Source organism: Flavobacterium sp. UBA7663, assembly GCF_002483315.1.
Taxonomy (GTDB): Bacteria; Bacteroidota; Bacteroidia; order Flavobacteriales; family Flavobacteriaceae; genus Flavobacterium.
The window spans coordinates 160407-217368 of record NZ_DLHR01000012.1 but is presented as its reverse complement, the minus strand read 5'-3'; the positions used below and the strand labels follow the sequence as shown (position 1 = coordinate 217368).

General features: G+C 31.3%; 63 protein-coding genes, 3 tRNA genes, 1 other RNA gene and 1 pseudogene (1 of these 68 running past the window's edge). 36 read left to right on the top strand and 32 right to left on the bottom strand.

All coding sequences use genetic code 11. The features are described from left to right. Positions 1–23, bottom strand: the 5' end (the start) of a protein-coding gene (locus B2741_RS03735) for a T9SS type A sorting domain-containing protein (RefSeq protein WP_291135569.1). It extends 457 nt beyond the left edge of the window; only the first 23 of its 480 coding nucleotides appear in the window; its start codon is at positions 21–23; its stop codon lies off the left edge, out of view. Between the two features lie 362 nt (positions 24–385). After that, on the bottom strand, positions 386–1003 hold the full coding sequence (locus tag B2741_RS03730) for a matrixin family metalloprotease (RefSeq protein WP_291135567.1): 618 nt from the start codon (positions 1001–1003) through the stop codon (positions 386–388). 60 nt (positions 1004–1063) lie between these two features. Here B2741_RS03730 and B2741_RS03725 point away from each other — a divergent pair, with 60 nt between their 5' ends. Together B2741_RS03725 and B2741_RS03720 are read left to right on the top strand one after the other, a co-directional pair. Beyond that, the gene (locus B2741_RS03725) at positions 1064–1639 is read left to right on the top strand and encodes a Crp/Fnr family transcriptional regulator (RefSeq protein WP_264369405.1); all 576 of its coding nucleotides are present in this window, start codon (positions 1064–1066) and stop codon (positions 1637–1639) included. Positions 1640–1707: 68 nt separating this feature from the next. After that, positions 1708–2430 carry a sterol desaturase family protein gene (locus B2741_RS03720; protein WP_133606973.1) on the top strand — a complete coding sequence of 241 codons (723 nt, stop codon included), beginning with the start codon at positions 1708–1710 and terminating at the stop codon, positions 2428–2430. A gap of 58 nt (positions 2431–2488) precedes the next feature. Here the strand turns inward: B2741_RS03720 and B2741_RS03715 are convergent, their stop codons facing one another. From B2741_RS03715 to B2741_RS03690, 6 genes are all read right to left on the bottom strand, one after another. Continuing rightward, positions 2489–3178 carry a Bax inhibitor-1/YccA family protein gene (locus B2741_RS03715; protein WP_291135562.1) on the bottom strand — a complete coding sequence of 230 codons (690 nt, stop codon included), beginning with the start codon at positions 3176–3178 and terminating at the stop codon, positions 2489–2491. A 90-nt stretch (positions 3179–3268) separates the two neighbouring features. Continuing rightward, positions 3269–4231, bottom strand: coding sequence for a sodium-dependent bicarbonate transport family permease (locus tag B2741_RS03710; RefSeq protein ID WP_291135560.1), 963 nt, complete (start codon positions 4229–4231; stop codon positions 3269–3271). A gap of 9 nt (positions 4232–4240) precedes the next feature. Next, positions 4241–5215, bottom strand: a complete 975-nt coding sequence (locus B2741_RS03705; RefSeq protein ID WP_291135558.1) for an L-threonylcarbamoyladenylate synthase — start codon at positions 5213–5215, stop codon at positions 4241–4243. A gap of 4 nt (positions 5216–5219) precedes the next feature. Continuing rightward, the gene (locus B2741_RS03700) at positions 5220–6074 is read right to left on the bottom strand and encodes a DUF6671 family protein (protein ID WP_291135556.1); all 855 of its coding nucleotides are present in this window, start codon (positions 6072–6074) and stop codon (positions 5220–5222) included. Beyond that, positions 6064–6342 carry a hypothetical protein gene (locus tag B2741_RS03695; RefSeq protein ID WP_291135554.1) on the bottom strand — a complete coding sequence of 93 codons (279 nt, stop codon included), beginning with the start codon at positions 6340–6342 and terminating at the stop codon, positions 6064–6066. Before B2741_RS03695 ends, B2741_RS03700 begins: the two co-directional genes overlap by 11 nt. Continuing rightward, entirely contained in the window at positions 6320–6517 is a 198-nt protein-coding gene (locus B2741_RS03690) for a hypothetical protein (protein WP_291135552.1), read from the bottom strand. The genes B2741_RS03695 and B2741_RS03690 overlap by 23 nt, the downstream gene beginning before the upstream one ends. Positions 6518–6619: 102 nt before the next feature. On the opposite strand from B2741_RS03690, the gene B2741_RS03685 reads away from it, so the two are divergent. After that, positions 6620–7543: a LysR family transcriptional regulator gene (locus B2741_RS03685; protein WP_291135550.1), complete on the top strand. Its 924-nt coding sequence runs from the start codon at positions 6620–6622 to the stop codon at positions 7541–7543. A gap of 163 nt (positions 7544–7706) precedes the next feature. On the opposite strand, the pseudogene B2741_RS03680 reads toward B2741_RS03685, so the two are convergent. The 4 genes and pseudogenes from B2741_RS03680 to B2741_RS03665 all read right to left on the bottom strand — a co-directional run. Next, positions 7707–7970, bottom strand: a pseudogene (locus B2741_RS03680) (slipin family protein); the annotation flags it as partial. A 20-nt stretch (positions 7971–7990) separates the two neighbouring features. After that, positions 7991–8064, bottom strand: a tRNA-Leu gene (locus tag B2741_RS03675). A gap of 274 nt (positions 8065–8338) precedes the next feature. After that, positions 8339–8412 (bottom strand) — tRNA-Arg (locus B2741_RS03670). An 11-nt stretch (positions 8413–8423) separates the two neighbouring features. After that, positions 8424–8502 (bottom strand) — tRNA-Asn (locus tag B2741_RS03665). Positions 8503–9424: 922 nt separating this feature from the next. Here B2741_RS03665 and B2741_RS03660 point away from each other — a divergent pair. After that, positions 9425–9904, top strand: coding sequence for a DNA N-6-adenine-methyltransferase (locus tag B2741_RS03660; RefSeq protein ID WP_291135548.1), 480 nt, complete (start codon positions 9425–9427; stop codon positions 9902–9904). Here the strand turns inward: B2741_RS03660 and B2741_RS03655 are convergent. From B2741_RS03655 to B2741_RS03645, 3 genes are all read right to left on the bottom strand, one after another. Beyond that, positions 9896–10099, bottom strand: coding sequence for a hypothetical protein (locus B2741_RS03655; RefSeq protein ID WP_291135546.1), 204 nt, complete (start codon positions 10097–10099; stop codon positions 9896–9898). The two genes, B2741_RS03660 and B2741_RS03655, sit on opposite strands and share 9 nt — an antisense overlap. 1 nt (position 10100) lies before the next feature. Next, positions 10101–10865, bottom strand: coding sequence for a DpnI domain-containing protein (locus B2741_RS03650; RefSeq protein ID WP_291135544.1), 765 nt, complete (start codon positions 10863–10865; stop codon positions 10101–10103). 91 nt (positions 10866–10956) lie between these two features. After that, the gene (locus B2741_RS03645; RefSeq protein ID WP_291135542.1) at positions 10957–12378 is read right to left on the bottom strand and encodes an RtcB family protein; all 1422 of its coding nucleotides are present in this window, start codon (positions 12376–12378) and stop codon (positions 10957–10959) included. A 199-nt stretch (positions 12379–12577) separates the two neighbouring features. Between B2741_RS03645 and B2741_RS03640 the strand changes: the two genes are divergently transcribed. Continuing rightward, a complete protein-coding gene (locus tag B2741_RS03640) occupies positions 12578–13603 on the top strand; it encodes a helix-turn-helix transcriptional regulator (RefSeq protein ID WP_291135540.1) in 1026 nt (341 codons plus the stop codon). Positions 13604–13733: 130 nt separating this feature from the next. On the opposite strand, the gene B2741_RS03635 is transcribed toward B2741_RS03640, so the two are convergent. Continuing rightward, complete coding sequence (locus B2741_RS03635; protein WP_291135538.1) at positions 13734–15710, bottom strand: alpha-ketoacid dehydrogenase subunit alpha/beta; 1977 nt, start codon at positions 15708–15710, stop codon at positions 13734–13736. A gap of 323 nt (positions 15711–16033) precedes the next feature. On the opposite strand from B2741_RS03635, the gene B2741_RS03630 reads away from it, so the two are divergent. From B2741_RS03630 to B2741_RS03570, 13 genes are all read left to right on the top strand, one after another. Next, positions 16034–16987, top strand: coding sequence for an isopenicillin N synthase family dioxygenase (locus B2741_RS03630; RefSeq protein ID WP_262318638.1), 954 nt, complete (start codon positions 16034–16036; stop codon positions 16985–16987). Between the two features lie 168 nt (positions 16988–17155). Continuing rightward, complete coding sequence (locus B2741_RS03625) at positions 17156–17554, top strand: GxxExxY protein (protein WP_291135536.1); 399 nt, start codon at positions 17156–17158, stop codon at positions 17552–17554. A 45-nt stretch (positions 17555–17599) separates the two neighbouring features. Then, positions 17600–17932, top strand: a complete 333-nt coding sequence (locus B2741_RS03620) for a translation initiation factor (RefSeq protein WP_291135534.1) — start codon at positions 17600–17602, stop codon at positions 17930–17932. Between the two features lie 64 nt (positions 17933–17996). Beyond that, positions 17997–18863, top strand: coding sequence for a nucleoside phosphorylase (locus B2741_RS03615; RefSeq protein WP_291135532.1), 867 nt, complete (start codon positions 17997–17999; stop codon positions 18861–18863). A 15-nt stretch (positions 18864–18878) separates the two neighbouring features. Further along, positions 18879–19256: a VOC family protein gene (locus B2741_RS03610; protein ID WP_291135530.1), complete on the top strand. Its 378-nt coding sequence runs from the start codon at positions 18879–18881 to the stop codon at positions 19254–19256. Beyond that, positions 19253–19699, top strand: coding sequence for a DinB family protein (locus B2741_RS03605; protein WP_291135528.1), 447 nt, complete (start codon positions 19253–19255; stop codon positions 19697–19699). Before B2741_RS03610 ends, B2741_RS03605 begins: the two co-directional genes overlap by 4 nt. Then, a complete protein-coding gene (locus B2741_RS03600; protein WP_291135526.1) occupies positions 19683–20237 on the top strand; it encodes a GNAT family N-acetyltransferase in 555 nt (184 codons plus the stop codon). The genes B2741_RS03605 and B2741_RS03600 overlap by 17 nt, the downstream gene beginning before the upstream one ends. After that, complete coding sequence (locus B2741_RS03595; RefSeq protein ID WP_291135524.1) at positions 20234–21079, top strand: substrate-binding domain-containing protein; 846 nt, start codon at positions 20234–20236, stop codon at positions 21077–21079. The genes B2741_RS03600 and B2741_RS03595 overlap by 4 nt, the downstream gene beginning before the upstream one ends. Positions 21080–21106: 27 nt before the next feature. Next, positions 21107–22036, top strand: a complete 930-nt coding sequence (locus B2741_RS03590) for a transglutaminase (RefSeq protein WP_291135522.1) — start codon at positions 21107–21109, stop codon at positions 22034–22036. 38 nt (positions 22037–22074) lie between these two features. Beyond that, a complete protein-coding gene (locus B2741_RS03585) occupies positions 22075–22668 on the top strand; it encodes a hypothetical protein (protein ID WP_291135520.1) in 594 nt (197 codons plus the stop codon). A 10-nt stretch (positions 22669–22678) separates the two neighbouring features. Continuing rightward, positions 22679–23209, top strand: a complete 531-nt coding sequence (locus tag B2741_RS03580) for a hypothetical protein (RefSeq protein WP_291135518.1) — start codon at positions 22679–22681, stop codon at positions 23207–23209. 13 nt (positions 23210–23222) lie between these two features. Further along, a complete protein-coding gene (locus B2741_RS03575; protein ID WP_291135516.1) occupies positions 23223–23966 on the top strand; it encodes a DUF3667 domain-containing protein in 744 nt (247 codons plus the stop codon). Positions 23967–23987: 21 nt separating this feature from the next. Further along, positions 23988–24533 (top strand): hypothetical protein, encoded by a 546-nt coding sequence (locus B2741_RS03570; RefSeq protein ID WP_291135514.1) that lies wholly within the window; start codon positions 23988–23990, stop codon positions 24531–24533. A gap of 33 nt (positions 24534–24566) precedes the next feature. On the opposite strand, the gene ung is transcribed toward B2741_RS03570, so the two are convergent. Further along, positions 24567–25229: a uracil-DNA glycosylase gene (gene ung / locus B2741_RS03565; protein WP_291135512.1), complete on the bottom strand. Its 663-nt coding sequence runs from the start codon at positions 25227–25229 to the stop codon at positions 24567–24569. Positions 25230–25312: 83 nt separating this feature from the next. Here ung and B2741_RS03560 point away from each other — a divergent pair, with 83 nt between their 5' ends. From B2741_RS03560 to B2741_RS03550, 3 genes are all read left to right on the top strand, one after another. Continuing rightward, the gene (locus B2741_RS03560) at positions 25313–27481 is read left to right on the top strand and encodes an endonuclease MutS2 (protein ID WP_291135510.1); all 2169 of its coding nucleotides are present in this window, start codon (positions 25313–25315) and stop codon (positions 27479–27481) included. 16 nt (positions 27482–27497) lie between these two features. Then, positions 27498–27920, top strand: a complete 423-nt coding sequence (locus tag B2741_RS03555) for a thiol-disulfide oxidoreductase DCC family protein (RefSeq protein ID WP_291135508.1) — start codon at positions 27498–27500, stop codon at positions 27918–27920. A 73-nt stretch (positions 27921–27993) separates the two neighbouring features. Then, complete coding sequence (locus B2741_RS03550) at positions 27994–28137, top strand: hypothetical protein (protein ID WP_291135506.1); 144 nt, start codon at positions 27994–27996, stop codon at positions 28135–28137. Positions 28138–28172: 35 nt separating this feature from the next. Here B2741_RS03550 and B2741_RS03545 read toward each other — a convergent pair whose 3' ends face one another. Further along, positions 28173–29216 (bottom strand): T9SS type A sorting domain-containing protein, encoded by a 1044-nt coding sequence (locus tag B2741_RS03545; protein WP_291135504.1) that lies wholly within the window; start codon positions 29214–29216, stop codon positions 28173–28175. Positions 29217–29286: 70 nt separating this feature from the next. Next, positions 29287–30453, bottom strand: a complete 1167-nt coding sequence (locus B2741_RS03540; RefSeq protein WP_291135502.1) for a proline dehydrogenase family protein — start codon at positions 30451–30453, stop codon at positions 29287–29289. 95 nt (positions 30454–30548) lie between these two features. On the opposite strand from B2741_RS03540, the gene aroB reads away from it, so the two are divergent. The 4 genes from aroB (at position 30549) to B2741_RS03520 (ending at position 34771) form a co-directional block, all read left to right on the top strand. Further along, entirely contained in the window at positions 30549–31616 is a 1068-nt protein-coding gene (aroB, locus tag B2741_RS03535; RefSeq protein ID WP_291135500.1) for a 3-dehydroquinate synthase, read from the top strand. Between the two features lie 291 nt (positions 31617–31907). Then, positions 31908–33317 carry an arginine decarboxylase gene (locus B2741_RS03530; protein WP_133607038.1) on the top strand — a complete coding sequence of 470 codons (1410 nt, stop codon included), beginning with the start codon at positions 31908–31910 and terminating at the stop codon, positions 33315–33317. 11 nt (positions 33318–33328) lie between these two features. Next, positions 33329–34303, top strand: coding sequence for a deoxyhypusine synthase family protein (locus B2741_RS03525; RefSeq protein ID WP_153200232.1), 975 nt, complete (start codon positions 33329–33331; stop codon positions 34301–34303). An 87-nt stretch (positions 34304–34390) separates the two neighbouring features. Continuing rightward, positions 34391–34771 (top strand): DNA primase, encoded by a 381-nt coding sequence (locus tag B2741_RS03520; protein ID WP_291135497.1) that lies wholly within the window; start codon positions 34391–34393, stop codon positions 34769–34771. 42 nt (positions 34772–34813) lie between these two features. Here B2741_RS03520 and B2741_RS03515 read toward each other — a convergent pair whose 3' ends face one another. Genes B2741_RS03515 through B2741_RS03505 form a run of 3 tightly spaced genes read right to left on the bottom strand, consistent with a single transcriptional unit; the run spans position 34814 to position 37061 of the window. Further along, a complete protein-coding gene (locus B2741_RS03515) occupies positions 34814–35323 on the bottom strand; it encodes a DinB family protein (RefSeq protein WP_291135495.1) in 510 nt (169 codons plus the stop codon). 46 nt (positions 35324–35369) lie between these two features. After that, complete coding sequence (locus B2741_RS03510) at positions 35370–35849, bottom strand: Lrp/AsnC family transcriptional regulator (protein ID WP_026726210.1); 480 nt, start codon at positions 35847–35849, stop codon at positions 35370–35372. A 57-nt stretch (positions 35850–35906) separates the two neighbouring features. After that, positions 35907–37061, bottom strand: coding sequence for a M14 family metallopeptidase (locus B2741_RS03505; RefSeq protein ID WP_291135493.1), 1155 nt, complete (start codon positions 37059–37061; stop codon positions 35907–35909). 302 nt (positions 37062–37363) lie between these two features. Between B2741_RS03505 and B2741_RS03500 the strand changes: the two genes are divergently transcribed. Further along, positions 37364–37825: a helix-turn-helix domain-containing protein gene (locus B2741_RS03500; RefSeq protein ID WP_291135492.1), complete on the top strand. Its 462-nt coding sequence runs from the start codon at positions 37364–37366 to the stop codon at positions 37823–37825. A 49-nt stretch (positions 37826–37874) separates the two neighbouring features. Here the strand turns inward: B2741_RS03500 and B2741_RS03495 are convergent, their stop codons facing one another. Then, the gene (locus B2741_RS03495) at positions 37875–38912 is read right to left on the bottom strand and encodes a hypothetical protein (RefSeq protein ID WP_291135491.1); all 1038 of its coding nucleotides are present in this window, start codon (positions 38910–38912) and stop codon (positions 37875–37877) included. A gap of 104 nt (positions 38913–39016) precedes the next feature. Continuing rightward, positions 39017–39574, bottom strand: coding sequence for a 1-acyl-sn-glycerol-3-phosphate acyltransferase (locus B2741_RS03490; RefSeq protein WP_291135490.1), 558 nt, complete (start codon positions 39572–39574; stop codon positions 39017–39019). A 56-nt stretch (positions 39575–39630) separates the two neighbouring features. Here B2741_RS03490 and B2741_RS03485 point away from each other — a divergent pair, with 56 nt between their 5' ends. Together B2741_RS03485 and B2741_RS03480 are read left to right on the top strand one after the other, a co-directional pair. Next, a complete protein-coding gene (locus tag B2741_RS03485) occupies positions 39631–40293 on the top strand; it encodes a spermidine synthase (RefSeq protein ID WP_291135489.1) in 663 nt (220 codons plus the stop codon). Further along, positions 40293–40997: a potassium channel family protein gene (locus B2741_RS03480; protein ID WP_291135488.1), complete on the top strand. Its 705-nt coding sequence runs from the start codon at positions 40293–40295 to the stop codon at positions 40995–40997. The genes B2741_RS03485 and B2741_RS03480 overlap by 1 nt, the downstream gene beginning before the upstream one ends. Here the strand turns inward: B2741_RS03480 and kdsB are convergent. The 3 genes from kdsB to B2741_RS03465 are packed head-to-tail and all read right to left on the bottom strand — an operon-like array spanning position 40994 to position 43757. Further along, entirely contained in the window at positions 40994–41722 is a 729-nt protein-coding gene (kdsB, locus tag B2741_RS03475; protein ID WP_291135487.1) for a 3-deoxy-manno-octulosonate cytidylyltransferase, read from the bottom strand. The genes B2741_RS03480 and kdsB overlap by 4 nt on opposite strands. 43 nt (positions 41723–41765) lie before the next feature. Then, positions 41766–42329 carry a DUF4126 domain-containing protein gene (locus B2741_RS03470; RefSeq protein WP_291135486.1) on the bottom strand — a complete coding sequence of 188 codons (564 nt, stop codon included), beginning with the start codon at positions 42327–42329 and terminating at the stop codon, positions 41766–41768. A gap of 3 nt (positions 42330–42332) precedes the next feature. Continuing rightward, complete coding sequence (locus tag B2741_RS03465; RefSeq protein ID WP_291135485.1) at positions 42333–43757, bottom strand: ATP-dependent DNA helicase; 1425 nt, start codon at positions 43755–43757, stop codon at positions 42333–42335. 122 nt (positions 43758–43879) lie between these two features. Between B2741_RS03465 and B2741_RS03460 the strand changes: the two genes are divergently transcribed. From B2741_RS03460 to B2741_RS03445, 4 genes are read left to right on the top strand one after another with little or no spacing between them, the layout of a single operon-like run. Beyond that, a complete protein-coding gene (locus B2741_RS03460; protein WP_291135484.1) occupies positions 43880–44641 on the top strand; it encodes a hypothetical protein in 762 nt (253 codons plus the stop codon). Next, positions 44625–45437: a DUF3822 family protein gene (locus B2741_RS03455; protein WP_291135483.1), complete on the top strand. Its 813-nt coding sequence runs from the start codon at positions 44625–44627 to the stop codon at positions 45435–45437. Before B2741_RS03460 ends, B2741_RS03455 begins: the two co-directional genes overlap by 17 nt. Further along, positions 45434–46012 carry a 16S rRNA (guanine(966)-N(2))-methyltransferase RsmD gene (gene rsmD, locus B2741_RS03450; RefSeq protein ID WP_291135482.1) on the top strand — a complete coding sequence of 193 codons (579 nt, stop codon included), beginning with the start codon at positions 45434–45436 and terminating at the stop codon, positions 46010–46012. The genes B2741_RS03455 and rsmD overlap by 4 nt, the downstream gene beginning before the upstream one ends. Before the next feature lie 10 nt (positions 46013–46022). Continuing rightward, positions 46023–46709 (top strand): DUF4328 domain-containing protein, encoded by a 687-nt coding sequence (locus tag B2741_RS03445; protein ID WP_291135480.1) that lies wholly within the window; start codon positions 46023–46025, stop codon positions 46707–46709. On the opposite strand, the gene rnpB is transcribed toward B2741_RS03445, so the two are convergent. Next, an RNA gene (gene rnpB / locus B2741_RS03440) (RNase P RNA component class A) lies at positions 46707–47029 on the bottom strand. The genes B2741_RS03445 and rnpB overlap by 3 nt on opposite strands. A gap of 117 nt (positions 47030–47146) precedes the next feature. On the opposite strand from rnpB, the gene B2741_RS03435 reads away from it, so the two are divergent. From B2741_RS03435 to B2741_RS03425, 3 genes are all read left to right on the top strand, one after another. Further along, entirely contained in the window at positions 47147–47455 is a 309-nt protein-coding gene (locus tag B2741_RS03435) for a hypothetical protein (RefSeq protein WP_291135478.1), read from the top strand. Between the two features lie 115 nt (positions 47456–47570). Beyond that, a complete protein-coding gene (dnaX, locus tag B2741_RS03430) occupies positions 47571–48644 on the top strand; it encodes a DNA polymerase III subunit gamma/tau (protein WP_291135476.1) in 1074 nt (357 codons plus the stop codon). Between the two features lie 320 nt (positions 48645–48964). Further along, positions 48965–49333: a DNA polymerase III gene (locus B2741_RS03425; protein WP_291135474.1), complete on the top strand. Its 369-nt coding sequence runs from the start codon at positions 48965–48967 to the stop codon at positions 49331–49333. Positions 49334–49473: 140 nt separating this feature from the next. On the opposite strand, the gene B2741_RS03420 is transcribed toward B2741_RS03425, so the two are convergent. Genes B2741_RS03420 through B2741_RS03405 form a run of 4 tightly spaced genes read right to left on the bottom strand, consistent with a single transcriptional unit; the run spans position 49474 to position 53720 of the window. Beyond that, positions 49474–50208, bottom strand: coding sequence for a DUF2625 domain-containing protein (locus B2741_RS03420; RefSeq protein WP_291135472.1), 735 nt, complete (start codon positions 50206–50208; stop codon positions 49474–49476). 42 nt (positions 50209–50250) lie between these two features. Further along, positions 50251–51141, bottom strand: coding sequence for a Ppx/GppA phosphatase family protein (locus B2741_RS03415; protein ID WP_291135470.1), 891 nt, complete (start codon positions 51139–51141; stop codon positions 50251–50253). A 10-nt stretch (positions 51142–51151) separates the two neighbouring features. Continuing rightward, entirely contained in the window at positions 51152–53236 is a 2085-nt protein-coding gene (gene ppk1, locus B2741_RS03410) for a polyphosphate kinase 1 (RefSeq protein ID WP_291135467.1), read from the bottom strand. Continuing rightward, positions 53217–53720 carry a SixA phosphatase family protein gene (locus B2741_RS03405; RefSeq protein WP_291135465.1) on the bottom strand — a complete coding sequence of 168 codons (504 nt, stop codon included), beginning with the start codon at positions 53718–53720 and terminating at the stop codon, positions 53217–53219. Before B2741_RS03405 ends, ppk1 begins: the two co-directional genes overlap by 20 nt. 747 nt (positions 53721–54467) lie before the next feature. Here B2741_RS03405 and B2741_RS03400 point away from each other — a divergent pair. Next, positions 54468–56962: hypothetical protein (locus B2741_RS03400; RefSeq protein ID WP_291135463.1), on the top strand; the 2495-nt coding region annotated here is incomplete at its 3' end.

Below are 56962 nucleotides of genomic sequence, written 5' to 3'. Positions count from 1 at the left end.
CCAATGAGAAATAATTTTTCCATATTGTTTTGTTTTTGAGGTTTTTCAATCTTTACTCTTTTTTTAAATTTAAAAACATAAGAAGAATAAAAATCTTAAAAATTTGTATTTAAACTCTTAAATATTATTTGTTAAAACTATTGAAAAACCTTCTTCAAAAAACAAATTAGTAGGGCAACTTAATAGTTGACTTATGGAAAGGATAAGTGTGATAATTTTTAGTACAAACGGGAGAAAAGTGTTTGAGAAAAGTTTGAAAAATTGAAAATCAAAACTATAAATCTCTTAAAACAAATCAAAAATGAGCACTATTTGTTGTAAAAGCGAAAATTTTATTAAAATAAAGGCTACTTATTCTTTTAGGTGATAAGTAAAATGACTGGCTTCAATTTAACATAGATTTGCATTTATTGCATAACGCTAATTTAGCATTATCAATAGTTTTCACGCTTTCTACAGCATCAGTCATAACGCAAGTTTTGTCAGAACAATGAGGTAATCCTAAATTATGCCCAAATTCATGAACTGCAACTTTCTTAAAACGTGTAAAATGCGTTTTTGGATTAGAATGTTGAATACGAAAAGTAGAAACAATACAGCTATTTCCTGGGCAATACGCCAAACCCATAATTCCCCAATCGGCATATTTGTAAGTTGGGGTTTTTATTTTTCCCCATTTGTCTTTTTTGGTTACGGAAATATCTTTTGCAGTTAAACCTAAAACAAAATCTAATGTATCTACTTTATTCTTTTTTTGTAAATTAATTATTTTATCTGCTCGATATCTTGGAGATTTAACTTCCGTAAAAGCTTCTTTATATAATTCTTTGGAAGGAAGAACAACAGTTTCAATCTGATAAAAATCGGCAATTGTCTTAGCGATAGTATCAGCTTTATCCCCTGGAAACATGCCATAAGGTTGAATGCCAACAGTTAACTTTTGGGTTTCGTTGGATTGGCAACTAAAAAACAGAATCGCAAGAATAATTATAAACTTTTTCATACTTTTATGAAACGTGAAAACAATTAAAAAAGTATTTCTCAATTCAACTTCAAAGACTTTATGCAAAATTCTGATATTCTTTTACAAACATTAAAACAGATTACTAATTTAGAAGCCCATGAAGAACAATTGTTCTTAGATGCATTCAAACCTTACAAATTGAAAAAGAATGAACACTTTTTACAAGCTACAGAAGTATGTACTAAACTTGGTTTTTTGTGTAAAGGATTGGTTCGCTATTACGTTTTTAGAAATGATGAAGAAGCAACTTTGGAATTTACCAAAGAAGGCGAATTTGTTGCAGATTATGGAAGTTTTATTGCTAAAGAACCGTCAATACAAAATATTCAAGCATTAGAGGATTGTGAATTTTTAGTTATTGATTATGATAAATTACAAGAACTTTATAAGATTTCAAAAAATGCCAATTTATTAGGGAGAATCATCATTGAGCATCGATTTATTATCATGGTGAATCAATTGTTGACCGTTCATCGTTATAATCCAGAAGATCGTTATCGCTATTTTTTGGAACATTACAAGGATTTGACCCAACGTATTCCTCAATATTTAATTGCTTCCTACGTTGGAGTAAAACCACAATCGTTAAGCCGCATCCGAAAACGCATTTATTAACTTAGGTGCATCAATTGTATCTTTAGTGGATAGTAATTTTGGTTTAGAAATCAATTAAAAAAATTACTATGACGCTTACTATCATCTTTATCGTTTTTGGAGGTTGCTTTTTATTAGAGCGATTAATTCCTGGTTGGAAATTACCAGAAGTTCCTACTTGGACTATCAGAGTTTTAGCAGTAAACTTTATTCAATTAGGTGTTGTGACTTTAGCAGGTTATACTTGGGAAATTTGGCTTTCACAATATTCCTTATTCCATCTTTCAAATCATGTAAACCCATTTTTAGGCGGACTTATCGCCTACTTTATTGCAACATTTATCTTTTATTGGTGGCACAGATGGAGACACAAAATCGATTATTTATGGACGCATTTTCACCAAATTCATCATAGTCCACAACGTTTAGAAGTTATTACTTCATTTTATAAGCATCCTCTGGAAATGACTGTAAATTCAATTATTGGAAGTCTATTAGTATTTACTACTTTAGGATTAGATGTTGAAGCTGGCGCTGTTTATACACTATTTACAGCTTTGGGTGAATTCTTTTATCATACTAATGTAAAAACGCCACAATGGGTTGGGTATATTTTTCAACGACCAGAAATGCACAGAATTCACCACGAATACAATAAGCATACGAATAATTATGGCGATATCGTTTGGTGGGATATGCTTTTTGGAACTTATGAAAATCCAAAAGAATTCAAATCAACGTGTGGATTTGACAATGAAAAAGAACAACGATTATTTGAAATGCTGCAATTCAAAGATGTTCATAAAGAATAAAAAACGAAAAACCCTGAAATTGAAATTTTCAGGGTTTTATAATATTAATTGAAATCAATTATTTTCTACTCATTAATATTCTTAAAATATACCAGAACAATAACATAATCGAAGCAAACAATTGTAATGAAGCTCCCACGTATTGATCTGTACCGAATTGGTCTTTAATTTGACTAGTTTGGTATAAAATACTTGCCGAAGCCAATACAACCATCCCAACAGAAAACCATAATCCTAAGTTAAATCCAAAAATTGCACCTACAACAATTACTCCTAACGCTACAAAACCACCAATAGTTATTACAGTTCTTAAAAAAGAAAAGTCCGTTTTTGTCATAAAAACAACAGCGGTTAATCCAGAAAACATGAATAAAGTAATGATAGCTGCTTGCATAATCATTTCGCCACCCGAATATAAAACGGCAATAGCAATCATTGGTAAGAAAATAATGGCTTCTAATAATACGTATAATCCTAAACCTAAATATTGTTTATCTCTATCAGGATGAAAAACCAATCGGTCTGATAAGGTTGAACCTAACCAAAATAATCCTAAAATAAACAACCAAACGAATTTCCCACCCATCATAGCTAATATCCAATCCATAGGAACAATTCGTAATAAAATTGATTCTACTAGCATAAAAGCTAAAATAGCGTAAGCAACATGACTATACGTCTTTTTAAAAAAAGTAGCTCTATCCGCATCGGTTGCATAAGAAACCACCACATTGTTTTCTGAGTTCATAAAATTTAGTTTAAAGTTTATCGAATTTAAGGTTTTCAATCAAATAAAAAAACTTTAAATCTATTTTAATCCTTGAAAAGTATCTAAAATTTAAAAATGTTGAGCTATGTAAAAGTATATAGGCATTCCAATGGTAATATTAACAGGAAATGTTATGGCTAAAGCCATGGGTAAAAACAAACCTGGATTAGCTTTAGGAACCGTTATTTTCATAGCCGCAGGAACAGCAATATAAGAAGCACTTGCTGCAAGAATGGCAAAAATGAAGCGATTAGATACATCATCCGTAACAAATCCACTCAACCAGGCAAAAATACCTCCATTCACTAACGGAATTAATAAGGCAAAAGCAAACGGAAACCATCCATGAGCAAAGAAGGATTTCAATTTTTTTCCGCTTGTAATTCCCATATCTAATAAGAAAATAGCTAAAAATCCTTTAAACAAATCATTAGTAAAAGGTTGAATTCCTTGTGCTTCTTTGGCACTTGTAAGATAACCAATAATCAAACTTCCCAAAATCAACAACACGCTTCCATTGGTAAACGAATGACGTAAAATTTCAGTTTTATTGATTTTTTGCGTTTTTTCTTTATTAAAAATCGATATTAATACCAATCCCACAATAATAGCTGGTGATTCCATGAGCGCCATAATAGCTACCATATAACCGTGAAGTTCCAATTGATGTGATTCTAAATAGGAAACAGCAGTTACAAAAGTTACGGCACTAATTGAACCATAAGCTGCAGCAATGGCTCCAGCATCATATACATTTAACTTGCGTTTTAGAATAAAGAAGGTGTATAAAGGAATAATTATCGCAATCGAAATTCCGAATAACATTGACCAAATAATTTCACTGTTGATTGTTTCATGCGATAATTCTTGACCTCCTTTAAATCCAATGGCAAACAGTAAGTATAAAGAAATGAATTTAGACGAATTATTAGGAATTTCTAAATCACTTTTTAAGCTAACTGCAATAATTCCTAAGATAAAATAAAGTAAAGCTGGGTTAGTTAAATTTTCAAATAATAAGCTAAAATCCATTTTGTGTTGTTATGACGTTAATTGTATTTCTATTTTTTTTGAAGCGCGTTCTAATCTATCGTTGATAGAAACTCCTAATCCATATTCAGGTAAGCGTTCTGCAATGATTAAATCCAAATTCATTTTATCTAATTTATGCATCGCGTCGTATAATTTGGAAGCCGCAATTTTTAAATCGCTTTCCTCCGATAAAACGATTTGATTATCAATATCAAAATCAGGTAAATATGAATCAAATAAAAGTAATCCAATCTTTTGTCCAGAATACCAATCCAACTCTTCTTGAATATTTCGAGTTATAATAAAATCGGTTTTTGGAGCGTAATGTTTCAGTAACATTCCAGGAGCGATTGGTTTCTTTTCTTTTTTGTTAAATAATGTCACACTTCCTGAAACTTTTTCAATTTCTTCTAAAGCTAATGCTCCCAAGCGATACACTACTACTCTATTATTTTCAAATCCAATAATTGTAGATTCTATTCCAGCCGTACATTCGCCGCCATCTAAAACCATATTGATTTGATTTCCAAAGTAATTTTCAACATGTTCAGCGCTTGTTGGACTTATTCTAGTAAAAGGATTCGCACTCGGAGCTACCAAAGGAAAATCTAACTGATTCAAAAGTGCTATAGCTACTGGATGATTGGGAACACGTACCGCTACTGTATCTTGATTGGCAGTTACCAAATTTGGAATATGAGGTTGCTTTTTTAAGATGAATGTCAATGGACCTGGCCAAAAAGCATTAGCCAATTCATAAGCTATTGGTGGAATTTCTTGCGCTACATGTACCAAATCCTCAATTCCTTTAATATGAATAATTAAAGGATTAAAAGTAGGACGCTTTTTTACATCAAATATTTTGTGAATGGCTTCGGTTTCAAATGCGTTTCCTGCCAATCCATAAACGGTTTCTGTTGGAAAACCTATGATGCCGTTTTGATTGAGATGCTGAACAGCTAAACTAATATCTTTACTTATCATTTTTTTATGGGTTACAAAAATCACAATACATTGGGTCTTCCGTTTTCTTTCCGTTCGGATATAAAACTTTCGATTTGTAATTGCAATGTTGACATTGGTAAATATGTGCTGATGTGGAACGAGTCGGCATAGAACAACTACTACATATCAAGCCGGCTTCGGCACCAACCACGCCAAAGCCGGGATATAGGCATTCGGGACAAACCGATTGTACCTTTTTTATTAACTTTAAGCTAACTTCCTTTATAATTTTAATTCTAGTTGGATTGAACATAGCACGCATATCCGTTTCAATGAAACACGAATTACTAGAAGCAACTATTTCATCAAATAGGGTTTCTACCGAATCATAATCGGTAATACCTTTATGAATTTTAGTCCAATTCTCAGAAGCATTTTTCAAAATAACGCCATGAGAAGGAAATAGAGCTTTGTCTAAAAAGGCTTTTAATTCGTCTCGAGTATGAATTTCCGAACTATCAAAATTGGTTTCCATACTTAAGACGCGCTCCACAATTTCGAGGTTATGCTTTTGGTCTATTAGCATGATTAACTCGTCATTCGCAGGTGCAAAAAATACAGTGGGATGATTTCCAAACGAACCTTCAGTGGCCACTGCTAAATCAAATCCTTCTGCTTGAATTCCTTCCCAACACTTTTTTCTGAGCGTTGTTAAAGCATCATCTTTTCTAGCGATCTCTCCTGAAAAAGTACCTAAACTATCCGTGTCAAAGTCTTTCGAAACAAAACAAGTTACTCCGAGAGCTTCTTCAAGTAAAGGGGCAATGACCTCCTCCTTTTGATGTTTCGTCACGATGAGCAAACGTCGCCCAGAAAAAAAATCGGTATTAGTCTTCATAATCGATTTCGATAAACGATTTTATTTTAAGTTTTCTATTATGTGCTTTCGCCTCTTCTAAAATTTCAGAAATATAAGTTACACTTTCTCTTAATTGATCTATTCGATGAAGGGCTTTTTCATCATCTTCACCAAAACGAATTTGGGAACTAAAATTTTGAACCTTATTAAAATTGATATTTTTATTGCACATGTCCATTAAGATTTCACGCGCTTCAAACGAATTAAATTCGCCATTAATCAAATTAATTTTCTTCAGGGTTTCCATAAGTAATGTCTGTTAAATTATGTATTAAACGAATTATGGTTAGCAGTACTAAAATGGCTAATCCAGCATAAAGCTCTTGGTAGATAATCTCAGGTGATGCCATCATTTTAAAAATCAAAACCGATTCGACAATCACACAAAAAATCAAAGCAAGTTGTATTGTTATTTTTTTCATCGTTAGGATTTTTAACTTATGATTTAATTTCAGATGCAAATTTTAGAATTAAAATTCATATATTTTTATTTATCTTTGCTATACATTATATAAATTATTTTTATGAATTACACTTTAAACCAATTACGAATTTTCTTGAAAGTAGTACAAAACCAAAGTGTTACCAAAGCTTCTGAGGAACTACATTTGACCCAACCAGCGGTATCAATTCAATTAAAAAATTTTCAAGATCAATTTGAAATTCCTTTAACTGAAGTTGTAGGAAGAAAGATTTATGTAACCGATTTTGGTAAAGAAATTGCAGAAGCTGCCGAACAAATATTACAACAAGTCAGCACCATTGATTATAAAACGTTAGCATATAAAGGACAGTTATTTGGTAAAATAAAAATCTCGGTTGTATCAACAGGGAAATATGTAATGCCTTACTTCTTAGCTGATTTTTTAAAAATGCATCCAGGTGTTGAATTAGAAATGGATGTGACCAATAAAAATAAAGTGGTGAAAAGTCTGCAAAACAATGAAGTAGATTTTGCTTTGGTTTCGATACTTCCCGATAAAATGAAAGTAGAAAAAATAGATTTGATGCAAAATAAGCTGTTTTTAGTGGGAAATATGGAAGAGGATTTTACTAAGAAAAAGAAAATTGAAGATATACTACAAAACCGTCCGTTATTGTTTAGAGAAAACGGTTCTGGAACACGCCAAACCATGGAACGTTTCATTGTGCAACAAGATTTTAAGATTAGTAAACGAATGGAATTAACCTCAAATGAAGCCGTAAAGCAAGCCATTATAGCAGGATTAGGATATTCAATCATGCCTTTAATTGGCATTCGTAAAGAGATACAAAACAAGGACTTACAAATTATTCCGTTAAAAGGATTGCCAATAAAAACTGATTGGAGTTTAATTTGGGTAAAAGGTAAAAATCACAACCCTGCAGCCCTAGCCTATTTAGATTATTTAAAAAAAGAAAAAGAAGCAATTATCCATTCCAAATTTAGTTGGTACGAGACAATGTAGCTTCTTTTTTTCAGTTATTTTCAATCCAATTGGCTCAACACCATTGCGATTTTTATAAACATGATAGCGATTTTTATCAACGTCATTATCATATCGTTATTATCATTTTCTTTCATTTTTCTTAGTTTTTAAAAACCTCGAAAAATGAATTCCGAGGTTTTGATTATTTAACGAAAATGTCTTTCAATTGACTGATTACGTTACCACTTCCTGAAATGGTGATTTCACCAATACGATCTGCAATTTTTTCTACGTATTCCATCTCTTTTAATTTCCACAACATTTCGTTTTCTTCCATTAATTTAGCGGTATTCAATATGCTACGCATCGCAGCTGTTTCTTCCCGTCTCATAATACTGTTGGCTTGTGCTTTTTTCTCTGCTACCAATACCTGATTCATAATTTCTTTCATATCTCCAGACAAAATGTACACCACTGCTCCAATACTACAGGAAGAGAGAATCGAACTCTCAAAAATCAGATTCTAAATCTGACGCGTCTACCCGTTTCGCCATTCTTGCTTTGTTAATTTGTCAGGACTTAAACCTGAACTGAGAGAATCAAAATCTCTTATGCTAACCAATTACATTACAAATTAATTTTGTGGAAGTAGTAGGATTCGAACCTACTCAGTCATAAGACAACGGTTTTACAGACCGCCCCAACTCTCCTACTTTGGCGTACTTCCATACATTAAGGCTTATTTTGAATGAATATTCAATTTCCCGAGAGACAGTCGGGAATCCCGATAATTATCGGGACCAATAAGCCTTGTTCCTTTCTAAAGAACTCATGTGATTTTGGAAGGATTCGAACCTTCAACCCTTTGCTTCGTAGGCAAATACTCTTTCCAATTGAGCTACAAAATCAGTTGCGATTCTGGTAATCCCGATAGCTATCGGGAGAACTTACAACCTTTGAGTTAACAGCTCACTGCTCTACCCTTGAGCTACAGAATCAGTATTTTTTGGGCATAAAAAAAGCACCTCATAAAAGGTGCTTCATATCATAACAATGGAATACTACTATCCCAAATGCCTATTAGTATGCACCTGTTTATTCTTACATCCGAAATCATAATTCGGAGCTACACTAAGTGAAGGATTTAAACAATCTATCATTGTCGTCGTATTTAGTTTTTGAATATTATTATATCGTGTTTTCATTTTATATCTTATTTAAACTTGAAACTTGAAATTTTCTGTGGCAAAGATAAAGTCAAAAAAAAGTAACTTCCAAATCTTTTTAAAAATTATTTTATTGATTTTCAGATAGTTACGCTTAAATTTAGACAGTGCAAATCCTGTCCGTTTTTCAACAGATACTTTGGATTTTTCAAATAACTGTCTCTCATTTGGTTACGCATTTACCCTTATTTTTTACTATTTCGTTTTATCATAAAATATTTTTTTACTTTTTTTTCTATTTCTGTCATGCTGAACTCGATTAACTTCGTTGAATCTTCGATTTCAGCATCTAAAACCCTATTTTCAATCATTCATAAAACAAAAAAACGCCCTTTTTACAAAGGACGTTTCGTATATTTTTGTGTAATTTTACTAAAAACAATAACTATTCTTCATAAAAACACATATAACGTCCATTAATCTCCATAGGAAAATCTATCTCTGAGCGATATAAATTTAGACTAATATGTTGCTTTTGTGTTTTCATTTCTAGGGCAAATGTAGGAATTTTTATTCTTCAATTCTAAATTTGTTTTATTGTAGATATTTTTTGATGAAGCTATCGATTTGAAAATTAATTAATTACACATCTCATTAATTTAAAACAACACTTATTGTATGTAACTTATTGATTTTGATCTAATTATAATTTTCATATTTAAAAAAATGATCTCATATTTGTCAAAAAAAAGTTATGGATGTAAGATTTGAAAAATCAAAAGAAACTACAGTCGAATGGTTAACACCACCAGAGCTTGTGATAAAACTCGGCAAATTTGATCTTGACCCCTGCACTCCTGTAAAACCTCCATTTGTTCACGCAAAAATTAATTTTAATCTGAATGATAATGGATTGTCTAAAGAATGGTTTGGTAGAGTTTATATGAATCCTCCATATGGAAAAGGAATGGAAATTTGGATGGAAAAATTAAAAATTCACGGTAACGGAATTGCGCTAATTTTTGCAAGAACTGAAACTAAATTATTCTTTAACCATATTTGGAATGATGCGCACGCAATCTTATTTGTTAAAGGAAGAATTAAATTTTATAATGTAGATGGAGAACAAAAAGGAACTCCTGGAGCTCCTAGTGTTTTCATTGCTTATGGTGAAGAAAATGCAATAGCATTAGAAAAATCAGATATTGAAGGAAAATTTATAAAGTTAAAATAATTCATAAATTATGAATTCCGAAACATTATACTCTGCATCAATAATCCAAGAATTCTCTTGTAGTAATAAAATTATAGCCTCATTTTCATTATTGACATTTTCTACAATTCCTAATACTTGTAAATTATCTACTTCAAAACTTAAATTTGGCGCAATTGTCTCGCCTTCAGGAGTTAAAATTATATACTTTTTCATATTAAATCTTTTTGTATTTTCCTCTACTTTGAAATTCAATAATTCTTTTATCTCTTAAAACTTGTAATTGTTGCCTAATTTTATCCTTAATAAAATTATTATTAGGAAACTTAATTTTTAGTTTTTCTTCAAATTTATATACATCCTCTAAACTAAAAGAATCTTTTTGAATCATATCAACACAATTCAAAATCTCTAATATCCAACCTCGGGACTCATTGCTTTTTTCTCTAATAAAAAGTGTTTTATTAAAAGACTGATTTACTATTTCAGCATCTATTACTTGAGCATTTTTAATTAAGAAAACTTTACCAGAATCAGCAACCTTTGATAAATCAATATTGCAACCAATCCAACCAGCTCTTTTAGCATTTTCGGATAAAGGTTTTCTTTTTATAATTATTTCAGGTGTAAAAAATTGTTTGGGAATAATTAAAAAATCATTTACTGTCCAATTTTTTGTATAAGTTAAAAAGAAAAAATTTGGATTATTTTCAGAATTAATTCTTTCAATCATAGTTGAATATGCTCCATCTGTAATTGTATTTGATAATTTTCCATTCTTACTTTTTAATTCAAATTCTTCTGAACATTTATTACATATAAAATCTGCTACTGGTCTGTTGTTTTCAAATTCTAGCAAAGGAATTTCACCACAACATGGACAATAGGAATTATTTAAAACCCAATCTTCTGTAAGTAGTCTAGCAATTTGAGAATTACTTTTATAACCTTCTGCTAATTTTGTATTAAATGATAAATTCATTTTATATTTTGTAAGTAAATCAAATATACCAAAAACCCAACTACAAATCGTAAGTGCATACAACGATTTATAATTGAGTTTTCAACATTTTTTAATCCTCTCTACTTCCATCATCTGCCATTCGTACCATTTTTGGCGTAAACTTGGCAACTACATCTACCAAATCTTCTTGGGCAGCCATAACTTGATGAATATCTTTATAAGCCATTGGCGCTTCGTCTTTTCCTGCCCCAATAAGCGTTACACCATGATCTTTTAAAATGGCTTGCATTTCGTTTTTAGTAATGGTTTTAATGGCTTGGGTTCTACTCATTTGCCTTCCAGCACCATGCGAAGCGGAGTTGATAGCGTTTTCTTCACCTTTCCCTCTCACTAAAAATCCAGGTGCCGTCATACTTCCTGGAATAATTCCCATCACGCCTTTTGCGGCAGGAGTAGCTCCTTTTCTATGCACAATTACTTCTTCTCCATTGTAGGTTTCTTTCCATGCAAAATTATGATGGTTCTCTACTTTGGCTAAAACACTTGCTCCCAACGCTTTCTCCATTTTGGTATGAATAATTTCATGACAAGCCGAAGCGTAATCTCCCGCCAAATTCATCGCAATCCAATATTCTTGTCCCAAATCAGAACCTAAATCTAAATAGGCTAAGTTTCTAGCCACTTCTGGAAGTTTACAAGTTTCTTTAGCAATTTTAGTATAATGTCCAGCAATGGTAGCACCAAATCCTCTCGAACCTGAATGCGTCAACAAAGCCACATATTTTCCTTTCGGAATGTTTAATGCAGCATCATCGGTTGCAAATTCTATAATACCAAATTCCACAAAGTGATTTCCACCCCCAGAAGAACCCAATTGCGACCAAGCTTTATCTTTTAAGTTTTTAATAAAAGTGTGTTCCGCAAACTCATTTCTATCCAAAACTTCATGATTCGACTTGTATTGTCCGTGAAAACCGTGTCCCGCTCCAAATTTAGAATGGGCAACCAATTCTTTTTTGAATTTTGCTTCATTTTCATAATAAAATAACTCCGGAATATCATAAATTGACAATGCCATTCTACAACCAATATCCACACCCACACCAAAAGGAATCACCGCATTATTAGTCGCTAAAACGCCACCAATTGGCAATCCATAACCTTGATGCGCATCAGGCATTAAAGCGCCAGCCACAGTTACGGGTAACTGCATAGCAACTTGCATTTGTTTAATAGCACCTTCTTCAATTTTATCGGCACCATACAAAGCAAAATCAGCTGGATTTGGATTTAAAGCGATGAAATCTTCTGGTTTTTCGTTGGCTTTTTCAATAATAGCTTGTGCTAATTTTCCAAAGATTTTATGTTCTAAAAATGCTTCAGGATTTTCTAATACCAAGGTATAATTAGATAACATTTCATCTTTAGTCAATCCTGTTCTTTTGGCATTAGCTTTCAAAGCTACACCTATTAAAGATCCCTCTGGATAACCTAAGGCTAATAAATCGGTCCCGTTAATTTTAGTTTCCATGACGTTAAATTTATATTTTTTATTTGAATTTTGTTGCTTTCGAGAGCCTGATGCATGTCCAACGATACATCAGGCTAACTACCCTTTGTTTGATGAAGCAAAGGTTTTACAGTTCTACGCAATTATTTTGCGTACTTAAAAAAAGAATTGTATTTTTGAAACTGAACACTATAAACTGACCACTGAACACTTCAAAAAAATGGCTCAAAATAAAAACGCACTAATCCGCTACAAAACCATCGACAAATGTTTGCAAAATAACTACCGTCAATGGACATTAGAAGATTTAATGAACGCTTGTAGCGAAGCTTTGTACGAATACGAAGGCAAAGAAAATCCAGTAAGCAAACGAACCATTCAATTGGATATTCAGATGATGCGTAGTGAAAAGTTGGGCTACAATGCCCCTATTGAAGTCTATGACAAAAAGTATTACCATTATGCCGAAGAAGATTTTTCGATAACGGATATTCCCTTAACCGAAACCGATATTAATGTACTGAGCGAGACTGTTTCTATGTTGAAGCAATTCAAAGATTTTTCTTTATTCAATGATGTTTCCGATATTCTGCAACGCTTAGAAGATAAAATCTATGCCGAAAAATCACATACCCAACCCGTAATTCATTTGGACAAAAATGAGAGTCTAAAAGGCTTGCATTTTTTAGATGAAATTTATCAAGCGATAGTTAAAAAAATAGTTTTAGTAATCACCTATAAGTCATTCAAATCCAAAGAAGAAAATCAATTTTATTTTCATCCCTTCATTTTAAAAGAATTCAATAATCGTTGGTTTGTAGTGGGGCGAAAAAAAGTCAGTCAACCCATCGCTAATTTAGCCTTAGACAGAATCATTAAAATAGATTACGATTTCCAAATGCCATTTTTGGAGCAACCTTTTAATCCAGAGAACTATTATAAAAATGTAATTGGCGTTACCGTAAATTCAGGCTTACAGCCCAAACCAATTCAACTTTGGATAGATCAATACAACGCACCTTATGTTTTAACCAAACCACTACATCGTTCCCAACGATTACTAAAAGAAAACGAAGACGGAAGCATTATCATCAACCTATTTCTAATCGAAAACTACGAAATGGAGCGCATTCTTTTAGGCTTCGGTGATGGCTTAGAAGTCCTAAAACCAGAACGTTTAAGATTACGAATGAAAAGTATTTTAGAAAAATCATTAAAACGATATGAAAGAAGCCTAGAACTCTAAAATAATGATTTAAGTATACCAAGTGTATGAGGAGTGTATGCGTTAAGTATGCATAGTGTATGCAAAAGGTATGAAACCAAAACAAAAAAAGACACCCGAAAGTGTCTTTAAAATAATTTATGCTGATGAATTAATATGCCAAAAGCTCTTTTAATTCGGTTTCAAATCTACCTTTAGGTAAATATTGGTCTTCTAATGATTTCATAAACGGAATAGCAGATTCTAAACTTCCTACTCTTCTAACTGGAGCATCTAAATATTCAAAACAATTTTCCATAATCATAGCCGAAATATCGCTGGCAACACCACCAAATAAAGTATCTTCTTGTAAAATAATTACTTTATTCGTTTTCTTAACTGAAGCGTAAATTGCATCCCAATCCATTGGTTGTAAAGTTCTTAAATCCAATAAATCTGCTTTAATTTCCGGATTTTTTGCTAAAGTTTCTAAAGCCCAATGAACTCCTGCTCCAAACGAAATAATAGTCACATCATTTCCTTCTTTAATCAATGACGCTTTTCCGAAAGGTAACGTGTAATAATCTTTTGGTACATCTTGATAAACACTTCTATACAATTGTTTGTGTTCGAAGAATAATACTGGATTTGGGTCATTAATTGCGGTATTCAATAATCCTTTCGCATCAAAAGGAAACGCTGGATAAACCACTTTTAATCCTGGAGTTTTGGTAAACCAAGCTTCATTAGTTTGCGAGTGGAAAGGTCCTGCTTGAGTTCCACCACCGCAAGGCATACGCACCACTACATCCGACTTTTCTTGCCATCTGTAATGTTGCTTCGCTAATAAGTTTACGATTGGATTAAATCCGGTTGAAACGAAATCTGCAAATTGCATTTCCATTACGGCTTTAAATCCGTTGATAGACAATCCATTAGCGGCTGAAACTACAGCACTTTCACAGATTGGGGTATTTCTAACTCTTTCTTTTCCAAATTGTGCCACAAATCCGTCGGTAATTTTGAAAGCTCCACCGTATTCGGCAATGTCTTGTCCCATAATTACCAAATTCTCATGGCGTTCCATAGACTGACGTAAACCATTCGAAATTGCATCAATCACACGGATGTTTTCCATTTCTGAAGATGGATTGAATTCTTCGAATGTATAAGGTTGATAAACATCACCTAATTCTTCTTCCAAAGAAGCTACAATTTCTGGTTCTTCTTGAACTTTCGCCCAATCCGTATCGATTTCTTTCTTAATTTCAGCTCTAATTGCTTCATCTTCTTCATCTGATAAAACCGCTGTAGCTTTTAAGTAATTTCTATAATTTTCAACTGGATCTTTAATTGCCCACATGTCCATTAATTCTTGCGGAACGTATTTCGTACCACTCGCCTCTTCATGTCCACGCATTCTAAACGTTTTGAACTCCAATAACACCGGACGCGGATTTTCTACCATAGAAGCTTTTAATTCCGAAATCAAATGCACCACCTCTAACAAGTTATTTCCGTCAACAACGTGGCTTTCCATTCCGTAACCTACACCTTTATCTGCTAAATTCTCACAACGGTATTGCTCGTTTGTAGGAGTTGATAAACCGTAACCGTTATTTTCAATCACGAATAAAACCGGTAATTCCCAAACAGCAGCAATATTTAAAGCTTCGTGGAAATCTCCTTCCGAAGTAGCTCCTTCACCTGTAAATACAGCAGTTACTTTTCCGTTTTTTCTTAATTTATTGGCTAATGCGATTCCGTCAGCAATCCCTAATTGAGGGCCTAAATGCGAAATCATTCCAATAATCTTGTATTCTTGCGTTCCAAAGTGGAAACTTCTATCACGACCTTTAGTAAATCCGTTTTTCTTTCCTTGCCATTGCGAAAACAAACGGTGTAATGGAATATCACGAGTAGTAAACACTCCTAAATTACGGTGCATTGGTAAAATATATTCATCTTTATCTAAAACCGAAGTAATTCCAACAGAAATAGCTTCCTGTCCAATTCCAGAGAACCATTTCGATACTTTTCCTTGACGGATTAGAATCAACATTTTCTCTTCAATCAAACGCGGTTTTAAGATTTTCTTATATAAATCAAGTAGTTGCGAATTCGATAATTCTTTTCTTTCAAAGTTCATGATAGTGGAACGATTAAATTTTGCTCAAAAGTAATAAAAATAACATTTTGAAAGCGAATTGTTATAAAAAAAGAAAGTTAAAAAATCAAAGGCAAGGGCAAACTCAAATTCAAGTTTAAATTTTAACGCAAGTACACTAAGAATTAATTTCAAATTTTGTAAATCTATTTCAAGCGATAATTCCACTAATCACTTTTCACTCATTACTATTCACTTTCTCCCAATTGTTAACAACTTTCCTTTTTTGAATTTAAAATATTTAATTACATTTGTATTTACTTGGGTTATAACCCATAATGATTTATTAACAACAAAGCTTAAGTATGCAACAAATTCCTAGTGTTGACTTACGTGATTTCCTGTCGGATGATCCGGCACGTAAACAAAAATTTGTAAATGAAATCGGAAAAGCCTACGAAGAAATCGGATTCGTAGCATTAAAAGGTCATTTTTTAGATGACAAATTAGTTGAAGGTTTGTATTCAGAAGTGAGAAACTTCTTTACACTTCCTTTAGAAACTAAAGCTAAATACGAAATCCCAGGAATTGGCGGACAACGTGGTTATGTTTCTTTCGGTAAAGAACATGCTAAAGGTCGCTCTGCTGGAGATTTGAAAGAGTTTTGGCATTTTGGACAATACGTTAGCGAAGGTTCAAAGTACGCTGGAGAATATCCAGATAACGTGGAAGTAACGGAATTACCTAAATTCAATGAAGTAGGTAAAGAAGCGTACCAAATGTTAGAAAAAACAGGTGTTTATGTGTTAAGAGCTTTAGCGCTTTACATTGGTTTAGACGAATTCTACTTTGACAAATACATCAAAGACGGAAACAGTATTTTACGTCCAATCCACTACCCACCTATCACTGACGAACCTAAAGATGGTGCCGTTCGTGCAGCAGCACATGGTGACATCAACTTGATTACCCTATTAATGGGAGCTCAAGGAAAAGGTTTACAAGTACAAAATCACAATGGAGAATGGATTGACGCTATGGCACAACCAGACGAATTGATGATTAATGTAGGTGATATGTTGTCAAGACACACCAACAACAAGTTGAAATCAACGATTCATCAAGTGGTAAATCCACCAAGAGAATTGTGGGGTTCTTCTCGTTATTCAATTCCTTTCTTCATGCACCCGGTAAGCGACATGAGTTTAAATTGCTTACCAGAATGTATCGATGAAAACAATCCGAAATTATATGAAGACATCACTGCTGGTGAATTCTTACACGAACGTTTGGTAGAATTAGGATTGATTAAGAAATAAAGAATAAAACATTCTAAATAATAAAATTCCAAATTCCAAGTAACATTGGGGTTTGGTTTTTTGTTTAAAGATTGAAAATAATTACAAGCCATATTAGCACGCGGATGAAACGGATTTACTTCGTAAAACGCAGATAAAAACAGATTATAAACCCTGAAAAATGAATATATGCACTTATTACATCAAGATTTAACATCGTTAATTTTAAAAACTTTTTACGAAATATATAACGAATTAGGTTATGGTTTTCTTGAAAAAGTTTATCAAAATGCCTTATTGATTGAGTTAAGAAAAAATGGACTTGAAGCATCTCCAAATAAAAAAATTAAAGTCTATTATAAAGGAGAAAATGTTGGCGATTATTATGCAGATATAATTGTAAATGATACAATAATATTAGAATTAAAAGCAGCTGATTATATTGTAGAAGAGTTTGAAAACCAATTACTCAATTACTTAAAAGGAACTGATTGTGAAGTAGGTTTATTATTAAACTTTGGAAAGAAACCCGAATTCAGAAGAAAAATTTACGAAAACAAAAGAAAGAATAGAAAAAATCAGTTTTAATTCGCGCTTCGCTTTAGCGAATCCGTTTTATCCGCGTGCTAAAATATGGACTTACAAGAACAATTAAAAAAACTATTCCCTAACCACGAAGTTTCTAACGAACCAGAAATTATCGAGGAAACTCCTCACGAATTATTCGTTCAAAAAGAACCAATGATTTGTAAATATGAGAAGCGTAAAGGGAAACCTACAACGATTATTTCAGGATATGAAGGTGAAGACGAAGATTTTAAAATCTTAGCTAAGGAAATCAAAAGCAAATTAGCAGTTGGTGGCACGTTTAAAGATGGAGAAATCATCATTCAAGGCGATTATCGTGATAAAATCATGAAAATATTACAAGACAAAGGATTCAAAACAAAACGCGTAGGCGGATAAATTTGTTTCAAAATTCAAGTTCAAAATTAAGAACCTGAAACCTGAAACTTTAAACTAAAAACAAATGATAGCAGCATCAGAATTAATATTAAATCCAGACGGAAGTGTATATCACATTAACTTAAAGCCTGGACAAATCGCTAACGATATTATCTTCGTTGGTGACCAAAACCGTGTAGAAAAAATTACAAAACATTTTGATTCTATTGAGTTTACTACTCAAAAACGTGAATTTAAAACACAAACCGGAACGTATAAAGGCAAAAGAATTACAGTAATGTCATCTGGAATTGGTCCAGATAACATCGACATCGTAATGAATGAATTAGACGCTTTGGTAAACGTTGATTTAGCAACTAGAACCGTTAAAAATGAATTAACTTCATTGAATATAGTTCGTATCGGAACTTCAGGTTCATTACAAGCGGATATTCCTTGCGATAGTTTTGTAATGAGTCAGTATGGATTAGGATTGGATAACATGCTTCGCTCCTATTTAATTGACGAAATTTCAGAAATCGAAATGGAAGAAGCGTTTATCAAGCAAACAAATTGGGACATGAGAAAAGGTCGTCCATACGTAATTGCTGGAAGTAAAACTCTAGAAAAAAGATTAGAGAGCGATAAAATTTTCAAAGGATTCACAGGAACCGCTGGCGGATTTTACGGTCCACAAGGTCGCGTGGTGCGTTTAGGAATTCAAGATCCTGAGTTAAATTCTAAAATGGATAGCTTCAATTTTAACGGAACTCGAATGACCAATTTAGAAATGGAAACCGGAGCAATTTATGGGTTAGGAAAACTATTAGGTCATCAATGTCTATCGTTAAATGCTATCATTGCCAACCGTGCAACTGGAACTTTTAGTGAAGACCCATACAAAGCTGTAGATGAATTAATTGAATATACTTTAAATAAGTTAGCTGAATAATTTAAAAGCATAAAAATGACTTTTCGATTTGCAAGACATACCAATAATTTAGAACAAATTAAATCCTTTTATATCGATATTTTAGGATTTGAATTACTTGGTGGTTTTGAAAATCATAATGGTTATGATGGCATTTTTATTGGAAAATCAAATGAAAATTGGCATTTAGAATTTACAAAATCAGAAGAAATTGTTCTTTTTGATTTTAATGAGGATGATAATTTAGTTTTTTATCCAAACAATAAAATGGAGTTTGACTTCATTTTGAATAAAATTCAATCTAAAAAAATTGAATTTATAAAAGCCAAAAATCCTTATTGGAATGAAAATGGTAAAATGATTTTAGATCCTGATGGCTATAGAGTTGTAATTTCAGATTTAAAAATAAAATGAAAGATAAAATTTTGAAATTGGAGTTATTATTAGATAATTTCACATTACAAACAATAACTAATTTTGAGCTAAAAATCAATGATATTAAATGGTCCAAAAAAGAAATTTTAGGTCATTTAATCGATTCAGCTATTAATAATTTACAACGTTTTACCGAAATTCAATATTATGAAAAGCCATATAAAATAAGACCTTACAATCAAGATGCATTAGTTAAATATAATCATTATCAAAATAAAAACAATCAAGATTTATTCGATTTATGGTTGCATTTGAATCGTCATATTTTAGAAATTATTAAAAATCAAACAGATAAAAGTTTAGAATATCAATTAATTCTCCCTAATGGCACATTAACCAATTTACAATTTTTAATTGAGGATTATATTGAACATTTATTCTATCATGTATCACAAATAACAAAGCATGGACTTAATACTTGAAACCAAACGCCTTATCCTTAGACCGCTAGAAATTACTGATGCGGAAGCTATGTTTACAATGGATAACAATCCGAATGTACACAAATATTTATGGCAACAACCAACACAAGAATTGAACGAAACCATCAAAATTATCGAAATGGTACAAAAGCAATATGTAGACAATAAAATAGGACGTTTTGCTACAGTATTAAAAGAAACAAGCGAATTCATAGGTTGGACAGGAATTAAATTTGTAAACGATCACGTAGAAAACGGAAACACGAACTTCTACGATTATGGCTATCGTTTAAATGAAAAATTTTGGAACAAAGGTTTCGCTACGGAAGCTTCAATTGCTTGGTTAGAACATGGTTTCAATCAAATGAAAATTCAAGAAATGAATGCTTACACACATGCCGAAAACGGCGCCTCTAATCATGTTTTGCAAAAAGTAGGTTTTAATTTTATGGAAGATTATCCTGATGAAAATGGCGTGATTTGGAAATGGTGGCAGTTAGAAAATTTAGAATTTAGAAATCAGAATTTAGTATTATGAAAACCGTAAAAATAGCCGGAGTTCCAGAACATTTCAATTTACCTTGGCATATGTGTATTGAAGATGGCGAATTTGAAGCCGTGGGTATCGATTTACAATGGACAGATGTTCCAGAAGGAACAGGAAAAATGTGCCAAATGTTGCGAGATGGTGAAACCGATATTGCTGTAATTCTTACTGAAGGAATCATCAAAGATATTGTTGCTGGAAATCCAAGTAAGATTGTGCAAGTTTATGTGCAAAGTCCATTAATTTGGGGAATTCATGTTGCTACTAATTCTAATTATAAAACTCTTTCCGATTTAGAAAACAAAAAAGTAGCGATTTCTAGAATGGGTTCAGGCTCTCATTTGATGAGTATTGTGAATGCTCAAAATCAGAATTGGAATACAGAAAACTTACAATTTGAAATTGTAAATACTATCGATGGAGCTGTTGAAAGTCTAACTTCAGAAAAAGCCGATTATTTCATGTGGGAACGTTTCATGACACAGCCTCTTGTTGATAAAGGAATTTTCAGAAGAATTGCCGATTGCCCTACTCCATGGCCTTGTTTTGTTATTGCAGTTCGTAATGAAGTTTTGGAACAACATCCAAAAGTAATTGATCAAATTTTAGACATCATCAATACTACAACCGAAGAATTTAAGCTAATTCCAAGTATTGATAGAACGTTAGCTTATAAATACAATCAAAAAGTGGAAGCAATTCAAGAATGGTTAAAATTAACGCGTTGGTCACAAAAGCAAATGACTGGTCTAACATTAGATAAAGTAGTGGAACAACTTTTGAAGCTTCAAATCATCGATAAAAAACCGCCAAAAAAATCGATACTTAAATAATTCCGTATTTTTATCGTTTTAAACGAAATGACAATTAAAATTCCTACTATCGCTGAACTCAAAGAAAAGCTTTCTTTACCAAAGCCATGGGATATTGTTGTCATTTTTTTATTGAATATCTTAATTGCCATACCTCTTTTTTTAATTGCTCATCAAAATTTAATCGATTTAGAATGGGTAATTCATCTAGATAGAATAATTATTTTTATAATCATTTTAGTAATAATTCAACTTCTCTTAAGATTGGTAAAAACGATTATTATCTTGATTGTTTTTTTGTATTTAATTTCGCTTTTGATAGGAACACTATTTGGAAATTACGGATTTGACAGAGTTTTTGAGGATTATCGCTATATGATTTATTCTATGAGTGAAAACCCAAATCCTCAAGATATTATTGTAGCCAAATTACTTCCTTTTCCAAACAAATCTAAAATTATTGATGCTGTTGATTTTACAAATCCAAGAGTACGAAATTTTGCATTATCAGCGACCACTAAACATTTTAAAGAATTTAAACAAACTGGTGAAACTCGAAGAATGATTCAATGTTTTGCAGTTTTCAAGGAAATTCGAAACAATTGGAACTATGTTAATGACCCAAAAGGAAGAGAATACATTGCTTATTCTTCTGAAAGTTTGCAACACTTTTCAGGTGATTGTGATGATCATGCAATTTTAATGGCTGCTTGCATTAAAGCTGTTGGCGGAACACCTAGAATTATTCACACTGGTGGTCATTTATACCCAGAAATGCTAATTGGAAATAAAAACGATTTAGAAACTGCTATATATTTAATTAAAGAAGAACTTTTTAAACAAGAAAGTCATAACCAACAAATTCATTATCATATAGACGAAAGAGGTCAAATTTGGTTGAATTTAGACTACACAGCAACCTATCCTGGAGGTAAATTTATGAGTGAAGAAATTCTTGGAGAGCTCACTTTTAATTGATTAAATTTTCTATATTTACAAAAAATAACAACCTTTTTATGAAGAAAATAAGCTATTTATTAGGATTATTTCTATCGGTAAGTGCTGTTGCACAAACAAATAACAACACTGCAACTGATACCATCGTATCGCCTATCTTAGCTAAGAAAAACGAAGTTAAAGTAGATGTTTTAAATGGAATTGCTTATGGGAAATTAGGAATTTCTTATGAACGCTTTTTAAACAAAGATCTTTCTGTTGGTATCACAGGAATAATGTTTAACAAGAAAAGTAAAACTGATGATTTCCTATCAGATGACACTCGTACTTTGATTGACTATCAAGTAATTCCTTATGTGCGTTATGCTATGTCAAAAAGTGCCACCAATTTATATTATTTAGAAGGTTTCGTTAATTTTAATGGTGGTGAATTTAAAGAATTAACTACTTTAAATAATGGCGTTGCTGATTATGTTGTAGTGACACGAAATGACTATAACGATATTGCATTAGGAGGTTCCGTTGGTTATAAATTATACTTTAAAGAAAGTTTTGTAGTTGATTTGAATGTTGGTATTGGAAAAAACTTATTTAATGAAGATAGTCCATCAACAGTAGCACGATTAGGAATTAATTTAGGTTATAGATTTTAAAAAAAAACATATGAAAAAATATATTCAACATATAACAATCGCTATCATAACTTTAATTTTTACAGGTTGTACCGAAAGCGATGACGAATTTTTTGCATCTAAAATTGTTACTTCAAATGAATTAATTGAAGTTAATGTTACTGGTAATGAATTAAACGTATCTTGTTATGTACCAAGATTATTACCTCAGGATACGAATCCGTTTGATATTTATTTGACGAGTACTTCTAGAAAAATGTTTTTTAATTACACATTAGAAAAGAAAAACACAAATGGAGCATGGGAATACATCACACCTACTAGCGTAACTACAATTGAAGGAGAAAATCAAATAGGTGACTATATTTCAGGTATAACTGTTTTAGATGCTTTAGATACAACTTATGAATATGAATCAGCAATCACTTTAGCCGCTGGACAATATCGCGTTCTTATTGACCCTGAAATTATAACTTTAAATTCACAAAATGCAGTAATGGTAACCGTTAAAACAAGTACATTTGGAATTCCGTCAAACGCATTAGAATTTACTGTAAATTAAAATCTAATTTTAAATGCAAATAACTTGTAAAAATTGTGCCCATATTTATTCCGGACACTTTTGTAATAATTGTGGACAACCCGCTGATACACACAAAATAAATTTGCATTTTATTTGGCACGATATACAACATGGTTTTTTTCATTTTGATAAAGGCGTTTTATTCACAGCTAAAGAATTATTTACAAGACCTGGAGATTCGATAAGAGAATTTATTGAAGGAAAACGTGTAAAACACTTCAAGCCAATTTCGTTAGTTATTATTTTAGCCACTTTATATGGTGTTTTACGACATTTATTTCATTTCAGTGTTTTAGACAAAAAAGTAGTTTCCGAAATACAAGGTGTAGAATATGAAAGTTTAAATGAATGGATTTCACATCATTATTATTGGATAATATTATTATCTATTCCAATGTTTTCAATAGCTTCTTATATAGTTTTTAGAAAACAAGGGTACAATTTTATAGAGCATTTTGTCTTAAATGCTTACATGGCTTCACAACGCTTAATTCTTAGAATTGCTATATTTCCAATCACCAAATACTACACTGAATCTAGCTACAATAAACTATTTGTTGATATTTTAATGTTGATGGATATTGTTTTGATTTTTTGGACATACATCACCTTTTTCAATAATCTATCAAGAATTAAATCCTTTTTATATTCCATCTATAGCTATTTATTGTTTTTGGTAATATTCTTTATTTTGATGCTAATGAGTGTTTTAATTTTTGATATTCATGTGGGCTAAAATTTAAAAAAAATAAAAAAAATGAAAAAAATTATCTTTTTATTACTTATTATCACTCTAACATCATGTGGAACCTTCAATAAAACATCCAAGATAGATGAAAAAACAGGTTTATTTCCTGCTAAAAAAAATAAAATTGTAACAATTTTAAAAGACGAAGTTGTAAAAAGAGATACTTTAAAAAAATTGATAATCGTACCTAATGATGAATATTCTATTGAAATGACAAAAAATTTAAATTATTTTGATAAAATTTTGACATTCGAAGAATTTCAAAAAGACATAATATCAAAAAAACTTGATGATAAAATTCCGAGTGTATCTGATAGAATTGGATTAAAAAATGCTTATAAACATTACGGACCGTTTGTGATTTTACATTTTTCCAAAGAAAGAAAAAGCAATAATGAGTTATTTGCAGGATTATCATTATACGACCCTAACAAAGCGGATTTTATCTATCAAAGTGAAATTTTAGTAAATTTAATGTGGGATGGATGGACAGATCAAGGAACTATGTATCCTTTATTTAATTCTTTAATCGATTATTTAAACAAACAAAAATAGAAATTAGGTTAATTTTTTTTGAACTCATTTTTTTCACCACTCAATCTCACCTTTACCCTTTTCTCTTAAATACTCATTCGTCAATTTAAAATGATTGTGTCCAAACCATTTTTTATGCGAATGTGCAAACGAAGGATGTCCACTTTCTAAAACCAAATGTTTATTCCTATCAATTAGTTTTCCTTTTTTCTGAGCAAAACTTCCCCAAAATAAAAAAACCACGTTTTCAGATTGTTCGTTAATTAAATCAATCACAGCATCGGTAAAAACGTTCCATTTTAAGTGTTTATGGCTGTTGGCTTCATCTTTTCTCACGGTTAAACCAGCATTTAACAACAAAATGCCTTGTTTTGCCCATCGTTCTAAATTACCCGATGTTGGGAATAGAATTCTATCATATTCATTATTAATTTCCGTATAAATATTTTTTAACGAAGGAGGAATTGCCACACCATCATTCACCGAAAAACACAAACCATTCGCCTCACCTGTTCCATGATACGGATCTTGTCCAATAATTACCACTTTCGTATCTTGAAAATCAAATTGTTCAAAAGCAGAAAAAATCAATTCTTTTGGCGGGAAACAAGTCGTGTTAGTGTACTCTTGTTCCACTTGTTGCATCAATTCAACAAAATACGGCTTCTGAAATTCAGTTGCTAATAAGGCTTGCCAAGTCAGATTTTTGATAAACATTTTATAATTTTTACCAAAAATATAAATTTCTATTGCAATATGGATTTATTACTTTGTAACTTTGACCTAACAGAAAAAGAAAAATGATTTCGATTACCCAAAAAACACTACAAGATTTAGAATTTAATACCGTTTTAGAAACGATTGCCAGTCGTTGCAACACTGATATTGGTGAAGCAAAAGCTTTGGCAATAAATCCGTTCAAAAACAAGGAAGAATTGCTTATTAATTTGAAGCAAACCTCTGAATATTTGTCTTCGTTTTCCAACAATAATGCCATTCCGAATCACGGATTTGAAAACATCAACTACGAATTAAAATTCTTAGCTATCGAAGATAGTTTTTTAGAAGTAGGAAGTTTTAAAAAGATTGCCAATCTTTCGGAAACTGCCATTACTTTGATTCAGTTTTTAAAGAAATTTGAAGACTATTATCCAAATCTGTATCAAAAAGCTTCTCAAATTAACATTGTAAAATTGATTTTACAACGTATTGACGAAGTCGTAGATAAATTCGGAATTATCAAAGACAACGCATCACCAGATTTGATTGATATTCGTAGAAATATAAACGTTGTTCGCGGTAAAATAAACCAAAGTTTTGGTATGGCTTTGAGCCAATATAATTCGTTGGGCTATTTAGATGATATCAAGGAAACGGTAGTTGAAAATCGCAGAGTTTTAGCGGTTTTAGCCATGTATCGAAGAAAAGTGAAAGGTTCTATTCTTGGGAATTCTAAAACAGGAAGTATTGCTTATATCGAACCCGAAGCTGCTCAACGTTATTCGCGCGAACTAAACAATTTAGAGTTTGAAGAACGTGAAGAAATCATGCGTATTTTAAAGCGTTTGACTAATGAAATTCGTCCATTTACCGAAACTATTGCTGCTTATCAAGACTTTTTAAGTGATATTGATGTAATTGCCGCTAAAGCGAAATATGCTTATAAAATCAATGGAATTCTTCCAAATATTATTGAAGAAAAACGTTTATTTTTTAGAGAAGCCTTCCATCCTATTTTGTATTTAAACAATAAAGAAAAGAAAGCCGTTACGTATCCACAAACTATCGAATTACATAATGAAAGTCGCATTATTGTGATTTCGGGACCGAATGCAGGTGGAAAAACGATTTCTTTGAAAACCGTAGGATTACTACAATTAATGTTGCAAAGTGGGATATTAATTCCAGTCCATGAACGTAGCGAAACGTTTTTATTTGATAGAATTTTAACTGACATTGGAGACAACCAATCTATTGAAAATCATTTAAGTACGTACAGTTACCGATTGAAGAACATGAATTACTTCTTAAAGAAATGTAACGATAAAACGTTATTCTTAATTGATGAATTTGGAACTGGTTCTGATCCTGAATTAGGAGGTGCTTTGGCTGAAACATTCTTAGAAGAATTTTATGCTCGTGAAGCTTTCGGAATTATTACTACGCATTACAGCAATTTAAAAATATTAGCGAACGAATTACCTTTTGCTTCCAACGCAAACATGATGTTTGATGAGAAATCATTAGAACCTATGTACAAATTGATTTTGGGTCAAGCCGGAAGTTCGTTTACATTCGAAGTTGCACAGAAAAATGGAATTCCTTTCGGATTAATCAATCGTGCGAAAAAGAAAATCGAAGGCGGAAAAGTTCGTTTCGATAAAACAATTGCAACACTTCAAAAAGAACGTTCTAAATTGGAAAAAACCTCTTTAAATTTAAAAGAAGAAGAAACCAAAGCGCGTGAAGAAAGCAAGAAAATGGAAACTATTAACGCAAAAATTCAGGATAAGTTAGAGCGTTATCAGGAATTGTATGATGCTAACCAGCGTTTGATTTACATTGGGCAAAAGATTGATGATATTTCGGAAAGTTACTTCAATAACAAAGACAAAAAGACGTTAATTGGCGAGTTTTTAAAAATGGTTGAAATCGAAAATTCGAAACGAAAAAAACTTTCGGTTAAAGAAAAGAAAGTTAAAGAAGTCATCCAGAAAAAGGTGGAAGAAGAAGTCAAGGTGATTGTGGAGGAAATTCGTGTGGTTAAGAAAGAGAAGAAAATTAAAGCCAAAATTGAAGAGGAAAACAAACCAAAAATTACTTTAAAAGTTGGAGACAGAGTTCGAATGATTGACGGAAAAGCTATTGGAACCATTGATGTCATTGAAAAAACAAAAGCAACAGTGAATTATGGAATTTTCACCTCAAAAGTAAGCTTAGATCAATTGGAATACGTGCAACCTGCATAGCATTTAGAAACATATTATGGAAATACAAGATTTACCACAAGATAAAAAAATCATATTGTTTGATAGTGTTTGCAATTTATGCGATTCATCTGTTCAATATGTAATCAAACACGACAAAAAAGATGTTTTCAGATTTGTCTCGCTTCAATCGGAATTGGGACAAAAAATATTAAAACACATCGGAATTAATCCTATTCATACAGATAGTATTGTTTTATATGAACCTGGAATTTCATATTATTACAAGTCAACAGCTGCGTTACATATCGCAAAAGGATTAAGTGGGATTTTTACTTTTGCTACTATATTTACCATATTACCAACAGGTTTAAGAGATTTCGTGTATGATTACGTAGCAAAAAATCGCTACAAGTGGTATGGTAAAAAAGAATCGTGTATGATTCCAACACCAGATTTAAAAGCGAAGTTTTTAGAATAAATTTACATGATAATTATCAGGTAATAAACAATAGTTACCCTTTATCTTTGTGTAAATTCTAACCTTTGTAATTATGGCAAATTTATTATTACCACTTTATTCACATAGCAATGGAACTTTCATCATGATTATAGTTTTTGCGCTTGTATGTCTTGGCTTAGTTGGCGCAATAATATTAATGATGAATAGTGATAAAAAGAAAAAAAACGACCAGTAATTAACTGGTCGTTTTTAGTTTATGAGTTATAAAAATTACTGTTTGATAAACTTCTTAGTAGTTTTTCCTTCAGCTGCTTCAATTGTTACAAAGTAAACACCTGCATTTAAATCAGAAACATTGATTTGTGTTAAAGAACCTACTTGATTTTTAACTACTCTTCCATTGATGTCAATTACAGATATGTTTTTGATATCTAAATTATTGTTATTTGATATGTTTAAAACAGATGTAGTTGGATTTGGGTAAATAGTCAAGTTACTATCTGAAATTACATTTGAGTCTAAACCCAATAATGTATCAGTATTAGAAGCTTTCGCAACAAAATTATCAAATATTATATTAGCTGAAACTGTATTTGCAGCTGTAACTCCCATTACGAAATCAACCTCTGCTGGAGGAAATGGACCGGAAAAATTAGCTGGATTTACTGAAACAGAAGGATTTGAATCAAATTTCCAATATGGCTCACCAGTTGTTGTATCGTATCCAAAGCCTACTCTGTACCAAGTATCAGCATTAAGAATAAGTCCACCTGTTTGTAAAGTAATTAAAAAAGTTCCAAAAGTTCCTGCATTATCTAAATAGGCAACTCCTTGTAAAATTCTTGTATTTGAATTATATACATAACCACACAATACTCTTGAAGATGCTCCATCGGTTCCATATAATCTAACACCCGATTGAGCAGTACTTGTTGTTGCTGAACCAGTATAAAAATCATATTCAACTTCTAAAATGTTATTACCAGATGTTCTTGCTGCCCATGCAGTTGGTAGACCATTTTTCCACATAAATCTTGATCCTTTATCTCCATTTGGTCCTTGAAATAAAAGTCCATTAGAAGATCCATTTCCACTAGCTGCAATTTGAAAATTTGTATTTAAAGCATTAGTAGAAGTTGTTGGAGCTGTTCCATTACTTGAGAATGTTAACCAGCTTCCTTGACCAGCAGTAGCACCTGTTATATCAGTACCTACATTTCCAATGGTTAAACTGTTAAAGTTTTCTGTTTGTAGAACTTGAGCAAAACTAAAAAAAGAAGCAAATAAGCTTAGAGCAAGTAAAGTTTTTTTCATATTAAAATGTTTTTATAATTGACTTCAAATTTAAGCATTAAACTAACATAAATAAAACTTTAAGAAATATTTATAACTTTCTTCTTTCCTTCTCTTTCTTAATTAATGTTAACTCCCTACTTGTCTGCCCAGCTACAGAAGTGTTTTCTTCTGCTCTTCTAATCAAATAAGGCATCACGTCTCTTACTGGTCCAAACGGTAAATATTTAGCTACATTATAACCGTTTTCAGCTAAATTAAAACTAATGTTGTCGCTCATGCCTAATAACTGCCCAAAAAAGATTCGTTTATCGTTTTTTGTAATTCCTTTTTCAGCCATTAATTGCATTAACTTATATGAACTTTCTTCGTTGTGAGTTCCTGCAAAAATTGCCATTTTATCAATGTTTTCAATCATGTATAAAACCGCTGCGTCATAATTAATATCCGTAGCTTCTTTAGAAACACAAATTGGTGATTTTAATCCACGTTCAGTAGCTCTATCATTTTCCTTTTCCATATAAGCGCCACGAACTAATTTCATTCCAATGTAAAAACCTTCCGATTTTGCTTGTTCGTGCAAACTTTTCAAATAATCTAATCTGTCCCAACGATACATTTGTAAAGTATTAAATACAATAGCTTTTTCTTTATTGTATTTACGCATCATGTCAGCAACAATTGCATCTGCCGCATCTTGCATCCAACTTTCTTCTGCATCAATTAATAACAAAACGTCTTTTTCATATGCTGTTTTACAAGCTAAATCAAAACGTGCAATTACTCGATTCCATTCTTGTTGTTCAGCTTCTGTTAAAACCGACTTCTCTCCTACTTTTTCATATAAATCTAAACGACCAAAACCAGTTGGTTTAAAAACCGCAAATGGAATAGCTTCACGTTCTCTAGCAAACTCAATTGTTTTTAAAGTCATTTCTAAAGCCGCGTCAAATTGCGCTTCTTCTTCTTTTCCTTCAACAGAATAATCCAAAACTGATGAAACTCCTTTGGTAAACATATTATCAACTACTTTTAAGCAATCAACCTCATTTACACCACCACAAAAATGATCAAAAACAGTTGAACGAATCAATCCTTCAACAGGTAAATGGGCTTTAAGAGCAAAATTGGTAACAGCAGTACCTATTTTTACAAGTGGCTGACTTGCAATTAGTTTGAAAAGAAAATAAGCTCTTTCTAATTCAGTATCACTTTTTAAAGAAAAAGCAACTTGTGTATTGTCAAATATTTTATTCATGATATTTTTGATAAAAAGCGACACAAATATACATCAGTTTTTACGAATTTTAAATAAAAAATGCCTTATTTTGCAATAAAATTCAAGCTTTTTACATGCAAACAATTACAGCCAACAATTATAATGTTTACTTTGATTCTAAAGGATATGAAACTTTGGCAGAAATGCTAAAACCATCTCTTTATTCTAAGATTTTTATTTTAGTAGACGAAAACACATCTCAATATTGTTTACCACATTTATTAAATAATTTGGAAACTGAAATCGAAATTGAAATAATCGAATTAGAGGTTGGAGAAATTCATAAAAACATTACTACTTGCACTGAAGTTTGGGGTGCTTTATCAGAATTAGGTGGCGATAGAAAAAGTATTCTTATTAATTTAGGTGGTGGTGTAATTTCTGACTTGGGTGGATTTGTTGCTTGCACATTTAAAAGAGGAATAGATTTTATAAATATTCCAACAACTTTACTTTCTATGGTTGATGCTTCAATTGGAGGGAAAAATGGAGTGGATTTAGGAAATTTAAAAAACCAAATTGGGATCATTCGCGAACCTAAAGCTGTTATTGTTGATACGCAATTTTTGAGTACTTTACCTCAAAACGTAATGCGTTCTGGCTTAGCCGAAATGCTAAAACATGGACTAATTTTTGATAAAAAATATTGGAATAAATTTAAAAACCTAAAAGACTTACAAACAGAGGATTTAAACCAATTAATTCACCAATCAATTGAAATAAAAAACGAGATTGTTTGCGAAGATTTAACTGAGAATGGAATTAGAAAATCATTGAATTTTGGTCACACTTTAGGTCATGCAATTGAAAGCTACTTTTTAGAAAATAACAACAAAAAAAGTTTACTTCATGGCGAAGCAATTGCAGTTGGAATGATATTAGAAAGCTTTATTTCTAGAGAAAAAGAATTACTAACAAACGAAGAATATCAGGAGATTAAATACATTATTAATGATATTTTTGAACGAGTTGAATTCTCACAAATCGATATCGAAAAAATCATTGAACTGCTGATTTTTGACAAAAAAAATGAGTTTGGTAAAGTACAATTTGCTTTACTTGACGGAATTGGAAAAATTAAAATCAATCAAGAATCAGATAACGTTTTGATTTACAAAGCTTTTGAAGATTATTCCATGTAATTATTTTTTTATTTTTTCTTTATTTATTAGCCATTTTATTTTTTAACTTTGCCCTAATGAAAGAAAACAAAAAACAATCAAATTTCAATAGAACACTCGATAATAGAAATGCTGACATCTCTATAATTGGACGATTCTTTTTTTCTATTTTTAGTTTTCATATTATAGATTTGTTTGAAATATCAAAGGCGTTTAGTGAGAAATTACTAATTCGCTTTGCCAATATTAGGGTTTGAAAATTGTGATTAAAAAAACAATTAGTAACTTTTTAATTTAATCCAAATTTTCAAAATGAACACAAAATATTACGACTTAATTAATCAAACTTTTTATTTTCCTCAAGAAGAATTTACTCTAAATAAAGATGAACTTCAATTTCATGGTATTGATTTAATGAAATTGGTTGAAGAATATGGAACTCCATTGAAGTTTACTTATTTACCTAAAATTTCGCAAAACATCAACCGTGCAAAAATGTGGTTTAGAAATGCCATGGAAAAACACGATTATGACGCGAAGTATTTCTATTGTTATTGTACAAAAAGTTCTCATTTTCAATTCATTTTGAATGAAGCTTTAAAAAATAATATTCACATTGAAACTTCTTCTGCTTTCGACATTAATATTGTTGAAACACTAATGGAAGAAGGAAAAATCAATAAAAACACTTTTATCGTTTGTAATGGTTTCAAACGTGATCAATATGTAACTAATATTGCACGTTTAATCAATAATGGACATAAAAATACGATTCCAGTAATTGATAATTTTGAAGAATTAGATTTATTGCAAGAAGAAATTGATGGTAAATTTAAAATCGGAATTCGTATTGCTGCGGAAGAAGAACCAAAATTTGAGTTCTATACATCTCGTTTAGGAATTGGTTATAAAGATATTGTTCCGTTTTACCGTAAGCAAATTGCTGAAAACAAGAAAGTTGAGTTAAAAATGCTTCACTTTTTTATTAATGCTGGAATTCGTGATACTGCGTATTATTGGAACGAATTATTAAAATGTATGAAAGTGTACATTGCTTTGAAAAAAGAATGTCCAACTTTAGACAGTTTGAATATTGGTGGCGGTTTCCCAATTAAAAATTCGTTAGCATTTGATTATGATTACCAATATATGGTAGACGAAATCTTAAATCAAATCAAAATTGCTTGTGACGAAGCAGAAGTTCCTGTTCCACATATTTTCACAGAGTTTGGTTCGTTTACTGTAGGTGAAGCTGGAGGTGCGTTGTACCAAGTTTTATACCAAAAGAAACAAAATGATCGTGAAAACTGGAACATGATTGATTCTTCATTCATTACGACACTTCCGGATACTTGGGCAATTAACAAACGATTTGTAATGATAGCTGTAAATCGATGGAATGACACTTACGAACGGGTGTTATTAGGAGGATTAACTTGTGATGGAGACGATTATTACAATTCCGAACAACACATGAATGCCGTTTATTTACCAAAATACAATAAAGAAAAACCTTTGTATATCGGATTCTTTAACACAGGAGCATATCAAGAAACAATTGGTGGTTTTGGTGGATTAAGTCACTGTATTTTACCACAACCAAAACACATTTTAATTGATAAAGATAAAAACGGAATTATTGCTACCGAAGTTTTCTCGGAACAACAAAAAGCAGAAGACGTTTTAGAAATTTTAGGTTACAACAAAAGAAAAGAACAATAAAATAAGAAATAATGAGCAAAGGACCAGTTAGTCAGTTTATAGAGAAACATTATCTTCACTTTAACTCTGCCGCTTTAGTAGATGCAGCAAAAGGTTATGAAGAACATTTATTAGACAACGGAAAAATGATGATTACTTTAGCAGGTGCGATGAGTACAGCTGAATTAGGAAAATCGTTAGCCGAAATGATTCGTCAAGATAAAGTACACATAATTTCTTGTACTGGAGCTAATTTAGAAGAAGATATCATGAACTTGGTAGCTCATAATTCATACAAAAGAGTTCCAAATTACAGAGATTTATCACCACAAGAAGAATGGGATTTATTAGAAAATCATTACAACCGTGTAACAGATACATGTATTCCAGAAGAAGAAGCATTTAGAAGATTACAATCGCATTTATTTGATATTTGGAACAATGCAGATTCTAAAGGAGAACGCTATTTTCCACACGAATTCATGTACCAAATGATTAATTCTGGAGTATTAAAACAATACTACGAAATTGATCCTGCTGATTCTTGGATGGTTGCTGCAGCTGAAAAGAATTTACCAATTGTTGTTCCAGGATGGGAAGATAGTACAATGGGTAACATTTTCTCTTCTTACTGTATCAAAGGTGAATTCAAAGCTACTACAATGAAAAGCGGAATTGAATACATGATGTGGTTAGCAGATTGGTATCCTAAAAATTGTGCTGGAAAAGGAATTGGTTTCTTCCAAATTGGTGGAGGAATTGCTGGTGATTTTCCAATTTGTGTAGTTCCTATGTTATATCAAGATATGGAAATGCATGATGTGCCGTTTTGGAGCTATTTCTGTCAGATTTCTGATTCAACAACAAGTTATGGTTCGTACTCTGGAGCTGTTCCAAACGAAAAAATTACTTGGGGTAAATTAGATATTCATACACCTAAATTCATTGTAGAGTCTGATGCTACGATAGTTGCACCATTAATGTTTGCTTACATTTTAGGCTGGTAAAAAAAATTAAAAAAAAAATTTATTTTACTTGAAAATATAAGTTTAGGATAGTACATTTGACCAAAATACAAGATTAAAACCTACCCAATGAAAAGAGTTATTGTTGATTACGCAAAATTAACAAATGAAATCTTAACCTTACTAGTTGAGAAATTTCCTGACGGATATGATGATTCGGATATCATTCGTTTTAAAAACGCTAAGAATGAAACAATTGAGGCAGTTGAAGTACGAACTGAAGATACTATTTTTTTAGTAAAAGTGAGTACAAAACTATCAGACCGAATTGAAAACTACGACGAAGACGACATTATTGAAGATGATGTGGTAGTTGTACCAGATGAAAAAATCGGAAGCCTGAAAGATTTAGACATTGAAGAAGAAGATGACGACGATGATATTTCAAATGATTCGGACGATATTGTAGATTCTGAGGAAGACTCAGATGACGATGACGACGAAGATTAATACATAAAAAAAGGGGATTCAAAATTTGAATCCCCTTTTTTATTATAAATAGCGTTCTAAAATCACATTCTTGTGATGCAATTCATGACCGAGTGTTATATATCCAATAGCCCTAACAGATACACTGTAATTTGAAGCTGTTCCTAAACGTAGTAAATCTTCACTTGTAAAAGTTTCAAATAGACTTATTGTAGCATTTCGAACACTTTCATATTCCGCTAACAAACTTTCGTATTCTCTATTATTTGCATTAGCCGTAATTACATAATCATTTTCCTCAAATCCTGGCAAAGCAGTTTTGTCATTTCTTGCAATTCGTAAAGCTCTGTAGGCAAATATTCGCTCTGCGTCAATTAAGTGCAGGATAACATCCTTTATAGTCCACTTCCCTTCTGCATATCGAAATTCATGTTTAAATACTGGAATCGATTTAAAGAAATGTAGTATTTCTTCTTTTTGTTTTACTAATCCTTTAACTATATCTTGTTCTGGAACTAATTTGATATAATTCTCGTAATATGGAGCAAATTCGTTTGGTTGTAAATTTTTCATAACAATATAAGATATAAAAAAAGCCTCATTAAGAGGCTTTCGTATTTTACAATTCTTTAAAAATCGTATGCATTAAACGTTTTTTATCGTTGATGCTCTCTTCTAAAGAAATCATGGTTTCAGTTCTGTAAACACCTTCGATATCGTCAATCATGAAGATAACTTCTTTAGCATGTTTAGTGTCTTTAGCTCTAATTTTACAGAAAATATTAAATTTTCCAGTAGTTACGTGAGCAACTGTTACGAATGGAATCTGATTGATACGCTCTAAAACGAATTTAGTTTGAGACGTGTTGTGCAAGAAAACTCCAACATAAGCAATGAAAGAATATCCTAATTTTTCATAATCTAATGTCAAAGAAGAACCTTGAATGATTCCTGCATCTTCCATTTTTTTCACCCTAACATGTACCGTTCCTGCAGAAATTAATAATTTTTTTGCAATATCTGTAAAAGGAACTCTCGTGTTATCAATCAACATGTCCAAAATTTGATGATCTACTTCATCTAAACGAAACTTACTCATAAGTGCTTATAATATTTGTTAAATTTTTGATTTTTATTCAAATCTGAAGCAAATTTATCAAATAATTTTTACACCATTGTTAAATTCTGTTAAATTATTGATAAAAAAATTAGCTTTTTCTTCTATTATTGGAAAATACTTTCCTTTAGAAGTAAACAAACCATTTTTGCAATCATATTCCAAATGTCCTTTAAAATCCTGCAAATCATCTATTTTAAAGATTCTTGCCTCAAATTTTAACTGACCATCTTGCACTACTTCAGTATATTGAGCTGCAAAGTTAATTATTTTTTCATCACTATTATCAATAATTTTGACATTTTTATAAATAAAATCATAAAAACATTTGTTATTTTGAGGAATCTTCAAATAATCCTTCAATTCGTTATCAACTATAACGTTTTCGTAACTCACATCAAATGAACTCAAAAGCGAAATAAAAATATAGTTTCGAACAATATCTCTATCATAATCATTTGTATAATGTCCCGCTTCAAATAAAATAGTTGGTGTATTTTGAGTCGTGAAATAATCACCCGTACAATTTACATTATAACTATCATCAAAACGTCCTACTTGATTGGGAATATAGCATTGTAACACATTATTCATCTTGTTAATTATATGAATTGCTTTTAAGCGTACATCGTTGTATTCTCTCTCTTCATTATAAGCTGGCGATAAAAAAGAAACCGTTGCAGGTAAATTATAACCTTCTGTACCAAAAATAGTTCTTTGATCGTGTAAATTATAGCAATAATCGGGTTTAAAATCTACATAAACCTCCCTTAAAACCTGCATTTCAATCTGAGTAGCATTAAAAGCATCTCTGTTTAAATCTACTTTATTCGCATTTTCCCTTGTATATAAGTAAGCTCCATCAGGGTTTAACATTGGTATACATAATAAAGTGTAATCCGATTTAATTCTATTAGCAACTTTGTTATCCGATTGTAAGAAGCTAAAAAAGTCAAATAAACCTTTTGTTGTAGTTGATTCGTTTCCATGCATTTGCGACCACATCAAAATTTTGGTTTTTCCGGTTCCAATTTTCACTTGATAAATTGCTCGTTCTTGAACTGATTTTCCAATTTGAGTAATTTCAAAATCTGAATTTAAAGATTCTAATATTGGTAAAATAGTATCTAAATGGACATACTTTCCTTTGAGTTTCGGTTCTAAATATTGAGTTGCTAATTGTAAATAATCCATGGCTTTCTTTTGATTTACAAATGTAAACAACTTATATTTTACATTTGTAAACACTAGATAACATAGTGTAGTTTACAAAAGTAAACAGGTTTAATTACGATTTATATTAACTGCTATTGTACTAATTTACAATATTAAACAAATTCAATATTAATTATATTTAATTTTGTTATTCAATAAGTTAAGCGTGATTAAATAAAGTTTTTATTTAATATATATACTGCTATTTACATCTGTAAACTTGTGTATTCTATTTATATTGTTTACATTTGTAACGTACTAAACAAAAACAACTATTTACAATGGTAAACATTGATGATTTTATTAAACGGTTAGAAATCATACTCGATTATTACAATTTATCGGCTTCTGCATTTGCTGATAAAATCAATGTGCAGCGTTCAAGTTTATCTCACCTACTCTCTGGGAGAAATAAACCTAGCTTAGATTTCATCATCAAAGTAATTGAAGTTTTTCCTGAAGTAGATTTGTATTGGATTTTAAATGGAAAAGGAAATTTTCCGAAATCAGAAAATAGTTCAACGGCTATAATAGATGATGAAAAAAATAATCTATCATTATTAAAATCTGAATCTTCAATTTCTGAACCTGACTTGTTTTCGACTGTAGAAAAAGGAATTCCTCCTGCTCTTTCAGAAAGTAATGCTGTAGAATCGATTAAAACAGAAAATAATTCTCCTGAAGAAATTGAGCGCATTGTAGTTTTTTTTAAAAACGGAACTTTCAAAAACTACAAACCATAAAAAAACTCTGAATTTCTCCAGAGTTCTTAAATAATTAAATAACTAACCTTTATCTTCGGTGTAAATAAACTGCTGTTACTCCTGCTTCTGCTCTACTCATTTGAGGTGTTGCATCTGCTGACATTGTTGGGAAAGCAAATTTTAAAACTAAACCGCCCGAATTTAAGCGTTCTGCTACATAAATTGCATTTGTTACATGGTCATAAGCAACATCGACAGGGTTTCCTAACATAGAATTAGGTCCGTACACTCTAATTTGATTGTTCATAGCAATTGTTCCCAAATTATTAGTCATATTTAGTACAGAAGTAAAGTTATTAATAACTACTAAACCACCGTCGGTTGCACTTGAAGCTAAACCTACATCAGACAACACCATTACATTATCTTGGGGAGAATATGTAATTCCATGTGTTCTAACTAAACCTTCAATTGTAACTCTTTTTGAAGCTGTAATTGTTCCTGTTGCATTTGAAAAGAAATTATTGTAAACCACTAAATCGCTTGTATTATCAGCAATAGCGTACATAGTTTCGCCTTCTAAATGAATTCCCCAAAGTTTAATATCTACGGTATAGGTATTTAAAAGTGTAAATCCAGAAGTATTTCTTTGGTATACATAAAATTTACTGATATTTCCATTTGCAGCTATTTGATCTTGAGCCACTACCACTTTATCTCCTGAAACTGTTATTTCACGAGCGTTTGTAAAATCGGATGAAGAAGAAAAAGCTAAATCTAATGTTGTTGCTGAAGAAATAATTGCGTTTCTCAATCCGTTGTAGGCTTCTACTCTATTATTAGTTCTTGAAGCCAAAACTACTTGATCTTTAAATGTATCATAGTAAACGCCATCAGCATCTGTTGAACTAATAGTAAAACTTTTTGCAGTAGGCGTTGTAGCTAATAAGTCAGTAAATGATATTTTTCCTGATGTATTACTGGTGGTTACTAATTTTAATTCCTGAGCTGGTGTTGGTATTTGATCTATTGGATCTGGTTCAGGAGTTACCATTGATGAATCGTCATCATTACAAGAAGTAAATAAAACGGCTACTAAAGCTAGAGGTAAAAATAGTTTTTTCATTTGTTAAAAGTTTTGATTTCTTCTATCTACGAAAAACTATTATTCTTGGTTTTATTTTGAGTGAAATTTATTTTATCTTTCTAATAATAAGTACTTTAAATAGATTATTCCTTTGGAACATAACTCAATTCTGGAACTTTTCCTATGACTCCTTTATAATACGATTCTAAAAATTTAATATCAGCTTCTATATTTCCGGTTGGATAAAAAGGTTCGTTGTAAACCACTTGTTTTCTTCCGTAATCAAAAGCTACTGGAACAATTGGCACATTTGCTTTTAAAGCCATGTAATAAAAACCCGTTTTCCATTCGGTTACTTTTTTTCGAGTTCCTTCTGGCGCGATTGCTAACCTAAAAACATCTTTTTCTTGAAATATTTTGGCAATTGTATCTACTTTGTTCTCGTTTTTTTGACGATTTAAAGGTGTTCCTCCTGTCCAAGTGAAAAAATAATTAAACGGAAACACAAATAATTCCTTTTTAGCTACATAATTAATTTCAATATTTAGAATACCTCGTGAAAAAATTCCAAGGAAAAAATCCCACCAACTGGTATGTGGAACCGCTATTAATACGCACTTCTTAACTTCTGGAGCAATAGTTCCAACTACTTTCCAACCGAAAATTTTACCGAAAATAAATTTGTATATAATTTGTTTCATACTAGACTATTTTGAGACAAAAATAAAATTATATTTACGATTACAAACAAAATTACATGATTAAGCGCTTATTGAGTTTTTTATTCCCTATAAAAATTCATCAAAAGAAATCGGTTTATAGTAAAAATCTGGAAGTTACCTGGAATAATGGGTATTTGGTTTTAGATTCAGAGAATACAAATTATTCTTTTGGAAGTTTGCAGCGCGTGTTAAAAAAAGGATTGAAATACATTGGTTACGAGCGCATTCAAAATTTTGAATCAATTTTAGTTTTAGGAGTTGCAGGCGGAAGCGTAATTGAGACGCTGAAAAAAGAAGTAAAATTTGAAGGTAAAATTACAGGCGTAGAAATTGATGCTGCTGTTGTAGAATTGGCAACAAAATACTTTGGATTAGAAAAACACAATAATGTTTCAATTGTAATTGATGATGCATTTGAATATGTTTTAAAAACTAAAGAAAAATATGATTTAATTATAATTGACATTTTTCAGGATACAACAATGCCAAATTTTTTATTTGAAGATTTCTTTATTAATCGTATTAACTTTTTACTTAATGTAAATGGATTTATCCTGTTTAATACTATGGTTTTAGATTATCAAAATAGAAGAAGAAATGCTGCATATAAAAGTAAATTTGACAGTAATTATTCTGTTAGATTGTATCCAAAAATTGAAGTACACAACGAATTATTTACCATTAAAAAATTAGCCTAATGCGCGTAGTAAAAAAACTTTTAGTGGGAAAAGTCAGTGAAAAGCATTCTCATCCAATTAGTCCACTTCATAAGAGAATTTCAAACATTCATTCTATTTGGAACAATGATCATGAAGATGATAATGGGATTGAGAAGATTGTTCGTTTGTTGTTATCGATTTCTCAATTGTTCTTTTTGGGAATTTATATTAAACATTTTGCCAATAAATTTGGTCATGAATATAAAGACTTAGCAATGGATTTGTATGTTTTGGCTAAGGTGATTTTTCCTTTTTTAATTCTGATAAATGACTGGCAAAATTATGACTATGTAATTTGGATATTGGTCTTTTTATTATTAGAAACGATATTGTATATCCCAACTTTGATTTTTGCTTCCGATTTATTTTCCAGACCTCGCTCTTATAAACGTTCAATGTTATTATTGTTTTTTAATTACATTGAAGTTGTGGTCTCTTTTGCAGTTTTATATACTTTGGGAGATAATATGAATAAACCTTTTGAACATTGGTTCGATTCGGTTTATTTTAGCCTAATAAGTTCAAATTCAATTGGATATGGAGATTACTACCCTATTACCACTTTTGGAAAAGTATTAGTAAGTCTTCAAGCCTTATTCTTTTTGTCGTTTGTAATCTTATTTTTAAATTTTTTCTCAACAAAAGTTAAAAGCAAAGGTTATTTTGAAGATGAAGAAATTTAAGATAACAATTTTCTCGCTTTTTCTAAATCTTCAATAGTATCAATTCCGATGCTTCCGTGCGAAGTTTCTACCATTTTGATGCGTTTTCCGTATTCTAAATAACGAAGTTGCTCTAGTTTTTCAGAAGCCTCTAATGATAACATAGGTAAACGATAAAAATCCATTAAAGCTTCTTTTCTAAAAGCATAAATTCCGATGTGTTTCATATAACGAACACCTGCATTTTCATCTCTTGGAAACGGAATTACTGAACGCGAAAAGTAAAGAGCAAAACCTTGTTGGTCCGTAATAACTTTTACGTTATTTGGATTATTAATTTCTTCTTTATCAGTAATTTGAAACATTAACGAACCCAAATCAACTTTCTTTTCGGTGTCGTTTTTAAAAACTTCGATTAACTCTTCTAACGGTTTTTTATTGATAAATGGTTCATCGCCTTGCACATTAATTACAACATCAACATCCATGTTTTCAACTGCTTCCGCAATTCTGTCGCTACCACTTTCATGCTCTTTTATCGACATGATGGCTTTTCCTCCATTCGAAATAATTTCGTTGAAAATCAAATCGGAATCCGTAACCACAAAAACATCATCAAATAAATTGGTAGAAACTGCAGCTTCATAGGTGCGAAGAATTACTGTTTTGCCACCTAAATCTTGCATTAATTTTGCAGGAAAACGTGTGGATGCATAACGAGCAGGAATTACAGCGATGATTTTCATTAGAATAAAAGGTTAAAAATTTAAATGTTTAGAAGTTTAAAATTTACTTTTTCGAAACAAAAAATCGTTTAAACAATCTAATCCCGACAAAAATAATAAGGATAACTACAATAAAAGCAATAATAGGCAAGAAAATAGCCAAAACAGATACAAAAGATGCCGTTGCTGTTTCTGTAGTAGAAACTAAATGATTTCCTATTCCGCCAGTAGTTACCGTTGATGTTGCTCTTGTTACGGCTGTTGCTGAATTTATAGCAGTAGCGGTTCCACCTCCTGCTATGATAGCTAATCCCCAAGTTATCATTGGATCTAAATCGACTAAAGTGGAAGCCATCACAACCGTTCCGGCTATTCCTGCCAAAGGAACAGCTAGAGTATCTAATAAATTATCAATATACGGAATGTAATAAGCAAGAATTTCAATTACTGTGGCTATTCCCAAACAAATAATTGCGGTTAAACTTCCAATCCAAGCAAAAGAATCGCCCACAGGAACGTATCCAAAATGTGTGGCTAAACTTAGCACAAACAAAGGAACAAACACTCTAAAACCAGCCGAAGCGGCTAATCCTATCCCAAGACAAACACTAATTATCGTTTCTAACATAGCTTAATTGTGAAAATATTCATCCTTAAATCCGATTAAATATAGTTTTTCTTCTGCACGCGTAATGGCAGTATACAACCATCTCACATAATCAATATCTATACCATTTGCTAAATAAGGTTGCTCTACAAAAACGGTTTTCCATTGACCTCCTTGCGATTTATGACACGTTATCGCATAAGAGAATTTAACTTGCAAAGCATTGAAATACTCATTTTCCTTAACTTTCTGTAATTTTTTATATTGCTGACGCTCGTCTTCATAATCCAATAACACTTCTTGATACAATTTATTCGATTCTTCATACGTTAACGAAGGTGATTCGCTCATAATTGTATCTAACATGATAACAGTATCAAACGGAATTTGATTGGGATAATCAACCATTCTGACTTTTACAGTTGCAAATTTGAATCCGTATAACTCTTGAATTTTTCTGATTTCTAAAATTTCAATGATATCGCCATTCGCAATAAAACCAGCTTCTGATTCTTCTTTTAACCAAAAATAATTATTTTTTACAACCATCATATAATCTCCAGTTGAAATTTCACTTTCCTTGGATAAAATGGAAGTTCTAATTTGTTGGTTATACTGATTGGCTCTTTTATTCGAACGTAAAATGAAAACCGTATCTTCAATACTATAATTATCATACGCCTGATGAATCGCATCTTGAATTTCATATCCATCTTGCAAACGCACAATATCTTTAAATCCTTTTAGCTTAAATTGAAAAGTATCAATAAAATGCGAATGTAATAATTCACGTAATTCAGTAGCATTATACAAAATTCCAGAATGTTCTGCCTGACGCATTACTTCATCTAATTCGATATGATGCACATTTTTTTGATAATGTAATGAAAGTGAATCAATATCCAAAGCTGGACTTACACTCATATTTACAGGCGGCAACTGGGCGGTATCTCCTATTAATAGCAATTTACAGTTTTTTCCAGCTTCTACATAAAAGAAAAGATCATCTAACAAAGAACCATTTTCATATAATTTAGAATCTTGATTCGTATCTGAAATCATAGAAGACTCGTCTACTATAAAAAGTGTGTTCTTAAATTTATTTTGTTGTAAAGTAAAACTCACTCCTCCCGTTTTATTTTTTTTAGGATAATAAATTCGCTTATGAATTGTAAATGCTGGCTTTCCTGAATAATTACTAATCACTTTTGCAGCTCTTCCTGTTGGAGCTAACAATACTGCTTTCATATTAACATCGCCCAAATTATTAATAACCGTAGAAATTATGGTTGTTTTACCCGTTCCGGCATAACCTTTGAGAACAAAAATATCATCAGAAGTCGAATTCAAAATGAAATCAGCAATTTTCTGAAAAAAAACTTCTTGTTTTTGTGTGGGTTGATGCGGAAAATTATTTTGTAATAAATTGTAAAACAGCTTATAAGTCATGAAAATGGATTTGGCCAATATTAATTTTTCAAATATACTGATGATTTTTACAAGAAATTCTTTTGTGTAGAAAAAAAAATTGTAGATTTGCGTACCTATTTAACTAAAAATAAATTATTCAAATGCTAGAAATTGCTATTTATTTAGTCGTATTGATTGTTTTAATCTTTGCATTGGTTAAACTAATTGATAAATTTGTTACACCTGGAAATAAAAAAATATTCACTGCAGTATTGTGGGGAATTTCTATTTTTCTTGTATATTTAATATACTCTTCTATTATGAAACCTATTGCGTTTCAGAATGAAAAAGAAGCTCGTTATGAAGTTGCTGTTAAAACTATGTTAGACATTAAAAAACTTCAAACAGGTTATAAATCTGTTAACGGGAAATATGCAGATACTTTTGAGGAATTAATCAAATTTGTAGAAAACGGACAATTTGAAATCATTTCTAGAAAAGATACTGCAGTTATTGACGCTGCTAAAAATGCTGCTTTCGGAATTACTGTAGGAGCTGACGGTGTTGGAGGTTTCTTTAAAGATGAAGTAATCATCACTAAATTAGGTTCTGTATCTGTTAAAGATTCATTATTCAAAAACTCTGATCGTTACAAAAGACTTAACGTTGTTAAAGTTGGAGGAGTTGAAGTTCCAGTATCTATGAAAACAGGAGTTGTTAGTAGAAACGATATGAATCTTTCTGTATTCCAAGCTATTATTGACAAAAATGCTTTATTAAAAGATTTAGATCAAGAATTAGTAAAACAAGAAAATAAAGTAGAATCTATTGACGAAATCAATGGTCCTCAAATTATTTTAGGTTCACTAGAAGAAGTAACTCTTACTGGAAACTGGCCAAAAAAATATGGTAATAACGAATAACGACATTACTCAAAAAACATACAAAAAGTTGTCCATTCAGGTTTCCTTGAGTGGACTTTCTTTTTGTGTATTTGATTTAATTTCTAACAAGGTAATGACCACGATGTCAATTCCCTTTGAAAAAAATAAAGTAATGGAAGAACAATTGTGGCGAACTTTTGTTGATTATCCAATTCTTACCAAATCATACGATGAAGTAATGGTTGTACACGATAATAATCTGAATTCACTTGTACCTACTTCCCTATTTGATGCTAACTTTTTGGCGAGTTATTTGCAATACAATACCAAAGTTTTTGAAACTGATTTTTTTACCCACGATATTATCTTTCCTTACGAAATGAATAACATTTATGTACCTTTCGTTAATATAAACAACTTTTTGTTAGACCAATATGAAACTTTTGAATATCAAAATTCGAATTCTATTTTGGTAAAACAACTACTCGATTTATCTAAAAACAAAGAAGAAAAGCAAGTGTTTGTTCACGTACAAAAAGAACACTTTGAACTAATTGTGGTTAAAAATCAACAATTGATTCTTTTCAACTCTTTTCAATACAAAACACCAGAAGATTTTATTTACTATATTTTGTTCACTTGCGAACAATTACAACTAAATCCTGAAACAATTTTGGTTCAAATATTAGGAAATTGTTCTAAAGACGATGCTTACTTTAAAATAGCTTTCCAATACATTAGAAATTGTAGTTTATTAGATGTTTCTAATAAAACTTCAATCTTAGATGTTACGCCTACTGCTTTAAGAAATCACTTTATATTATATCATTCATGAGAATTATCTCCGGAAAACACAAAGGGCGAAGATTAGTTGCACCTAAAAATTTACCTGTTCGTCCTACAACCGATATGTGTAAGGAATCGTTATTTAATATTTTGAATAACTATTTTAATTTACATGGATTAAAAGTACTCGACTTGTTTGCTGGAACTGGTAATATCAGTTACGAATTTGCTTCTCGTGGCGCTGGACCAATTACAAGTGTTGATGGTGATATGGGTTGTGTCAATTTCATCAAAAAAACTTCAAACGATTTAGATTTAGATATTAGCGTTATCAAAAGTGATGTTTTCAAATTCTTAGAAAAAAGTAAAGCAAGTTATGACATAATTTTTGCAGATCCTCCTTATGATTTAGGTCAGGAAAATTTTGAAAAAATTATTCAGCTTATTTTTGAAAACGAAATTTTAGATGAAGAAGGTATGTTGATTGTAGAACATTCCAAACATACGAAACTAGAACACCTAACAAATTTCTCATTTTCGAAAAGTTATGGCGGTTCAGTATTTTCTTTTTACGAATTTGAAAGCGACGAAGAAGAAGATATTGAAGAGGAAGACGAAGGATAAAATTTGTAATATGTTAAAGAATAATAAATTAAGAGCTAGAAATTTAATCATTATATTTTCAATAATATTTATTTTAAATATCATTGCTATTATTTCTGATTTGATGCAATATTCAATGCTAAATTCCTTAGAGGGTTTTACTATAGAAGAAGCTGAATTAAACGATTTAAGAAAGTCAATTATTGGAATAATAATGTTTAGTGTTTACGTTTGTTGTTATATTTTATTCATACTTTGGTTTAGAAGAGCATATTATAATTTACATCAAGTAGTAAAACATCTTGAACATAGCGAAGGATGGGCTGCTGGCGCATGGTTTGTTCCTATTCTAAATTTTTTCAGACCTTATCAAATAATGAGGGAACTTTATGTAGAATCTGAAAAATATATTTCAAAAATTAAACCAGACTATACAAAAAAATTAAATGTAACTTTTGTTGGACTTTGGTGGACATTATGGATAATTGCTTCTTTCCTAGAAAGAATTGGTATGAGATTAAATTTAAAAGCTGAAACTTTAGATGAAATTATCAATGCAACAACAATTAATTTGATAAACGAAATTTTTACCATACCACTTTGCTTAATAATTATAAAAGTAATCAAAGATTATAGTGTGGTAGAAAATGAATTATTTGATACGGAAAAATCAAAAAGTATTGAAATTACTAATGAACCTATTCCTTTAATTGAATAAAAAAGCAGACCTATAAGCCGGATTCTGTCTCCGAAAATCGAAGCCTTATCATTTATCTAGATTATGCATTACTGCATAACTCAAGCTGTCTACCCTTCAACATCGGACGAGTCGCCCTTATTCTGATTACTCAGAAACTGCTGATATACTTGACATTTCACCGCATAGAGTTTACCTGGTTTCACTACAGCATTACCTGTACATACTTTCTGTTGCACTTGTCCTCGCCTTTCAACGGACGGGCGTTACCCGCTATGCTACTCTTTGGTGTCCGGACTTTCCTCCCATGCTTACACACGGACGATAAGGCGGTCTGCGGTGCAAACTTACAATAAAATATAATGATTTTTTAACTTTTATTCAAAGAGTTTAACGTTTTGTAGGGTATTTGCCCAAATTAAAAACTGTAAATTTATATGCCCTTAACAATCAATATCATGACAAACATATATAAGTACGCATCCGTCTCGGTTGCATTAAAACAATTGAGAAATGAAGGCTTTACATACGATTTTAATCTAAACTCAGAAGAGATTATTTTACATCCCGAAAATTATATTGTAAATCAAATTTATCAATATGAAGGAAATTCAAGTCCAGATGATAGTGCAATCGTTTATGCTATTGTTTCAAAATTTGGACTTAAAGGTGTTTTTGTAACAGGTTCTTCTGCTAATTCTGTAGATGAAAATGCACATTTTATTTCGAAATTAGTAATAAAAAATAGAAACGACACCCATTTATAATCTCATTTTTTCTTAGGCAAATTGTGAATAACTTTTATAAAGATTCTTTTCAAATTGGAATTTGGAACTTGTTTTTTGGAATTTCACAACCTATATTTGTAAATCAATAATTCGTATGGAACAATTTATAGTATCTGCCAGAAAATACCGTCCACAAACATTTAAAGATGTTGTGGGGCAGCAGGCTATTACGAATACTTTATTGAATGCTATTGAAACCAATCACTTAGCACAAGCCTTATTGTTTACTGGACCTCGTGGGGTTGGAAAAACTACTTGTGCCCGTATTTTAGCTCGAAAAATCAATCAAGAAGGTTATGATGATCCGTATGAGGATTTCTCTTTTAACGTTTTTGAATTAGATGCTGCTTCTAACAATGGTGTAGATGATATCAGAAGTATTATCGACCAAGTTAGAATACCGCCACAAACAGGAAAATATAAGGTTTACATTATTGACGAGGTGCACATGCTTTCACAAGCTGCTTTTAATGCTTTCCTGAAAACATTAGAAGAACCGCCAAAACATGCTATTTTTATTTTAGCAACTACCGAAAAACATAAAATTATCCCAACGATTTTATCGCGTTGTCAAATATTTGATTTCAAAAGAATTACGGTTAAAGATGCAAAAGAACATTTAGCCGAAATTGCTAAAGAACAAGGTGTTGCTTACGAAGATGATGCTTTACACATCATTGCTCAAAAAGCAGATGGTGCTATGCGTGATGCTTTGTCAATTTTTGACAGAGTAGTTTCATATTGCGGAAAAAACCTTACCAGACAAGCCGTTACCGAAAATTTAAACGTATTAGATTTTGAATATTACATAAAAATCACCGATTTAATTTTAGAAAATAAAATTCCAGATTTATTAGTTGCTTACAATGATATTTTAGCAAAAGGTTTTGACGGACATCATTTTATTGCAGGTTTAGCATCGCATTTTAGAGATTTATTGGTTTGTAAAAATCCTGCAACTTTACCTTTATTGGAAGCAGGTGAACAAGCGCAAGCTTTATATGCAGCGCAATCGCATAAAGCAATGCACGACTTTTTAATAAAAGGAATTGAATTGGCAAACGAATGTGATTTGAAATTTAAAGTCAGTCAAAATCAGCGACTTTTAGTTGAACTTTGTTTGATGCAATTAGCCTCTATCACTTTTGATGGAGAAAAAAAAAAGTAGCTAAATTTATCATTCCTGCTACTTATTACAAGAACAACTCCTACTCTATTACTGAAGTTTCAACGATTAAAGCACAAATTCCAACAGAGGAATCAAAACCTGTTGTAGTTGCTGAAACGATTGTAAAAGAACCTATAGTTACGGAAATTCCTCAAGTTCAAAATGAAGTAGCTGCGCCAATAGTTCCAGAAATTCCAAAACCAGTTCTTACCAATTTAAATCCGACAGGAACAAAAGTTTCGGCACTTTCATTAGCGAGTATTAAAGCTAAAAAAGACTTAGAAGCCCGACAAAATCAGCATCAAAAACACAAAGAAGAATTGCCTTCGGAAGTTTTTAACGAAACCGATATGTTGTTGCAATGGAATAAATTTGCTCAAAAAATGACGGATTCTGGAAAGCGTTTAATGGCGACTTACATGCAAATGAATGATCCAACCTTAAACGGAACCACCATTACTTTAGAACTTCCTAATCAAAGTACAAAAGAGGAATTTTTAACGGGTTGCCATGAATTAATAGGTTATTTAAGAGGAAAATTACACAACCACGACATTACTATTGAAGTTGTGGTAAATGAAACTGTTGAAAACAAATACGCTTTTACACCACAAGAAAAATTTGAACGATTAAAACAAATTAATCCTACAATTGAATTGTTGAGAAAGACTTTTGATTTGGATGTTTAGATTTTTTTGATTTTTGAAACTTGCTTTCATTTACATTAAAAAACTCTAATTTATCAAATCATTCATTTAAGCATCAGATTTTATTCCAAAATCCGGAAATAGTTATTCAAGTAAACCGCTGTTGTAGGCGGTTTTTATTTTTAAAATCCTAATTGTTTTCTAAATTCTAAATTCAAGTTATATTGCTCTTCAATTGTAACAACTTTTTTCGATGATTTCTCAATATCTTTACCTTCTTTTGTCCATAAATAAGGGAAGAAATTAAAAACTTTATCGCAATTTAGTTTTGCTACATCTTCTTTATAGGTTTTCCATCTGAAGTCATTATAAAATTCATCAAGATCATTATTAAAGCAAAAAATTAAAAATTCAGTATATGTTATATCAAGAGGTTCGAATTCTAAACTATCGGGAGCAAAATAATAGATTTTCCCAAAGTCGTTTCCAAGTCCGCCACCATTCAATATAAAGAATCCACCAATTGCATCATCTGCGACTAGTAGAAATGGTGATGTTTGCCCAAATTCCATAAAACTTTTACCAAGATTCCATTCGGGCAAACTTCGGTTTAATTTTGCACTTCCAGAACCTAAAATTCTAATCCAACCATTATCTATTAAAATTCCGCCCGTTTCGAATATGATTGAACCCATTGGAGAGCGTGTTGTAACTTGAGTTTTAAATAATGCATCCTTTGCTTTTTGTTTATCAACTGACAAGATTTCAACTTTATTTTTTGCAGACTTTGCCAACTCAGTTACTAATGGCCAACCAGAATCGGATTCATTTATTAGTTCTTCAATTGGTCGCATTTTTTTCTGTGAAAATATTGTTTGTGAAAATATTACTAAAATTATAAATGTAAATTTCTTCATTTGCAGTTTCGTTTTAAAATAGCTACTAACTAATAAACATCATCAAATCTTCCCATAATACATCGCCTTCACGATACCATCAGATAATCCAATTTTTGGAACATAAATATGTCTTGCTCCACTCCATTTCATGGCGTTTAAATAGATTCTTGTTGCTGGAATAATTACATCGGCACGGTCTGGGTTTAAACCTAAATCGGCAATACGTTGTTCGTAGGTCATACTGTTTAACTTTTGATATTGCGATTGCACATACATGTAAGACAGTGGTTTATCTTGGTTTTTCTCCGATAATTTGAATAATTTATTGATGTTTCCACCAGAACCAATTAGTGTAATATTTTCGAATGGTTCTACATTGGCTTTAATCCATTTTTCCATTTCTTGCCAAACGATATCGTTCACCATTTCATTTAACAAGCGAACGGTTCCGTTTTTGAACGATTTTGAAGCAATAATTTTTCCTTCGAAAAACAGAGAGAATTCGGTACTTCCACCACCAACATCTACATATAAATACGCTTTATCAGAAGTTATAAATTGTTTTAAATCGGAAGCTGCAATAATAGCTGCTTCTTTTTTACCATCAATAATATCAATTTTAATATCAGCTTTTTTCTTAATGATTTCGACAACTTCTTTTCCATTATACGCTTCTCGCATGGCTGAAGTTGCGCAAGCACGATATTGTTCTACTTTGTGAACTTTCATTAATAATTTAAATGCTTTCATGGCATCTACCATTCGATCGATATTTTCTTCTGAAATTTCGCCAACCGTAAACGCATCTTGACCCAAACGAATTGGAACACGAACCAAGGAACTTTTGTTGAATTGAGGAGCGCAACCTTCTTGCTCTACAATATTTGTTACCAATAACCTCATGGCATTGGAACCGATATCGATAGCCGCGTATTTTTTTATTGTAATCATCTATCTTTTATTATTGCACATCTTCTGCAATTACGTCTAACTTGTTTTGATAATAATTGTACATTTCTTGTTGAGCTCTGAACGGTTTTTCATCGCCGCGTTTTCTGTACTGATTTAGTAAATCGGCTGAATGAATTCTTGCTTTTACATTGGCTTTCCAACCAATTTCAAACGTTTCAATTAATTCTTTTTTAATTTCAGGATCGTAAATAGGACACGTTACTTCTACCCTTGCATCTAAATTACGTGTCATGAAATCGGCCGACGAAATATACACTTCAGGATCGCCTGCATTTCCGAAAATGTAAATTCGGGAATGTTCTAAATAATTATCAACGATACTAATCGCTTCAATATTTTCGCTTAATCCTTTTACACCTGGAATTAAACAGCAAATTCCTCTAATGATCAATTGAACTTTTACTCCAGCTTTACTAGCTTCATACAATTTATCCGTCATTTTAAAATCGGATATACTGTTCATTTTCAATTTAATATACGCTTCTTTTCCGGAAAGAGCATTTAAAATTTCTCTATCGATTAACTTATTAAAACGAGTTCGTGTATAATGAGGCGAAACTATTAAATGTTTGTAACGATGCACTCGATAGTTCACATCAAAGAAATCGAAAATCTTAGCAGCATCTTTTAAAATTTCAGCATTACTTGTAAATAAAGTCACATCTGTATATACTTTTGCCGAATTTTCATTAAAATTTCCTGTTGAAACTAATCCGTAACGTTTCACTCTTCCATCTTCAATGCGCTCGATAACACAAATTTTACTGTGTACTTTTAAACCTTTAACACCAAAAATCAATTCAATTCCTTCGGTTTGCATTTGTTCGGAATAAGAAATATTACTCTCTTCATCAAAACGCGCTTGTAATTCGATTTGAACGGTTACTTTTTTTCCGTTTTTAGCCGCATTTATCAAAGAACTCACGATTTGAGAATTCTTAGCCAAACGATACAATGTAATTTTTATAGAAGCTACTTTAGGATCTAAAGCCGCTTCTCGCAAAAATTTAATGATATAAGAAAAAGACTGATAAGGTGCGTAAAGCAAGTAATCTTTCTTTTTAATTCGTTCTAAAATACTTCCTTCTAATGATAATCCTTGAACGGGTAATGGTAGATTTTCTCTGTATAATAAATCGTAACGACCCAAATTTGGGAAGTTCATATAATCTCTACGATTGTGATATCTTCCTCCAGGAATAATACTATCAGAACTTAAAATATTCATTCCTTTTAGGAAAAATTCCAAAGTATCTTTACCAATGGCTTGATCATAAACAAAACGAACGGGTTCACCTACTCTTCTTTCTTTAACCGAGTTAGAAATTTTTTCCATTAAACTTTTACTCAAATCACTATCGAATTCTAACTGAGCATCACGGGTAATTTTAATCATGTTAGCCGAAATGCTTTCATAATCAAATATATTAAAGATACTATTTAAGTTAAGACGTATAACATCATCTAAAAGAATAATATACTGCTTTTCAGAATTTGAAGGTAAAACTACAAATCGATTAATCGTATTCGGAATTTCAATAACAGCATAACGAATTTCTTTTTGAGGAATTCCCGAATTCATTACTAATTTTATGGCTAAATATCCTGAAGTATCTTTTAGAAGCGGAAATTCTTCTAAGTCATTTAACATGATAGTTACTACAGCCGGACTTACCTTTTGAATGAAATAATCGTGAATAAAAATCTCTTGATCTTTAGTTACTTGCTTTTCGTTAATAATATAGATATTCTCTTTTTCTAATTTTTTTTCGATTTCACTTAATATACGTAAGCTTTCCGATTGTTGTTCGATAACAATATCGGTAATTTCTTTAAGCAATTGCTCAGCTGGAACACCTAGAATTTTTTCGGTATCAGAAGTTTCAAGACTCATACGACGAATGGCCGCGTAACGAACTCTGAAAAACTCATCTAAATTATTGGAAAAAATTCCAAGAAAACGAAATCTATCTAATAAAGGTACATTCTCATCATTAGCTTCTTGAAGTACTCTTGCGTTAAATGTTAACCAACTTTTTTCTCTATCTATATAGTTATTTGTAGGATTGTTCATTTTTAAACTGGCTTGGAAATAATGTTGCTTTAGTTTGTCCTTGTGAGATGTTATTCCAATCATCAGTATCAAATTGCAAAGCAACTACACCAGATGTTGGCACATTATCTATATAAAGGTCTCCAAATTTATTAACAAATTTTGTAATAGCTTCATTATGTCCGAAAAGAATTAGGCTATCATATGAATTTTCACATTTTTTTATGCTTTTTTCTAAGCTCTTAGCATCAAAAGTGTACAAATCCTCTGAAAACCGAATTGTTTCTAAAGGAATAGACAAGTATTGTGAAAAAATAAAAGCCGTTTCTTGTGTTCGTTTTGCTTTACTGCACCAAACAATGTAAGATGGAGGTAAAATTTTTGGTGTTTTAGAAGCGATTAAATGCGCATCCTTAACACCCCGTTGTGAGATAGATCTGTCAATATCCTGAACTGGTGCATCCCAACTTGATTTAGAATGTCTAATAAGTATTAAATTTTTCATAGTTATTAGTTTAGAAAATTAAATTACTCATTTTTTTTGAATTAGAAGTTAAAGCTTTTATCAATTTTAAGTTAGTTAATAGATTTTTTTTAACACTTTATCGAAAACACAACACTAATTGTAGCTAACTATTAGTTTTTGAGTAATTTAGCTATAACAAAAAATTGTGCTACCCCATTTTTTTCTGAACTTAACTTCATTTTTTACCCCTAAACCCAACCTTAAAATCAACTTACTGTAATCATTAATTTAGTAAAATTATTATTATGGAAAGTTTATTAAAATTAAAACGTAGAACATTAGTTTTATGTTTTTTTTACCTGAGTATAATTAGTAGTAAAGCTCAACAAATTCACAATTATAATGATGTTGTGTTTCAATCTAACAATGAACTAAAAAGCAAAGTTGACTTTATTCTTAATTCAAATGACTTAGTTTCTACAGAATCTAACCATTTCTCTAGAAGTTCATCTACTAGTCCAACTATTTTAGACATTCGTTATGAACGTTTAAACCTTATAAATCGAATAGATACTTCTCAAATATCTAATCTAAAGTATTGTATTCTTAGACTAAGAAATAATGTTAATCCTATTAATTTGGAAGCTATTAACGTGCTAACAAATTTAGAATTACTACACATTATTATTGAAACAGATTATATAAGCTATCCAACTGTGATAAACCTTAATAATCTTAATTTAATTATAACTTATCAAATAAGTGTTCCACAATAAATCTCAAATTATGAAAACAAAAAATTACTCATCAGATGTAAGTTTTAGTGGAAAGTATTTAATATTAGTTGTGTTTTTAATATGTAGTTATGCTATGCATTCTCAAGTAAGAGTGGGTTTTACTCCAAGAGAGCCTATTTCATCACCTTCAACAAGTATTTACAACATTAAGGGAGATTTTACAATAATAGGAAACACTAATTTAACACTTAACAATTACGATGTAAATGAACCAAATAGCAATAACAACATGGTATATGTCGATGTTGATGGAAATTCAAATACTTTCAATTCATCAAGTGCAAATTTGACTTTTTCAACTGAAAATGGAGCCATTCCTGAATGTTCAAAAATAGTTTTTGCTGGTTTATACTGGACAGGAAGAGCATCAGATGGTTCAAATAGTCCAGATACTTTTAACGTCACAAAAAACTCAGTTACTAAAACGTTTAATAAAAGGAAAGTTCAATTAAAAGGTCCATCAGCAGCTACTTATACAGAAATTACAGCTGGAACCAATGATATTTATTATCCACAGAACAATGATGGTTTTATGTATTCTGCATTTGCAGAAATTACAGAATACGTAAAAACAAATGGTTTAGGTCAATATACAGTTGCTGACATCGCACTTGTAGAAGGAAATGGTGGTGGAACAGGTTATTATGGAGGTTGGGGAATCATTGTAGTTTATGAAAACTCTAAAATGAAATGGCGTGATATTACCATTTTTGATGGTCATGCTTATGTGCAAGGAAGTACGACTGTAAGTCATCAAATTCCAATTTCTGGATTTAATGCTGTTCAGACAGGTCAAGTAAATATTAAACTCGGATTAATGGCTGGTGAAGGAGATAGAAGTATTAGTGGAGATTATTTCAATATACTTAGATCAAGTGATAATAATTGGCAAGCCCTAAATCATACAGACAACTCAACAAATAATTTTTTCAATTCATCCATTCAAACTGGTGGTAATACAAGGAGTCCAAATCTTGTAAACAATACTGGATTAGATATTTCAATGTTTAATATTCCTAATCCAGGTAATACAGTGATAGCAAATAATCAAACATCTACTACACTAAGATATGGCTCAACGCAAGACACTTATGTTATCTTTATGGCTGCTATGGCTGTTGATGCATATATTCCAGATCCAGAAGGTGTTATGTCCTTAGTTACAATAAATGGATTACCTGCAACTAGCACAACTACAGTAACTCCTGGACAAGAAATTGAATACTCAATAAAAATTTTAAATGAAGGAACTGAAAGCATAAATAATACACAAATAAAAATTCAATTACCTTACACAACAACATTTGTAAATGGTAGTCAATCGGGCATAATAAATTTTAGTCCACTACCTACTCCAAACAATGTTTATTTTAACCCAAGTGATGGCCCTTCTGGAAGTTTGATTTGGGATATTGGCACACTTCCTGTTCCTAACACTCCAACAACAGTTTTAGGAGAACTAAAATATAAAGTTAGAATTACCGAAGATTGTTTTCTTTTAAAAAATCCAAATTGTGTTCCTTCAGCATCATTATACGGTTTTATAAATGGTATTGGTGCTGTAACTGGTATTCAAATTATTAATAAACCATTTATTCAAGGATACGTTAGTAGTGGATTATGCTTAGGAGACCCAATTTTAGATCCTATTACAACAACTATTGATGCTACAAACTTTATTAATCAAAACTGTCAAAATACGAATACTGAACTGGTTTTTAATTATTGTAGTCCAATATCTCAAGTTCCTTTCAATTCAATTGCATCAAATTATCCTATTGGAACACAATTTTACAATAGTTATCCAGTAACAGGAAATACAATTGAATATACAAGTTCAAATCCATTTCCAAATACACTAGGAAGTATGGATTACTATGCCGTACCACCAAATGCTAATGGTTGTTATTATACCTTACAAATTATTATTGTTGGAAGCCCTACAATTACATCTCCACAAGCTGTTAATTTAAATGGATGCAATACCTCGGTAATTACTCCTTTAGTATATAGTGAAACACTTATTAATATTAGCCTTCAAGATTTTATTAATGCAGGTGGAAACGTATCCAATAATCAATTAAATTATAACATTTCTTATGTTGATACTACAAATGGTAATTGTCCTCTTGTTGTAACAAGAACATTTACAATAATTACATCATGTAGCACTCAAACAATTATACAAACTTTTAATATCAACGACGATACTGATCCAACAATCACCACTCAAGCTGCTAACTTAGAAGTACAATGTGATGGCAATGGAAATACTACTCAACTAAACGCTTGGTTAGCTTCCAACGGTGGTGCTGTAGCTTCGGATGTTTGTTCGAATGTAACTTGGACAAATAACTTCGCATCAGTTTCTGATACGTGTGGAGCAACGGGTTCAGCTACAGTAACTTTTACTGCTACTGATGATTGTGGAAACACTTCTACTACTTCAGCAACCTTTACCATCATTGACGATACTGATCCAAC

What these genes read in the sequence shown, in the direction of transcription:
- B2741_RS03730 (WP_291135567.1), bottom strand. Translation starts at nt 1,003, where the DNA reads ATGAAAAAGTTTATAATTATTCTTGCGATTCTGTTTTTTAGTTGCCAA.
- B2741_RS03725 (WP_264369405.1), top strand. Translation starts at nt 1,064, where the DNA reads ATGCAAAATTCTGATATTCTTTTACAAACATTAAAACAGATTACTAAT.
- B2741_RS03720 (WP_133606973.1), top strand. Translation starts at nt 1,708, where the DNA reads ATGACGCTTACTATCATCTTTATCGTTTTTGGAGGTTGCTTTTTATTA.
- B2741_RS03715 (WP_291135562.1), bottom strand. Translation starts at nt 3,178, where the DNA reads ATGAACTCAGAAAACAATGTGGTGGTTTCTTATGCAACCGATGCGGAT.
- B2741_RS03710 (WP_291135560.1), bottom strand. Translation starts at nt 4,231, where the DNA reads ATGGATTTTAGCTTATTATTTGAAAATTTAACTAACCCAGCTTTACTT.
- B2741_RS03705 (WP_291135558.1), bottom strand. Translation starts at nt 5,215, where the DNA reads ATGATAAGTAAAGATATTAGTTTAGCTGTTCAGCATCTCAATCAAAAC.
- B2741_RS03700 (WP_291135556.1), bottom strand. Translation starts at nt 6,074, where the DNA reads ATGAAGACTAATACCGATTTTTTTTCTGGGCGACGTTTGCTCATCGTG.
- B2741_RS03695 (WP_291135554.1), bottom strand. Translation starts at nt 6,342, where the DNA reads ATGGAAACCCTGAAGAAAATTAATTTGATTAATGGCGAATTTAATTCG.
- B2741_RS03690 (WP_291135552.1), bottom strand. Translation starts at nt 6,517, where the DNA reads ATGAAAAAAATAACAATACAACTTGCTTTGATTTTTTGTGTGATTGTC.
- B2741_RS03685 (WP_291135550.1), top strand. Translation starts at nt 6,620, where the DNA reads ATGAATTACACTTTAAACCAATTACGAATTTTCTTGAAAGTAGTACAA.
- B2741_RS03660 (WP_291135548.1), top strand. Translation starts at nt 9,425, where the DNA reads ATGGATGTAAGATTTGAAAAATCAAAAGAAACTACAGTCGAATGGTTA.
- B2741_RS03655 (WP_291135546.1), bottom strand. Translation starts at nt 10,099, where the DNA reads ATGAAAAAGTATATAATTTTAACTCCTGAAGGCGAGACAATTGCGCCA.
- B2741_RS03650 (WP_291135544.1), bottom strand. Translation starts at nt 10,865, where the DNA reads ATGAATTTATCATTTAATACAAAATTAGCAGAAGGTTATAAAAGTAAT.
- B2741_RS03645 (WP_291135542.1), bottom strand. Translation starts at nt 12,378, where the DNA reads ATGGAAACTAAAATTAACGGGACCGATTTATTAGCCTTAGGTTATCCA.
- B2741_RS03640 (WP_291135540.1), top strand. Translation starts at nt 12,578, where the DNA reads ATGGCTCAAAATAAAAACGCACTAATCCGCTACAAAACCATCGACAAA.
- B2741_RS03635 (WP_291135538.1), bottom strand. Translation starts at nt 15,710, where the DNA reads ATGAACTTTGAAAGAAAAGAATTATCGAATTCGCAACTACTTGATTTA.
- B2741_RS03630 (WP_262318638.1), top strand. Translation starts at nt 16,034, where the DNA reads ATGCAACAAATTCCTAGTGTTGACTTACGTGATTTCCTGTCGGATGAT.
- B2741_RS03625 (WP_291135536.1), top strand. Translation starts at nt 17,156, where the DNA reads ATGCACTTATTACATCAAGATTTAACATCGTTAATTTTAAAAACTTTT.
- B2741_RS03620 (WP_291135534.1), top strand. Translation starts at nt 17,600, where the DNA reads ATGGACTTACAAGAACAATTAAAAAAACTATTCCCTAACCACGAAGTT.
- B2741_RS03615 (WP_291135532.1), top strand. Translation starts at nt 17,997, where the DNA reads ATGATAGCAGCATCAGAATTAATATTAAATCCAGACGGAAGTGTATAT.
- B2741_RS03610 (WP_291135530.1), top strand. Translation starts at nt 18,879, where the DNA reads ATGACTTTTCGATTTGCAAGACATACCAATAATTTAGAACAAATTAAA.
- B2741_RS03605 (WP_291135528.1), top strand. Translation starts at nt 19,253, where the DNA reads ATGAAAGATAAAATTTTGAAATTGGAGTTATTATTAGATAATTTCACA.
- B2741_RS03600 (WP_291135526.1), top strand. Translation starts at nt 19,683, where the DNA reads ATGGACTTAATACTTGAAACCAAACGCCTTATCCTTAGACCGCTAGAA.
- B2741_RS03595 (WP_291135524.1), top strand. Translation starts at nt 20,234, where the DNA reads ATGAAAACCGTAAAAATAGCCGGAGTTCCAGAACATTTCAATTTACCT.
- B2741_RS03590 (WP_291135522.1), top strand. Translation starts at nt 21,107, where the DNA reads ATGACAATTAAAATTCCTACTATCGCTGAACTCAAAGAAAAGCTTTCT.
- B2741_RS03585 (WP_291135520.1), top strand. Translation starts at nt 22,075, where the DNA reads ATGAAGAAAATAAGCTATTTATTAGGATTATTTCTATCGGTAAGTGCT.
- B2741_RS03580 (WP_291135518.1), top strand. Translation starts at nt 22,679, where the DNA reads ATGAAAAAATATATTCAACATATAACAATCGCTATCATAACTTTAATT.
- B2741_RS03575 (WP_291135516.1), top strand. Translation starts at nt 23,223, where the DNA reads ATGCAAATAACTTGTAAAAATTGTGCCCATATTTATTCCGGACACTTT.
- B2741_RS03570 (WP_291135514.1), top strand. Translation starts at nt 23,988, where the DNA reads ATGAAAAAAATTATCTTTTTATTACTTATTATCACTCTAACATCATGT.
- ung (WP_291135512.1), bottom strand. Translation starts at nt 25,229, where the DNA reads ATGTTTATCAAAAATCTGACTTGGCAAGCCTTATTAGCAACTGAATTT.
- B2741_RS03560 (WP_291135510.1), top strand. Translation starts at nt 25,313, where the DNA reads ATGATTTCGATTACCCAAAAAACACTACAAGATTTAGAATTTAATACC.
- B2741_RS03555 (WP_291135508.1), top strand. Translation starts at nt 27,498, where the DNA reads ATGGAAATACAAGATTTACCACAAGATAAAAAAATCATATTGTTTGAT.
- B2741_RS03550 (WP_291135506.1), top strand. Translation starts at nt 27,994, where the DNA reads ATGGCAAATTTATTATTACCACTTTATTCACATAGCAATGGAACTTTC.
- B2741_RS03545 (WP_291135504.1), bottom strand. Translation starts at nt 29,216, where the DNA reads ATGAAAAAAACTTTACTTGCTCTAAGCTTATTTGCTTCTTTTTTTAGT.
- B2741_RS03540 (WP_291135502.1), bottom strand. Translation starts at nt 30,453, where the DNA reads ATGAATAAAATATTTGACAATACACAAGTTGCTTTTTCTTTAAAAAGT.
- aroB (WP_291135500.1), top strand. Translation starts at nt 30,549, where the DNA reads ATGCAAACAATTACAGCCAACAATTATAATGTTTACTTTGATTCTAAA.
- B2741_RS03530 (WP_133607038.1), top strand. Translation starts at nt 31,908, where the DNA reads ATGAACACAAAATATTACGACTTAATTAATCAAACTTTTTATTTTCCT.
- B2741_RS03525 (WP_153200232.1), top strand. Translation starts at nt 33,329, where the DNA reads ATGAGCAAAGGACCAGTTAGTCAGTTTATAGAGAAACATTATCTTCAC.
- B2741_RS03520 (WP_291135497.1), top strand. Translation starts at nt 34,391, where the DNA reads ATGAAAAGAGTTATTGTTGATTACGCAAAATTAACAAATGAAATCTTA.
- B2741_RS03515 (WP_291135495.1), bottom strand. Translation starts at nt 35,323, where the DNA reads ATGAAAAATTTACAACCAAACGAATTTGCTCCATATTACGAGAATTAT.
- B2741_RS03510 (WP_026726210.1), bottom strand. Translation starts at nt 35,849, where the DNA reads ATGAGTAAGTTTCGTTTAGATGAAGTAGATCATCAAATTTTGGACATG.
- B2741_RS03505 (WP_291135493.1), bottom strand. Translation starts at nt 37,061, where the DNA reads ATGGATTATTTACAATTAGCAACTCAATATTTAGAACCGAAACTCAAA.
- B2741_RS03500 (WP_291135492.1), top strand. Translation starts at nt 37,364, where the DNA reads ATGGTAAACATTGATGATTTTATTAAACGGTTAGAAATCATACTCGAT.
- B2741_RS03495 (WP_291135491.1), bottom strand. Translation starts at nt 38,912, where the DNA reads ATGAAAAAACTATTTTTACCTCTAGCTTTAGTAGCCGTTTTATTTACT.
- B2741_RS03490 (WP_291135490.1), bottom strand. Translation starts at nt 39,574, where the DNA reads ATGAAACAAATTATATACAAATTTATTTTCGGTAAAATTTTCGGTTGG.
- B2741_RS03485 (WP_291135489.1), top strand. Translation starts at nt 39,631, where the DNA reads ATGATTAAGCGCTTATTGAGTTTTTTATTCCCTATAAAAATTCATCAA.
- B2741_RS03480 (WP_291135488.1), top strand. Translation starts at nt 40,293, where the DNA reads ATGCGCGTAGTAAAAAAACTTTTAGTGGGAAAAGTCAGTGAAAAGCAT.
- kdsB (WP_291135487.1), bottom strand. Translation starts at nt 41,722, where the DNA reads ATGAAAATCATCGCTGTAATTCCTGCTCGTTATGCATCCACACGTTTT.
- B2741_RS03470 (WP_291135486.1), bottom strand. Translation starts at nt 42,329, where the DNA reads ATGTTAGAAACGATAATTAGTGTTTGTCTTGGGATAGGATTAGCCGCT.
- B2741_RS03465 (WP_291135485.1), bottom strand. Translation starts at nt 43,757, where the DNA reads ATGACTTATAAGCTGTTTTACAATTTATTACAAAATAATTTTCCGCAT.
- B2741_RS03460 (WP_291135484.1), top strand. Translation starts at nt 43,880, where the DNA reads ATGCTAGAAATTGCTATTTATTTAGTCGTATTGATTGTTTTAATCTTT.
- B2741_RS03455 (WP_291135483.1), top strand. Translation starts at nt 44,625, where the DNA reads ATGGTAATAACGAATAACGACATTACTCAAAAAACATACAAAAAGTTG.
- rsmD (WP_291135482.1), top strand. Translation starts at nt 45,434, where the DNA reads ATGAGAATTATCTCCGGAAAACACAAAGGGCGAAGATTAGTTGCACCT.
- B2741_RS03445 (WP_291135480.1), top strand. Translation starts at nt 46,023, where the DNA reads ATGTTAAAGAATAATAAATTAAGAGCTAGAAATTTAATCATTATATTT.
- B2741_RS03435 (WP_291135478.1), top strand. Translation starts at nt 47,147, where the DNA reads ATGACAAACATATATAAGTACGCATCCGTCTCGGTTGCATTAAAACAA.
- dnaX (WP_291135476.1), top strand. Translation starts at nt 47,571, where the DNA reads ATGGAACAATTTATAGTATCTGCCAGAAAATACCGTCCACAAACATTT.
- B2741_RS03420 (WP_291135472.1), bottom strand. Translation starts at nt 50,208, where the DNA reads ATGAAGAAATTTACATTTATAATTTTAGTAATATTTTCACAAACAATA.
- B2741_RS03415 (WP_291135470.1), bottom strand. Translation starts at nt 51,141, where the DNA reads ATGATTACAATAAAAAAATACGCGGCTATCGATATCGGTTCCAATGCC.
- ppk1 (WP_291135467.1), bottom strand. Translation starts at nt 53,236, where the DNA reads ATGAACAATCCTACAAATAACTATATAGATAGAGAAAAAAGTTGGTTA.
- B2741_RS03405 (WP_291135465.1), bottom strand. Translation starts at nt 53,720, where the DNA reads ATGAAAAATTTAATACTTATTAGACATTCTAAATCAAGTTGGGATGCA.